Origin of the sequence: Vibrio rumoiensis 1S-45 (genome assembly GCF_000286955.2) — a bacterium.
Classification (GTDB): Bacteria; Pseudomonadota; Gammaproteobacteria; order Enterobacterales; family Vibrionaceae; genus Vibrio; species Vibrio rumoiensis_A.
This window is the reverse complement of record NZ_AJYK02000008.1, coordinates 115,343-165,990: the sequence shown is the minus strand read 5'-3', so window position 1 is coordinate 165,990 and position 50,648 is coordinate 115,343. Positions and strand designations below refer to the sequence as shown.

46 protein-coding genes (1 of these 46 cut by a window edge) are annotated in these 50,648 nt (G+C 40.2%); 25 read left to right on the top strand and 21 right to left on the bottom strand.

Annotated features, from left to right (window positions below):
- The 4 genes from A1QC_RS01925 to A1QC_RS01910 all read right to left on the bottom strand — a co-directional run.
- Positions 1-817 (bottom strand): glycosyltransferase family 2 protein (locus A1QC_RS01925; protein WP_017026688.1); only part of this gene is annotated, 817 nt, incomplete at its 3' end.
- Entirely contained in the window at positions 810-1,745 is a 936-nt protein-coding gene (locus tag A1QC_RS01920) for an NAD-dependent epimerase/dehydratase family protein (protein WP_017026687.1), read from the bottom strand. The genes A1QC_RS01920 and A1QC_RS01925, both read right to left, overlap by 8 nt.
- Positions 1,745-3,079: a hypothetical protein gene (locus A1QC_RS01915; RefSeq protein WP_017026686.1), complete on the bottom strand. Its 1,335-nt coding sequence runs from the start codon at positions 3,077-3,079 to the stop codon at positions 1,745-1,747. The genes A1QC_RS01920 and A1QC_RS01915 overlap by 1 nt, the downstream gene beginning before the upstream one ends.
- Positions 3,080-3,246: 167 nt before the next feature.
- Positions 3,247-4,404: an LPS O-antigen chain length determinant protein WzzB gene (locus A1QC_RS01910; protein ID WP_017026685.1), complete on the bottom strand. Its 1,158-nt coding sequence runs from the start codon at positions 4,402-4,404 to the stop codon at positions 3,247-3,249.
- Positions 4,405-4,697: 293 nt separating this feature from the next.
- Here A1QC_RS01910 and A1QC_RS01905 point away from each other — a divergent pair, with 293 nt between their 5' ends.
- The 5 genes from A1QC_RS01905 to A1QC_RS01885 all read left to right on the top strand — a co-directional run bounded on the left by A1QC_RS01905 (position 4,698) and on the right by A1QC_RS01885 (position 10,582).
- Entirely contained in the window at positions 4,698-6,110 is a 1,413-nt protein-coding gene (locus tag A1QC_RS01905; RefSeq protein ID WP_017026684.1) for an MBL fold metallo-hydrolase RNA specificity domain-containing protein, read from the top strand.
- A 98-nt stretch (positions 6,111-6,208) separates the two neighbouring features.
- Positions 6,209-7,153, top strand: coding sequence for an ADP-glyceromanno-heptose 6-epimerase (gene rfaD, locus A1QC_RS01900; protein ID WP_017026683.1), 945 nt, complete (start codon positions 6,209-6,211; stop codon positions 7,151-7,153).
- A 77-nt stretch (positions 7,154-7,230) separates the two neighbouring features.
- A complete protein-coding gene (gene lpxM, locus A1QC_RS01895) occupies positions 7,231-8,199 on the top strand; it encodes a lauroyl-Kdo(2)-lipid IV(A) myristoyltransferase (RefSeq protein ID WP_017026682.1) in 969 nt (322 codons plus the stop codon).
- Positions 8,199-9,488 carry an O-antigen ligase family protein gene (locus tag A1QC_RS01890; RefSeq protein ID WP_017026681.1) on the top strand — a complete coding sequence of 430 codons (1,290 nt, stop codon included), beginning with the start codon at positions 8,199-8,201 and terminating at the stop codon, positions 9,486-9,488. The genes lpxM and A1QC_RS01890 overlap by 1 nt, the downstream gene beginning before the upstream one ends.
- Positions 9,485-10,582 (top strand): glycosyltransferase family 4 protein, encoded by a 1,098-nt coding sequence (locus A1QC_RS01885; RefSeq protein WP_017026680.1) that lies wholly within the window; start codon positions 9,485-9,487, stop codon positions 10,580-10,582. Before A1QC_RS01890 ends, A1QC_RS01885 begins: the two co-directional genes overlap by 4 nt.
- A 205-nt stretch (positions 10,583-10,787) precedes the next feature.
- On the opposite strand, the gene A1QC_RS01880 is transcribed toward A1QC_RS01885, so the two are convergent.
- Positions 10,788-11,780, bottom strand: a complete 993-nt coding sequence (locus tag A1QC_RS01880; protein ID WP_017026679.1) for a WavE lipopolysaccharide synthesis family protein — start codon at positions 11,778-11,780, stop codon at positions 10,788-10,790.
- Positions 11,781-11,961: 181 nt separating this feature from the next.
- On the opposite strand from A1QC_RS01880, the gene A1QC_RS01875 reads away from it, so the two are divergent.
- Genes A1QC_RS01875 through waaA form a run of 5 tightly spaced genes read left to right on the top strand, consistent with a single transcriptional unit; the run spans position 11,962 to position 16,983 of the window.
- Positions 11,962-12,336, top strand: a complete 375-nt coding sequence (locus A1QC_RS01875; protein WP_017026678.1) for an HAD-IIIC family phosphatase — start codon at positions 11,962-11,964, stop codon at positions 12,334-12,336.
- Positions 12,336-13,916 (top strand): hypothetical protein, encoded by a 1,581-nt coding sequence (locus A1QC_RS01870; protein WP_017026677.1) that lies wholly within the window; start codon positions 12,336-12,338, stop codon positions 13,914-13,916. Before A1QC_RS01875 ends, A1QC_RS01870 begins: the two co-directional genes overlap by 1 nt.
- Positions 13,913-14,641, top strand: coding sequence for a glycosyltransferase family 2 protein (locus A1QC_RS01865; RefSeq protein WP_017026676.1), 729 nt, complete (start codon positions 13,913-13,915; stop codon positions 14,639-14,641). The genes A1QC_RS01870 and A1QC_RS01865 overlap by 4 nt, the downstream gene beginning before the upstream one ends.
- A gap of 20 nt (positions 14,642-14,661) precedes the next feature.
- The gene (gene waaF / locus A1QC_RS01860) at positions 14,662-15,696 is read left to right on the top strand and encodes a lipopolysaccharide heptosyltransferase II (RefSeq protein ID WP_017026675.1); all 1,035 of its coding nucleotides are present in this window, start codon (positions 14,662-14,664) and stop codon (positions 15,694-15,696) included.
- 6 nt (positions 15,697-15,702) lie between these two features.
- On the top strand, positions 15,703-16,983 hold the full coding sequence (gene waaA / locus A1QC_RS01855; protein ID WP_026026028.1) for a lipid IV(A) 3-deoxy-D-manno-octulosonic acid transferase: 1,281 nt from the start codon (positions 15,703-15,705) through the stop codon (positions 16,981-16,983).
- 44 nt (positions 16,984-17,027) lie between these two features.
- On the opposite strand, the gene A1QC_RS01850 is transcribed toward waaA, so the two are convergent.
- Positions 17,028-17,762: a 3-deoxy-D-manno-octulosonic acid kinase gene (locus tag A1QC_RS01850; RefSeq protein ID WP_017026673.1), complete on the bottom strand. Its 735-nt coding sequence runs from the start codon at positions 17,760-17,762 to the stop codon at positions 17,028-17,030.
- Between the two features lie 120 nt (positions 17,763-17,882).
- Between A1QC_RS01850 and A1QC_RS01845 the strand changes: the two genes are divergently transcribed.
- From A1QC_RS01845 to A1QC_RS01835, 3 genes are read left to right on the top strand one after another with little or no spacing between them, the layout of a single operon-like run.
- Entirely contained in the window at positions 17,883-18,926 is a 1,044-nt protein-coding gene (locus tag A1QC_RS01845; protein WP_026026027.1) for a glycosyltransferase family 9 protein, read from the top strand.
- Between the two features lie 21 nt (positions 18,927-18,947).
- Positions 18,948-19,718, top strand: a complete 771-nt coding sequence (locus tag A1QC_RS01840; protein ID WP_017026671.1) for a glycosyltransferase family 2 protein — start codon at positions 18,948-18,950, stop codon at positions 19,716-19,718.
- A gap of 20 nt (positions 19,719-19,738) precedes the next feature.
- Entirely contained in the window at positions 19,739-20,461 is a 723-nt protein-coding gene (locus tag A1QC_RS01835) for a glycosyltransferase family 25 protein (protein ID WP_017026670.1), read from the top strand.
- A gap of 54 nt (positions 20,462-20,515) precedes the next feature.
- Here the strand turns inward: A1QC_RS01835 and A1QC_RS01830 are convergent, their stop codons facing one another.
- Entirely contained in the window at positions 20,516-21,448 is a 933-nt protein-coding gene (locus A1QC_RS01830; protein WP_017026669.1) for a polysaccharide pyruvyl transferase family protein, read from the bottom strand.
- A gap of 34 nt (positions 21,449-21,482) precedes the next feature.
- On the bottom strand, positions 21,483-22,487 hold the full coding sequence (locus A1QC_RS01825) for an NAD-dependent epimerase (RefSeq protein WP_017026668.1): 1,005 nt from the start codon (positions 22,485-22,487) through the stop codon (positions 21,483-21,485).
- A gap of 227 nt (positions 22,488-22,714) precedes the next feature.
- On the opposite strand from A1QC_RS01825, the gene A1QC_RS01820 reads away from it, so the two are divergent.
- Both A1QC_RS01820 and coaD read left to right on the top strand, forming a co-directional pair.
- Complete coding sequence (locus A1QC_RS01820) at positions 22,715-23,773, top strand: glycosyltransferase family 4 protein (RefSeq protein ID WP_017026667.1); 1,059 nt, start codon at positions 22,715-22,717, stop codon at positions 23,771-23,773.
- Positions 23,770-24,261: a pantetheine-phosphate adenylyltransferase gene (gene coaD, locus A1QC_RS01815; protein ID WP_017026666.1), complete on the top strand. Its 492-nt coding sequence runs from the start codon at positions 23,770-23,772 to the stop codon at positions 24,259-24,261. The genes A1QC_RS01820 and coaD overlap by 4 nt, the downstream gene beginning before the upstream one ends.
- Positions 24,262-24,390: 129 nt before the next feature.
- On the opposite strand, the gene mutM is transcribed toward coaD, so the two are convergent.
- The 4 genes from mutM to radC form a co-directional block, all read right to left on the bottom strand.
- A complete protein-coding gene (gene mutM / locus A1QC_RS01810; protein WP_017026665.1) occupies positions 24,391-25,215 on the bottom strand; it encodes a bifunctional DNA-formamidopyrimidine glycosylase/DNA-(apurinic or apyrimidinic site) lyase in 825 nt (274 codons plus the stop codon).
- 439 nt (positions 25,216-25,654) lie between these two features.
- Positions 25,655-25,822, bottom strand: a complete 168-nt coding sequence (gene rpmG / locus A1QC_RS01805; RefSeq protein WP_002535344.1) for a 50S ribosomal protein L33 — start codon at positions 25,820-25,822, stop codon at positions 25,655-25,657.
- Between the two features lie 14 nt (positions 25,823-25,836).
- Complete coding sequence (gene rpmB, locus A1QC_RS01800) at positions 25,837-26,073, bottom strand: 50S ribosomal protein L28 (protein ID WP_004728407.1); 237 nt, start codon at positions 26,071-26,073, stop codon at positions 25,837-25,839.
- Between the two features lie 572 nt (positions 26,074-26,645).
- The gene (gene radC / locus A1QC_RS01795) at positions 26,646-27,320 is read right to left on the bottom strand and encodes a RadC family protein (protein ID WP_026026026.1); all 675 of its coding nucleotides are present in this window, start codon (positions 27,318-27,320) and stop codon (positions 26,646-26,648) included.
- Between the two features lie 368 nt (positions 27,321-27,688).
- On the opposite strand from radC, the gene coaBC reads away from it, so the two are divergent.
- The 5 genes from coaBC to recG all read left to right on the top strand — a co-directional run bounded on the left by coaBC (position 27,689) and on the right by recG (position 33,501).
- Positions 27,689-28,921, top strand: coding sequence for a bifunctional phosphopantothenoylcysteine decarboxylase/phosphopantothenate--cysteine ligase CoaBC (gene coaBC / locus A1QC_RS01790; RefSeq protein ID WP_017026663.1), 1,233 nt, complete (start codon positions 27,689-27,691; stop codon positions 28,919-28,921).
- Between the two features lie 52 nt (positions 28,922-28,973).
- Positions 28,974-29,432 (top strand): dUTP diphosphatase, encoded by a 459-nt coding sequence (gene dut / locus A1QC_RS01785; protein ID WP_017026662.1) that lies wholly within the window; start codon positions 28,974-28,976, stop codon positions 29,430-29,432.
- Between the two features lie 61 nt (positions 29,433-29,493).
- A complete protein-coding gene (gene slmA / locus A1QC_RS01780) occupies positions 29,494-30,084 on the top strand; it encodes a nucleoid occlusion factor SlmA (protein WP_017026661.1) in 591 nt (196 codons plus the stop codon).
- A 143-nt stretch (positions 30,085-30,227) separates the two neighbouring features.
- Entirely contained in the window at positions 30,228-31,202 is a 975-nt protein-coding gene (gene lpxL / locus A1QC_RS01775) for an LpxL/LpxP family Kdo(2)-lipid IV(A) lauroyl/palmitoleoyl acyltransferase (RefSeq protein ID WP_017026660.1), read from the top strand.
- A 178-nt stretch (positions 31,203-31,380) separates the two neighbouring features.
- On the top strand, positions 31,381-33,501 hold the full coding sequence (recG, locus tag A1QC_RS01770) for an ATP-dependent DNA helicase RecG (RefSeq protein ID WP_017026659.1): 2,121 nt from the start codon (positions 31,381-31,383) through the stop codon (positions 33,499-33,501).
- Between the two features lie 13 nt (positions 33,502-33,514).
- Here the strand turns inward: recG and envZ are convergent, their stop codons facing one another.
- From envZ to greB, 3 genes are all read right to left on the bottom strand, one after another.
- Positions 33,515-34,849, bottom strand: coding sequence for a two-component system sensor histidine kinase EnvZ (envZ, locus tag A1QC_RS01765; protein WP_017026658.1), 1,335 nt, complete (start codon positions 34,847-34,849; stop codon positions 33,515-33,517).
- 289 nt (positions 34,850-35,138) lie between these two features.
- Positions 35,139-35,861 (bottom strand): osmolarity response regulator transcription factor OmpR, encoded by a 723-nt coding sequence (gene ompR / locus A1QC_RS01760; RefSeq protein ID WP_017026657.1) that lies wholly within the window; start codon positions 35,859-35,861, stop codon positions 35,139-35,141.
- A 128-nt stretch (positions 35,862-35,989) separates the two neighbouring features.
- Positions 35,990-36,469 carry a transcription elongation factor GreB gene (gene greB, locus A1QC_RS01755; protein ID WP_017026656.1) on the bottom strand — a complete coding sequence of 160 codons (480 nt, stop codon included), beginning with the start codon at positions 36,467-36,469 and terminating at the stop codon, positions 35,990-35,992.
- 386 nt (positions 36,470-36,855) lie between these two features.
- Here greB and A1QC_RS01750 point away from each other — a divergent pair, with 386 nt between their 5' ends.
- Positions 36,856-39,177, top strand: a complete 2,322-nt coding sequence (locus A1QC_RS01750) for a Tex family protein (RefSeq protein WP_017026655.1) — start codon at positions 36,856-36,858, stop codon at positions 39,175-39,177.
- 141 nt (positions 39,178-39,318) lie between these two features.
- Here A1QC_RS01750 and glpQ read toward each other — a convergent pair whose 3' ends face one another.
- From glpQ to A1QC_RS01730, 4 genes are all read right to left on the bottom strand, one after another.
- A complete protein-coding gene (glpQ, locus tag A1QC_RS01745) occupies positions 39,319-40,395 on the bottom strand; it encodes a glycerophosphodiester phosphodiesterase (RefSeq protein ID WP_026026024.1) in 1,077 nt (358 codons plus the stop codon).
- A gap of 195 nt (positions 40,396-40,590) precedes the next feature.
- The gene (gene glpT, locus A1QC_RS01740) at positions 40,591-41,952 is read right to left on the bottom strand and encodes a glycerol-3-phosphate transporter (protein ID WP_017026653.1); all 1,362 of its coding nucleotides are present in this window, start codon (positions 41,950-41,952) and stop codon (positions 40,591-40,593) included.
- A gap of 288 nt (positions 41,953-42,240) precedes the next feature.
- Positions 42,241-43,740: a glycerol kinase GlpK gene (glpK, locus tag A1QC_RS01735; RefSeq protein ID WP_017026652.1), complete on the bottom strand. Its 1,500-nt coding sequence runs from the start codon at positions 43,738-43,740 to the stop codon at positions 42,241-42,243.
- A 44-nt stretch (positions 43,741-43,784) separates the two neighbouring features.
- Positions 43,785-44,630 carry an MIP/aquaporin family protein gene (locus A1QC_RS01730; protein WP_050990349.1) on the bottom strand — a complete coding sequence of 282 codons (846 nt, stop codon included), beginning with the start codon at positions 44,628-44,630 and terminating at the stop codon, positions 43,785-43,787.
- A 409-nt stretch (positions 44,631-45,039) separates the two neighbouring features.
- Between A1QC_RS01730 and glpD the strand changes: the two genes are divergently transcribed.
- Positions 45,040-46,623, top strand: coding sequence for a glycerol-3-phosphate dehydrogenase (glpD, locus tag A1QC_RS01725; protein WP_017026650.1), 1,584 nt, complete (start codon positions 45,040-45,042; stop codon positions 46,621-46,623).
- 115 nt (positions 46,624-46,738) lie between these two features.
- Positions 46,739-47,500 carry a DeoR/GlpR family transcriptional regulator gene (locus tag A1QC_RS01720; protein WP_017026649.1) on the top strand — a complete coding sequence of 254 codons (762 nt, stop codon included), beginning with the start codon at positions 46,739-46,741 and terminating at the stop codon, positions 47,498-47,500.
- A gap of 53 nt (positions 47,501-47,553) precedes the next feature.
- Here the strand turns inward: A1QC_RS01720 and bioH are convergent, their stop codons facing one another.
- Entirely contained in the window at positions 47,554-48,324 is a 771-nt protein-coding gene (gene bioH / locus A1QC_RS01715; protein WP_026026023.1) for a pimeloyl-ACP methyl ester esterase BioH, read from the bottom strand.
- Between the two features lie 128 nt (positions 48,325-48,452).
- Between bioH and A1QC_RS01710 the strand changes: the two genes are divergently transcribed.
- Both A1QC_RS01710 and nfuA read left to right on the top strand, forming a co-directional pair.
- Positions 48,453-49,175, top strand: a complete 723-nt coding sequence (locus A1QC_RS01710; protein ID WP_017026647.1) for a ComF family protein — start codon at positions 48,453-48,455, stop codon at positions 49,173-49,175.
- Positions 49,176-49,297: 122 nt separating this feature from the next.
- Positions 49,298-49,885 (top strand): Fe-S biogenesis protein NfuA, encoded by a 588-nt coding sequence (nfuA, locus tag A1QC_RS01705; protein WP_017026646.1) that lies wholly within the window; start codon positions 49,298-49,300, stop codon positions 49,883-49,885.
- A 112-nt stretch (positions 49,886-49,997) separates the two neighbouring features.
- Here the strand turns inward: nfuA and cysQ are convergent, their stop codons facing one another.
- Positions 49,998-50,648: the 3' portion of a 3'(2'),5'-bisphosphate nucleotidase CysQ gene (cysQ, locus tag A1QC_RS01700; protein ID WP_017026645.1), read on the bottom strand. It continues 183 nt past the right edge of the window; 651 of the gene's 834 nt are visible here — the last part of the coding sequence; its start codon lies beyond the right edge, outside the window — the gene reads right to left on this strand; its stop codon occupies positions 49,998-50,000.

Sequence of the window (50,648 nt, the reverse complement as noted above, 5' to 3'; positions counted from 1 at the left end):
GATATTTTGTATATTTCCTGAAATTTAACACCCCTGATATTCGATAATTAATCAAGTTAGAAACACCAAATATACCTGTATTTTTTGAATGACTCTTTATTACTTCCGTGGCATCAAAATTTTCATCACAATATTTTTGTATGCATCTGATAAATTTAACCCAATCTTTAGCGAAAACATCGAATACATTATCATTCCAATAGCTTACTTTCTTTACATTAAGTGCAGTTCCAAACTCATTCAAATAATAAAGCTTACAATCCTGGCAAATACTCTTCAGAATAATTGATGTTTGTGGGAAATTTTTAAAATAATCAATATTTTTATGTTTTTTTATTATATCCTTGCTGTAAATACATGCTCCTGTTAATGTCAGGTGCCAAGCAAGATCTGAAAAAACTTTGTTTTTATCAGTTAGTAAACCTGTTTTTAAGGACAAGCCTCTATTTTCACTATTCGTTATAATGAAATCATAAGAATTGTTTCTAATTAATTTCAATATAGCTTCCACCGATCCAGGCTTAATAATCATTGAGTCACCCAGATACCAAATATATTTTTCATTAGGTAAACTAAGTGTCTTATAACAATTATCATCATGTCCTAAACTTGGGGTGTTACGGTAATAATAAATATAAGGATATGATTTTTTAAAATCTGAAATCATATCTCTTGTTTCATTATTTGAACTATCATCAGAAATGTACACAGGAATGTTAAACCTATTTAATTCCGGCATCATATTTAATAAATTTTCTGCCAATATATCACATCGATTATAAGTTGGTATTGCTAATGCTAAGTTATTATCACTCATTATTTTCTCTTATATAAGAAAGAAAATCTTTAATCCCCTGACCTATTTCTTTAGGTTCAAAATTGATATTTTTTTTAAGCTCTCTTATATCTAAAATAACCTTGTCCACGTCAACCTTTCGATTGTTTTTATTTATTATAATTATATCTTTATGAATGATAGACTGTAAGTGAGTAAGAATTTCATTTAAACTTACACCTACTCCAGAACCAACATTCAGTACTTTATTCTTAATATCTTGCTTTACAAGCTTACTTATAACCAACGCTAAGTCTGTAACATCAATATAGTCACGTATAGTCTCGCCATCACCAAAAATTTCAACCGCTTTATTGGCAATAATTTTGCCTATAGCTACAGCTATAAAACCCTGCTTACGATCTAACCGTTGATACTTTCCATAAACATTTGAAGGCCTGATAATGACATATGTTAACCCATTAGTTCGATGAAGATATTGAATATAATTTTCGATCAATAATTTACTGTAGCCATAATAATTAATAGGTTCAGAAACATGTTTTTCAGTAATTAAATTCTCATTTGTTTCACCATAGATCGTCCCTCCAGATGAGAAAAAAATAACCTTTATTTTTTTCTTACAAAGATAATTCAATAATTTATATGTCGGTTCAATTACCTCTTGAAACTCATTAAAAAAATCACTACTTTCACTAGATGGAATAAGGCTAGAAACTAAATGTATAACTATATCGATACGATTAATTGTAATCGTATTTTCAATTAATTCATAAGCTGATAAGTTTCCTTCAACAAACTTTACGTTTGATAAATTAAGTACTGCTGTATTTAGCTGGCTAAAATCACGGTCAAATAGAACTAAGTTGTTATCTTCAGATAACTTTTCAACAATATTTTTCCCAATGAAACCTTGAGAACCTATGATCAGTATATTTTTTCCTTTCATTATTTTCTCATTTCCAATCGCTGATTATTTAACAAGTAATACTTTTCCATTGCTTGATAGCCCACAACCAAAAACATAGGTAACATAATGAACCATTGAAAAATTGCCAAAGCTATATATAAGTAATAAACATCTGATGCCATCATAAAATAAAAAGAGATACCTGCAACAGAAAAAGCACTAATAATTGATACATAATGAAAAGGCTCAATTTTATGTGCTCTCACAAAAATAGCGTAAATGCTCATACAGACAATCGAAGCCTCAGATAAAACAATAAAAAATATCACTTTAAAATCAAGAACCCTATATTCATAAAAAGAATATTTATTTATTAAAAATATAATCATTAATAATATAATCGAACCAAAAAAGAAAGTCATAACAGATAACTGGGTTTTTTTCCAAAATAGTTGATTTAAGTTATCTCTCTGCATCTTGGCTGCCATCATATTCATACTGGGAAGCTTTGATTCTAGCCAAGTATATGAAAAAGATGAAATTGTTCGTACAATTGTTAATGTTAAACCTAATTGTCCAGCGATTACAGCGCCTTGATACTTGAACGCAAGCGGGACAAAAAGGTTAAACATGAAGTAACCACAAAAAAAGCTCACTGAAAACTTAGCTTGCAAAGAAATAATTTCATCATACCATGAATGAAAGTATTTGATTTTATGGCGAATTAATTGCAGCCAAAATCTTTTATCTACATTAAATAATAAAATCAATGCTGACAGTAACAATACAGCCATAGATATAGGCAAGGCAAATAAACCCGCACCTAAAAACAGAGAAATAAACAGTACCACAATCGAAATCACATTACTGACAGCTTTAATTAAATGAGTATGAAATACGCGATCAAAGCCGCGATATATTGATTGTAATAAACTCGCGACGAGATTCAACCCAGATAATATGCAATATCCAAACCAAGCAATTAGTATTGTAAATGATTGATCTTTGAAAAAATACCAACCAACCACCGTTAATATAAAAATAGCTAATGGTACAATATAACAATATACTCGTACGGCATATCGAACAAGCCCAAATGCTTTATCTAATGATTTTCTTTTACCACGCAAGTATCCATTCTTATTTTTAAGATTAGCATGCTCATGACTTACAAATTGACTAATAATAGTGGTGAACCCCATTTCAGCTAATCCACTCAAAGCCGATAAGCTAATAAAGGTATACCATAAACCTTGTTCTTCTATATTTAAAAAAAACAAAATCCCCACAATTATAATCGGCCCCTTTCCTGCAATAATTAACTTATCCAGGAACACCATCAATGTGTCTTTGTTATTCAATAAAAAAAACATTAAACTACCTGCTAGCCATTTAATATACACGAATAGATTGATGTGACTTATTAATAAATAGCATAAACTTATAAAAAATTGATCTAGCTTTTTAGTCTGTAGCTATTAATTAGAGAGTCGACCTAATTAATATAGTTTACGTAATCACTAACCCTAAATAATTTAAACTATTTTTTCCGTGTAAATACAAATCGACACATCACAAAAACAATACCAATACCTCCCCCTAACAACAAACCAAAAAATGTAATGACAGCTCTTTTTGGCTTATCTCGAAATACCATTTTCTCAGGCTGTTCCAAATAACTATATGCAGAAAACCTAATACCATCATTAATCTTTAATTTTTCAATTTGCTCCAACTTTGAATTTAGTTGCTCTAATCTTGGCTCAATTACACTTAGATTTTTAACTTTAGAAAGTGCTTCTACTTTCGCTTTTAGTGCATCCGACCCTAAATTAATTGCAAACAATTCTTTATCACCGAAGTTTTGTAGGGGCTTTGTTACTCCAGCAGCTTGAGCAATTGTTAAAGCATATTCACTGCGTTCTTTTTCTACTATTAAACGTTGCTGTGCTTGTTTAGTAAGCATGATAGATTGTTGATGGAGCTCATTTTCTTTAGAGCTAATAGTTGCAACTAAATTATTAATAACTTTACGGTGTACTTTTTCATCAATAAACTGAATATAACTTTTCAGCATATCAAAACTGTCTTGTGATGTTTCAGCGCTGGCTGTCATAACATAAGTACTATTGAGTTGCTTAGCATCTTCCGGTTTTATAGATAACAGTTTGTACCAGTCATAATAAAGCTTACGTACACTGTCTTCATTGCTAGAGTCATCTAACAAATCTTTGTCTTTTTGAAATACTGGCGATGTTTCTAAAAATGCTTTTTTGTTACTCGAAGAATTAAACTCGTCAATAAATAAACGATAGAGACTATTCGCTTGCGTTAAGCCTTGTAACGCATTGCTAACCAATACCGTACCGTCATCTTGATAAACATCAAATATCGGTTGAAATTGCATCACTTGATTTTGATATTCGCTGTAATCACTCACTTGGGGTTGTGCGATCTTAGCCGTTGAAGACCATTGTTCCTTTGCTATTAATGCATAAACAATTGCTAACACGGTACATACCAATGTACAAGCAATAATAATCCATTTGCCTTGCCATAACGCGGCAAACAGCTCACGTAAATCAATTTCATCCTCTTGTTGTTGAGGATAATAGTAGTGAGGATGTACAGTGGCTTGTTCGGTTGAATGTTGCGTTGGGGGTTGTGGCTGGCTCACATGAACTCCTGAAAATGGCATGCTACCGCCCTAAGGTTAGACGCATCCTCAAGGCGTGTTTAGAAAAAGATAGTAAAAATACTTGTGAAGTTTATCACTAACTGGCCGGTACTGCGAGTCTGAATGGTTAAATAAACCATCTATCAAAGTCAGCATTTTCTTACTTATGTGACACTCTATGCAGATTTACCCCACTTTAACTCCTTCACTCTAATATATTGATTTAACTTCAATATATTAGAGTGAAATTGCTTAATATTTTGTTTATAAAAGATCAATTAATTTAATATTTACAATTGTCATTAGGTGGATAGATGTTAACCCAAACTCACCAATTACACTCCGGTCATAATTATTATTTAAGTCATCATGGCGGAAAAAATACCGTAACAGGTTCCTGTCATGAGCTTTCTATTGATGGAAAAGGTATTCTTATTGATTGTGGGCTTTTTCAAGGTAACGATGCTAAGGAAAACGATGTTGAGTCGTTAAACATTGAGTTTCCAATTGAGCATGTACAAGCATTAATTATCACCCATACTCATATTGATCACATTGGTCGACTGCCATGGTTGTTAGCAGCGGGATTTGATCAACCCATATATTGCACAGAAGCTACTGCCGCGCTTATTCCCTTAATGCTCGATGATGGGTTAAGGCTGCAACTTGGGTTAAATGCCAAACAACGAAAACAAGTACTGGCACGAATTACCAAGCTTATTGAACCGATAAAGTATCATCAATGGCTTGATCTTAAATGCGATATTGATTCTCATCTAGCTTATATACGATTTTCACCTGCAGGACATATTCTTGGTTCTGCTTATGTGGAGATCCAACTTCCCAATAAAGAAATCATTGTTTTCTCTGGCGACTTAGGCCCAAGAAACACACCATTATTGCCCGATCCAGTTTCACCGCAGCAAGCGGATTATTTAGTTATTGAAACAACCTATGGTGATCAATCTCATGATAATGTGGCGACACGTTCACAACGATTAGAAGCTATTGTAAAACGCTCATTACGCGATGGTGGTGTGATTTTAATTCCAGCTTTTAGCGTTGGCCGAACTCAAGAGATTTTATTTGATATCGAACGTTTAATTGCTCACAGCATAGAATCCAAAACCACATCTGATGATTTTTGGCAGACCTTGCCTATTATTCTTGATTCCCCTTTAGCACTTAAGGTCACCAAAGAATATAAGCACTTTAAACAACTATGGAATGAGGAATGTTTGGTTGGTGATGAACATCAACGACATCCATTATCATTCGAACAGTTGATCACGATAGATAGTCATAAGGAACATCAAAAGTTAATCAACCGCCTTTCATCAACCAATGAGGCGGCTATTGTCGTCGCGGCTAGCGGTATGTGTAATGGAGGGAGAATCATGAATTACCTCACTGCACTTTTACCAGAAAAGCGCACCGATCTTATTCTTGCGGGTTATCAAGCGAACGGCACATTAGGTCGAAAAATTCAGCAAGGAAATCATACGATTTACATTAATGAAATGCCGGTAGCCGTTCACGCTCAAGTTCATACCATGTCTGGTTATTCGGCCCATGCCGACCAAGATGATTTGCTCGCATTTATTAAAGGAATACCTACGCCCCCAAAAACAGTTTTTTTAATTCATGGTGAATCTGATACCAAAGAAGCATTTAAAGAAAAGCTAACAAAAGTGAACTCATTGAATGGCAGTATAATAATAAGCTGAAAATCGTTCATTTCTGTAAATGTCGAGATGTTTTCGCGCTCAGTCTTTCTTCTGATATACTTCACCTGTCTATGTTTTGAATTTTCTAGGAAGTAAATATGATTATCGTTACAGGCGGCGCTGGCATGATTGGCAGCAACATTGTTAAAGCTTTAAATGAAGCTGGCTATAACGACATTTTAGTTGTCGACAACTTAAAAAATGGTCACAAATTTAAGAACCTAGTCGATTTAGACATTACCGATTATATGGACCGCGATGATTTTCTGACCCAAGTGATGGCGGGTGATGATTTCGGCCCAATCGATGCTATTTTCCACGAAGGTGCTTGCTCGGCAACCACTGAATGGGATGGCAAGTACATGATGCTGAATAACTACGAATATTCAAAAGAGTTACTGCATTATTCTATTGAGCGACAAATTCCTTTCTTATACGCCTCATCGGCTGCCACTTACGGCGCACAAGATCAGGACTTTATTGAAGAGCGAGAATATGAAGGTGCATTGAATGTGTACGGTTATTCAAAGCAACAATTTGATAATTATGTTCGCCGTTTATGGGCTGATGCGAAAGAACATGGCGAAACACTTTCGCAAATTACTGGCTTTCGTTATTTCAATGTTTATGGCCCTCGTGAGCAACACAAAGGCAGCATGGCTTCGGTCGCCTTCCACTTAAATAATCAATTACTTGCCGGTGAAAATGCCAAATTGTTTGAAGGCAGCGATCAGTTTAAACGTGATTTCATTTATGTGGGCGATGTTTGTAAAGTGAATTTATGGTTCATGGAAAGTGGTGTATCCGGCATTTTTAACTGTGGCACAGGCAAAGCAGAACCTTTCCGTGCGGTGGCTGAAGCCGTCGTTAAGCATCATGGTAAAGGCAATATCGAAAGCATTCCATTTCCTGAGCATTTAAAAGGTGCTTATCAAGAATACACTCAAGCTAATTTAGATAAACTTCGCGCAGCAGGGTGTGAAGTAGAGTTTAAAACCGTCGCCGAAGGTGTTGCTGAGTACTTGGCTGAGATAAATAAGTAAACCAATAAGTGTGAGGCTCTTGTATTAGACGCCTTACCTACTGTTCTTTCTTGCTTAATATTTGAATACGAGTATTTATGACGCAACAACGTAACGACTTTGATGAATATGCATACGATCCGACTTTTCAATGGGGCTTTTTAGCGCCTAAATATTGGGGGACTTGGATTGCCGTATTCTTTGCTTGCTTGACGAGTTTTTTACCTAAAAGTATTAAACATGCACTGGCTAAATCACTTGCAAAGTTAGCCGTTAAACCCAAATCGGGTGCTGGAAAGCGCGCTCGCATCAATTTATCCATGTGCTTTCCAGATAAAACTGAGTCTGAACGCGAAGCAATGTTATACAACATGTACATAACGGCCATTATGTTTATGATGAGCTTTGCTTCAACCAGTTTACGCAGCAAACAATGGCTAGAAAAAAACACCACCATTCGTGGATTAGAGCATGTCGAAGATATTCTAGCTCAAGATGAAAGAGTGATTCTGTTAGTTCCGCACACTTGGGCTATCGATATTCCAGCCATTTTATTAGCATCGCGCGGGCTTCCTGTTTCCGCTATGGCGAAAAGCCAAAAAAACCTTGTCGCAGATTGGCTAATGCACAAACAACGTGTTCAATATGGTGGCCGTGTTTATGATCGCAGTGTTGGTATTAAACCTTTTATTAAATCAGTGCGTAAAGATGGCTATTTAGGGTATTACTTACCGGATGAAGATCTAGGGCGTGACCATAGTGTTTTTGTTGATTTCTTTGCCACAGAAAAAGCCACTATTGCCGGGTTAGGTCGATTATCTAAACTTAGTAAAGCGAAAATCGTCCCTCTTTTTGCTATGTATAATAGTCAAACTGGCCAGTACGAGCTTGATTTTTATCCCGCTCTGCCTTTTCCAACCGGCGATGAGCACCAAGATGCTCGTATGATGAATGAATGTATTGAAGAATACGTGACCCTAAAGCCTGAACAGTACATGTGGATTTTGCGTTTATTAAAAACAAGACCAAATTCAGACATTAACCCTTATAAAACAAAGAACTGCTAATGAATGTTACCCCATTAACTTATTATCAAAAAAATAACCCTAAAATCAACATCTTGGTTAGCTTATGTCTTTGCTTATCTATCGGTTCATTTTTTATCATAGGTAAAGGACATAATATTGCAGGCTTCTTTCTTATCATTCCAGCTATACTTTTTATATATCCCATAAAAATATCAGAACTTCCGAATAAATTTTGGGTTTTAACTGTTATATTTTTCACATTCATAACAATAATTACACTTTCAATTTTAATCAAAGGTGGAAAATTATCTTATATAGACCAACCTAGTCGATTTATTATTTCTCTTTTAATCATTGTACTGCTTTTAAAATACCCACCAAAATTGATATGGGTGATGTTAGGTACAACAATCGCATCATTTACTGGCTTTGCTATTGCCATCATCCAAACCCAAAAATATAACGAGATTAGAGCATTTACAAATATCCCCAGCATTCCTTGGTTCAAAGGATACATGCCTATCCAAGATGGAGATATGATCACAACTATAGGCCTTATTTCTGCTTGTTTTTCTTTTTATTTTATAAAAACCCGAAACTACCCTTTATTTATTTTATCTTTAGCTTCAGTAGTTCTAGGGTTATCCTCTAGTATTTTATCCGGTTCTCGTGGGGCTTGGATTATATTGCCTATTATTTTCATTTATTTAATTTACTGCAATAAACAATTCTTCATAAATAAAAAGGTATGTTTACTAAGCCTAGTAACAATTGGAATAGTGATAGTGGGCATAGGACAGTCTCAAAACTTTGAAAGTAGACTAACCAGCGCTGTAAATGATATCAATCAATTCGATAGAGGTAATCCCGAAACTTCATTGGGCGTCCGTTTAGCATTATGGGAAAGTGCCATTTTAACCACTAAAGAGTACCCTTTATTTGGAGCTGGATATATCCAAAGAGTAGAATCAAGAAAAGTACAAATTGAAACAGGCCAAATACCTAAAATTGAAAATGTCTGGATACCAATGCATGCTCATAACCAATTTTTAGAGTACTTATCCGTCTTTGGCATTGTTGGTTTATGTGCTTTCTTTGCTGTTTTTTTCTATCCTTTGTATTTATTCTCAAAATTAGATACTCGAAGTCTTGAACAAGAGACCTTAAAACAGTGTGGTGTAATTCATATTCTCTCTACTATGGGTTACTGCTTAACTCAATCCTTTTTTGCCCATAACTCTGGAGCTATTTTCTATCCATTAATTCTAGCTGTGTTTTTAATCACAAGTGGAGCTATCAAGCTAAAAATCCCTAAAGGCAACTTATGAATATTCTAATTTTCAGCTCCTATAAAGATTCGTGGAATAGTGTCAGACCCGAGGCAGAGATGTTTATTCAAATGGTTAAACTTGGCCATACCTTAACTATTGTTACTCAGGGACAATCTGAATATGTTCCACGCTTTAAAGAAAATGGTATTAAAGTTATTGATTGCTACCCAACTAAAAAAGTTTGTTGCAAGACCATTAAAACATTACGCAATGAACTTAAAAGTACTCATTACGATATAGTGTATGCCATGAATTCAAAAACAATTCCCAATGCTGCTTTTGCATGTATTGGTTTTAAAAATACCAAAATGGTGACTTATCGAGGTACAGTTGGTGGTTTATATCGATATGATCCAACAGCCTACCTCACTCACTTGCACCCGAGGGTCAATGGTATTAGTTGTGTTGCACAGGCTGTAACTGATGATGTAAAGAAGCGTGTTTGGATTCATTCAGATAATGTTGTAACCATCTATAAAGGACACGATTTAAGCTGGTATCAAGCACAACCTATCGAGCGATCAAAGTTAAATCTTCCTGAAGATGCAATTGTTGTCACCTGTATTGCCAATGCCAGACCAAGTAAAGGCGTTCATGTTTTACTTGATAGTGCTTCACAATTATCCGATATTGAAAATTTGCATTTTCTATTGATCGGTCGAGATATGGATACAGAAAAGAACCTAGCGTTAGCTAAATCTAGCGGTATGAAAGAACGTATTCATTTTTTAGGATATCGAAAAGATGTCCCTGAAATCCTTGCAACAAGTGATATGCAGATTCAACCATCCGTGAGTGGAGAGGGGCTACCCAAAACTATTATTGAAGCTATGTCCATGGCTGTTCCCTCTATAGTAACGACTACTGGTGGTGGCAAAGAACTATTAGTCGATGGTGAATCTGGTTATGTCGTTCCCGTAAATGACAGCGCCTCTATTTCTGAAAAAATTCGTTTATTATGTACCTCCGAAGAGCATAGAAAATCTATGGGTAAATTAGCTCAACAACGAGTAATAAATAACTTTTCTCTACAAGATACAGCTCAATTACATTTAAACTTTTTTAAAATGTTAAGCGACCGAAATATCTAACATTGAATATAAGACCTCATTTACCTTCACCTTACTTAACCAATAAAATGAGATGAAAATAACTAATATTTAAAAATATTTTCTATTAATAAGGTAACCGGAATGGGTTACCTTATTTATATCCAAATTACGTAATGATAAATTTCACTTAATCTATAAATACGAATTTAAAAGAGATGAATAACGGAAATTCATACACCTAAAGCTAGTGCTTTTTCTTTCTTTTTTTTATTTTATATAATGTTTCCAATCTATATGGAAATATATAAAAAAGCCGACGAAAGAAAAGGGTCAAGCGTTGAATTTTTAAATCATCTAGCTCTATACCTACATCACAATATTTTTTATACCAAATAAGCCACTCAAAAAAATGTATATGTGCAGCTTTGCCCTTAGGGCTAGATACTCGAGCCTTGCCTTTAAACTTTTCTGTTAACTCCAAACCAATCATACTCATTGGCGCAACTATTAGGTTATTCGCTATACAAAGCTCAGATTGATAGAGCTTGTTTTTATCGTTATCAAGTAAGCTTTCGAGGTTTAAAGATAGATCAAATTGTTGCAGCGCTTTTATAAATAACTCTTGCGTACAGTCGGTTACAAAGTCAGGGTATCCTTTATTGTATTGACAATGATCCGTTGGTTGAAAGTCCTCAAATAGAGGCATACTCCAAAGAGACAGTACATCTTCAGCTAATCCAAAATAAAAGAAATCGCTAATGTGGAAGGCGACAGGGAATCCTTTGGCATATTTACGCGAAAAAACATCCGCAACAACGACTCTTTCTTTTAAAAACTTATACTTTTCAGATCGTTGTTTGTAATCTTTTTGCAATTGAACAAAGCTATTGGATGTTAGGTAGTTATCACTTCTAAGCTTCATCGCATATTGAGTTCGAACTTTCTTTAATCCATTGTAAGACGATACAATCTGCCTATTGTTGTTATATTTTTGTTGTTCGCCACTCGGCTTTATATTCCGGATATTACTACCAGGGTCGGCGTTAAGCACCAACTCATCAAAATCTAGCCCTTCGATATTCTGCCCTTCCCAAGTAGACAAAATGATACTTGCACCGGGAAGATATTTACGTATTGAAGATAAACATTTATAAGTGATATTTTCTTCTTGCTCCCGACCATTTAATGTTTGCACTGGGCCTTGGACAACGACAGTGATATCTTTAAATTCTTTCATCTAAATCTCATTACGAATCAAATAACAAAGAGATACCTTATAAATAAGCTGGTTATCACTCTGATGAATTAACAATTAAAACAATTCTCTAACACCAAAAGCAAAGTGAAATTAAAGGTGGTATATCTCAAATCGAGTAAGTGTTAAAGTAGTATAACTTATTTCAAAACGTAACTGCTATATGAAAAGACTCATCGTAGACCTTGATGGTACTATTACCAAGGCAGACACCTCTGATTATCATAATGTCTCACCAAACAATGGCGTCATAAAAAAGCTAAGAGAGTATAAAAATCAAGGCTTTATTATCACCATTTCTACCGCTCGTAATATGAGGACATATGAAGGTAACGTTGGAAAAATCAATATTTATACTTTACCTATCATCACTGAATGGTTAGATAAACATGACGTTCCGTACGATGAAGTATTAGTAGGAAAGCCTTGGTGTGGCACCGAAGGCTTTTATATTGATGATAGAGCAATACGTCCTTCTGAGTTCACCTCAATGACATTAGAAGAAATCCATGACATGATCAAAAAAGAGACTAACTAATGTTTTTGATTATGTCTGCCGCCTATATTGAACAAGAGTTAAGAGCTGAATTTGGGCCTCTCCCTCCAGCCTTTCTTCCCCTAGGGAATAGGCGTCTTTTTCAGCATCAGCTAAAACGTGTCCCAAAGAATAAGGCCATTTTCCTCTCTATACCTCAGTCTTATCATGTTGAAGAGTACGATGAAAATTGGTTAAAAGAGCATAATGTTACTCTTCTTCCGGTTCCTGATGATTTATCTTTAGGTGAGTCAATCATTGCTGCTATCGCTCTTGCCTCGCAACCAATGGATTCTGAACTGTCCATTCTCTATGGTGATACTTTGCTTAGCATTCCCGAACAAAAGAATGTGATCGCAGTGGCTAATACCGATAGCGCTTATAATTGGGCGAGCATTAGCTCTCCAGTGTCCAGTGATTGTTTAAGTATCGATTCTAATGATTTAAATTTAAGTAGTGAGATAATCAGCGGTTACTTTAACTTTTCTTCTCCCCGTTTATTAATCCAAGCTCTCAGCCAAAACCATTGGGATTTTTTGTCAGCTTTAAGTACTTACAATGAAAACGTGAAACTTTCGACCATCCAAATACATGATTGGATGGATTTTGGCCATGTCAATACTTACTATCAGTCAAAGACTAAATTTACAACTCAGAGAGCCTTTAATCATCTGAAAATAAATTCAGATTGGATCGAAAAGAGCAGCGCTCACGATATAAAAATTCAAGCAGAAGCCAATTGGTTTAAAGAAATTCCTTATTCTATTAAGCATTTTACCCCACAATTTTTAGGTAATACTGAAACACATTCTAATTACTCTTATCGCTTAGAATATTTATTTCAATGTGCTTTAAATGAATTGTTTGTTTTTGCTCGCCTACCTGAAATGGTGTGGGGACAGATCTTTAAACAGTTATCTTTATTTATCGAAGAATGCCGTAAAGTGTCGCCACCTAAAAATTCAAAAGTTGATAGTATCAATGCATTATTCATCAACAAAACCAACGAAAGGCTTGCAACATTCTGTCGAGCAAGAAAGTACGATAACAAAGCATTGTGGCATTTTAACCAATGTGAGCCGGTATCTTTAGAGCAACTCGTAAGTGAAAGTACCAAAAGGCTGCCTAGCCACTCGGAAGCGAGCATCATGCATGGTGATTTTTGTTTTAGTAACATCCTGTATGATTTCAGAAAAAATAAAATAAAAACCATCGATCCTCGTGGTATCACCACCCAAGGAGATATGTCTATATATGGTTACATTCATTACGATATCGCAAAAATTTCTCATTCTGTATTAGGCTTATACGATTGGATTATTGCCGGCTATTATCAAGTCGATCTCGATAACTATAAAATCAATTTTAATTTACCTAACACTCAACATTTAGAAACGGTACAGGCTATTTTTTTAGATACACTCAATATCGATTATCAGCTAAGTGAAAGTGAAATATATGCTATGCAAGTACAACTTTTCCTTTCTATGCTACCGTTACACAGTGATGATCCAATGAGGCAAAATGCATTACTAGCCAATGCTTTCCGATTATATTACAAGATGTTAGAGACTGAATTATGATAGTAATTCCAATGGCTGGATTAAGTTCCCGCTTCTTCAAGGCTGGTTTTAACCAACCAAAGTACATGCTAGAAGCTCATGGTAAAAGTTTGTTTGATCATGCGGTTTGCAGTTTTGAAGCTTATTTTACTACCGAGCACTTTATTTTCATTGTTCGTGATGTACACCAAACACCACGATATGTACAACAACGTTGCCACGCACTTGGCATAAAAAACGTTACCATTATCACCTTGAATGAAGAAACTCGAGGCCAAGCTGAAACGGTGTATTTAGGATTAAAGGATATAGAATCTACCTCTGAACTCATTACTGTTTTCAATATTGATACTTTCCGCCCAGATTTCCAATTCCCAGAGGCAATCGATCAGTGGGATGGGTACTTAGAAGTGTTTTCAGGGCAAGGTGACAATTGGTCATTTGCAAAACCAATGTCATCAAGCTCTACTCAAGTAATAGAAACCGCTGAAAAAAGAGCGATATCCAACTTGTGTTGCACTGGCTTGTATTACTTTAAGTCCATCGTACAATATAAAGAAGCCTATCTTGCTTATTTGGACCTTCCTCAAGAGCAATGGGAAAAAGGTGAGTTGTATATCGCCCCACTTTATAATTACCTTATAAAAAATGGCAACAAAATCCATTATCATCTTATCCCTAGAAATGAAGTCATATTCTGTGGTGTTCCCGATGAATATTATGACTTTTTGAACTCTGCTGTATAAACATTAATGGTCATTGGTTTATGAATCGAATTCTTGTTATCGGCCCTTCTTGGGTTGGCGATATGGTGATGTCACAATCGCTGTACATTTCTCTGAAGCAACAGCATCCAGATGCTTTGATTGACGTCCTAGCTCCTGCTTGGTGTAAGCCAATTTTAGAGCGTATGCCAGAAGTACATCAAGCCATTGAGATGCCACTTGGTCATGGTGATTTCAATCTTCTTGGTCGCAGAGCACTTGGTAAAGAACTGCGTTCTCAAGATTATACCCATGCTTTTATTCTTCCTAATTCAGCAAAATCAGCGTTAATACCGTGGTTTGCAGGGATTCCAGTACGTACAGGCTGGAAGGGTGAAATGCGTTATGGATTGTTAAATGATCTTCGTCCTAATAAGAAATCATTCCAATTTATGATTGAGCGCTACGTGGCATTGGCTTACCCGAAAGCCCAAATGGTGAACTCATCTTCTTTAGGTGGAATGGATTCTTTACCAAAACCTAAATTACACATTGATGGCTTTACCCAAGGCCATACAATAGAAAAGTTTGAATTGAACCGCGATAGAGTGATTATTGGTTTATGTCCAGGCGCAGAATTTGGCCCAGCAAAACAGTGGCCTGTTGAACATTATGCGTCTGTTGCTGATTCGATGATTAACCAAGGAAAACAAGTGTGGTTGTTTGGCTCAGCTAAAGATCAAGTCACGACTCAAGCCATTAAAGGGTTAGTCTCACCGGATAATCAAAAGCATGTTTTCGATATGGCAGGTAAAACAAGTTTAATTGAAGCCGTAGATTTGCTTGGCGCGTGTGAAACTGTGATCAGTAATGATTCTGGGTTAATGCATGTAGCGGCGGCGGTAGGGTGCCAAGTCATTGGGGTATATGGCTCAACGTCTCCACAATACACCCCGCCATTGGCAGAAAAAGTAGCGATTGTTCACACCGATATTGAATGCCGTCCATGCTTTAAGCGTGAATGTCCTTTAGGCCATTTAAAGTGCTTAAAAGATTTAGCACCTCAGCAAGTCTTAGACGCTTATCAATCATTATAGGTACTCATTGTGATCCGCTATCTTTACACGGTTTTACTTGCTTTGCTTTCCCCTGTTCTCTTATTTGGCTTATATAAGAAAAAAGCGGGTAAACCGAGTTTTGGGGCGCGCTGGAAAGAACATTTCGGACGCACGCCAGTATTAGCAGACACCGCGGTACAACCTATATGGATTCATACCGTTTCAGTTGGTGAGACGATTGCAGCAACCCCGTTTATCAAAGCTCTGAAACAGCAATACCCAAACATTCCTATCGTGATCACCACGACAACCAGTACCGGTGCAGAGCAGGCTGAAAAGCTAAGTGCTATTGCCGAGCACCGTTATATGCCATTGGATTTTCCTTTTGCAGTCAAAGGTTTTGTGAAAGCCATTCGCCCACAAATCATGCTCATTATGGAAACCGAGCTGTGGCCAAATACTCTGCATCATGTGGCAAAATCAGGTATCCCTATAACAGTGATTAATGCTCGATTATCGGAACGATCTGCCCTTCGCTATCAAAAATTTCAATCCATCTTCAATTTACTGGCTCGACATATTGATCAAGTGCTATGTCAACATCAAGATGATGCGGATCGCTTTATTAGGCTTGGTATCGCTACTGAGCGTGTTAGCGTTACCGGTAGCTTAAAGTTTGATATTGATATTGCAGATAGTGTTACCACTTCAGGTCAAGCCTTGAGGCAACAGCTTGGTCAGAAACGATCAGTTTGGGTTGCAGCAAGCACTCATCATGGCGAAGATGAACAAGTGCTCATGGTGCATCAAGCTTTGCTACAGCAAGACCCTAACGCTTTATTAATTTTAGTGCCAAGGCATCCTGAACGTTTTAATGATGTTCACCAGCTTTGCCTTTCTCAAGGCTTTACTGCTGCTCGCCGAACACAAACATCCGCGAATGTTGAACATACTCAAGTGTATCTTGCCGATACCATGGGTGAGATGTTGGTGCTACTTGCGGCCAGTGATGTGTGTTTTATGGGAGGAAGTTTACTCGGCGATAAAGTCGGTGGGCATAATTTATTAGAACCTGCTGCGCTTGGCTTACCTTGTATTATTGGCCCGTCATACTACAACTTTACCGATATTACCGAGCAACTGACCCAAGCAAAAGCCGCTCTCATTTGCCAAAATATTGATGAATTAACCTCTCAAATGAAGCAACTATTTGCCAATAAACAAGAAAGGAGCCTGTATGGCGAACGAGCGTTAGCAGTGGTTCATCGTAATAAAGGCGCCGTTCAAAAAACAGTAGAGGCTATCCAACTGCCAAACCCTGTATAAAAGAGATACGACTCCATACCTAAACAGGGTTTGGAGAGAAGATCTTAATTCATTGAATGTTGACGATATCCTTCAAGTAAGGCCTGCCAATCTCGCTCTTGTGACCACTGAATGTTGCGCTTATTGAGTTCTTTATTAAATGAACGTAATAGCCTATCTAAATTCGATTGCTTCCAAGCGGAAAGAGTCACTTCTGCTCGAGCAGGCTCTTGATGGCACTTATCAAAATCAATAATCCAAACGCAATCGTTACCATCTAACAGAATATTATGAATATTCAAATCAGTATGATTCACATTGGCCTCATGCAAACGACGGATTTGTTGCCCGATTAAGCGGTAGATCTCAGGCTCTAAAGGTTGCTTTTGTAAGATGCCCACTAAGTCTTGAGCGTTATCAATTTTTTGCGTCAAAATATCCGCTTGATAACAAAACGTTCGCTTCATTGCGCGAGCGGCAATCGGTTTAGGGACATTCACACCCGATTGGATCAAATGTTGTAATAATTGAAATTCTTGAAAACTGCGAGTGTTGTGCCAGCTAGAGAACCAGTAATGATCTTTTACCAATTTGCCAAACAGCCCACCTCGACGATAATGACGAAGTGCCGCGGGGAGTTTTTCCGTTTGAACAAACCATGTGGTGCCTCGGCCTTGCGCTGAACCAATGACTTTCCCTTGTTGCTGCCAATATTGTGCCTCTAAACACTGCTCAATTTGCTGGCTTATTAAGGTGTCGTCATACCAAATGACTTGTTTATGTAATTTCAATGTTTTCATGGGTTCAGAATATACCGATAAATAAGCTTACTGTCTAAACGTTACTAAACCCCTGCTACTCTAGTCACTCTCTCCATATTCCCCTATAATCTTTTTACATTTTTTAACTCGAACGGTCTTATGCCTTTATTCACATCTTCGCCTAAATCATTGTGTTTTCTAAGGTTGTCCGCCATTGGCGATGTTTGTCATGCTGTCGCTGCCGTGCAAGCAGTACAACGGCATTGGCCTGAAACCAAGATCACCTGGATTATTGGTAAAGTAGAAGCGCAATTATTAGATGGGTTAGACGGTATAGAGTTTGTCATTTTTGATAAAAAAGCAGGCTATGCCGGCATGAAAGCCGTATGGCAGCAGCTTAAACATCACAAATTTGACGCCTTAGTGCATATGCAACTCGCCTTAAGAGCAAGCTTGCTCACAACAGGTATAAAGGCCAAATACAAAGTGGGTTTTAATAAAAAGCGCGCCAAAGAAGGGCAATGGCTGTTTACTAACAAGAAAATTGACGACATTCAATCACAGCACGTTCTGGACAGTTTTTTATCATTCGTTGACTATTTAGGTGTACCTAAGTCCCCTGCAAAGTGGGATATGCCCATTAACAGTGAGGACGTTATTTGGGTCAACACTCATATTGATCCACAGCAACCAACCTTAGTGATCAGCCCAGCAGCCAGTAAAGATGAACGTAACTGGTTAACTGAACGTTATGCCCAATTCGCGGATCATGCGATCAGTCAAGGCTACCAAGTGGTGTTATGTGGCTCTCCAAGTCAAAGAGAAATCCAGCTTGGTGATGATATTGGCCAGCACATGCGCCAGCAAGCCACCAACTTGATTGGAAAAACAAATTTAAAGCAGTTATTAGCCGTACTTAAAAAAGCCGATATTGTTTTAGCTCCAGATTCTGGTCCAGCCCACATGGCCACCACCCAAGGTACCCCAGTTATCGGCTTATACGCACATAGTAATCCACAACGCACTGGGCCTTATTTAAGCTTAAGCTCAACGGTGAGCGTTTATGATAATTGTGTATTGCAACAATATGGTAAACCGGTATCTGAACTGCCTTGGGGAACTCGAGTTAAAGGCTCTGATCTTATGCAACAAATTAGTTTAGAATCCGTTATTCAACAATTTGATAAACTCTCTCAGCAATAATTATTCTTTTTGGGGTATTTCATGAACCAACCAACGCTAGCAGTAGCATTAATAGTTAAAAATGAAGAAAAGCATTTGGCAGCTTGTTTAGATACGGTTCATGGTTGGGTGGATGAAATCATCATCTTGGATGCTGGAAGTGACGACCGTACCACTGAAATCGCCAAACAGTACACTAATAATATTTACACTAATACTCAATGGCCTGGATTTGGTCCACAACGCCGTTTAGCACAAACTTATGTCACCTGTGATTATGTATTATGGCTAGACGCAGATGAGCGAGTTACTCCCGAATTAAAAGTAAGCATACAAGAAGCGCTACAAAATAATCCCGATAATACAATTTATAAAATAAATAGGCTGAGTTCTGCATTTGGTCAGTTTATTAAACATTCAGGCTGGTCTCCTGATTGGCTGGTACGCTTATACCCAACCCATCTTACTCAATACAATGAAGCCATGGTTCATGAAAAAGTGGAAGAGCCTCAAGGTATCACGATTAAAAAATTATCTGGAAAATTACACCACTATACTTATGACTCATTACATCAATGTATTAATAAAAATACCAAATACATAAAGATTTGGGCTGATGATAAAGAAGGAAAGAAAAAAAGCAGCCTATCCACAGCCTTATTACATGCCTTTGCGAGCTTTCTGAAAATGTATGTTTTCCGATTGGGCTTTCTTGATGGGCGCAGAGGCTTTATTTTAGCGTGGCTAACCATGAATAATACTTTCAGTAAGTATGCAGATTTATGGTTAAGATCTCATTCAAATAATCAATAATAATTACCGTTAGGACTTTTATGAAAGTTTTTGTTATTAGCATTCCATCTTCTACAGAACGTCGTCAGCACGTTACGGAAAGCCTTTCAAATAAAGATATTAATTTTGAATTCATTGATGCTGTTAACGGTAAAGATGGAAAACATCCACTATTAAAACGTTATGATAGAGATCACTATATAATCAATCGGGGACGTGAAGCTAAACCTGGTGAATTAGGTTGCTATGCCAGTCATTTCTTAGCATGGGAAAAAGCTTGTGAATTAAATGAACCTATTGTTGTTCTAGAAGATGACTTAAGTGTGCAAGAGGATTTCAAAAAGATCATTACTGACTGTGAACAATGGATCATAGAAAAAGGCTTCATTCGTATAGAACCGTGGAGAACAAAATTATTTATAACAACAGATAAAGTTCGAAATTCATCTTTATGTTACTTATTTAAAATCCCTCAATGCACAACTGGATATATTATATCCCCTCAATGCGCTCAAGCTTTTATAAAAAGCAGTCAGACATTTAAAATGCCTGTCGATTTATTTTTACGCCATACTTATTTGCACTTACAGCCTATCTATGGCGTTACTCCCCCTGCAGTTAAAACAGGAAATGCCATTTCAATTATAGGTAATCGAACGCAAAGAGTTAGAACACCTGTAATCGCCATAAAAAGAGGTATTTATAGAGCATCGACATTCATCGCCGTTGCTCTAGTTAACCTATGGATGTTTATAAAAACGTAGCCTAAATTAGATGGATTTTCACTCAAATACTGACTTTTTATTACTGGTATTCCGTTAACTTTCAGAAAAATCAGACTTCAACTTGTCTAATGTCTTGGCTTGTTTTTGACAAATAAAATCAAAATCCTCTTGGCGACTAAGCTGCCATAAAGATGACTCTTTTAATTCCGTCAGTTTATCTTCTAATGCTAAGACGTTATGTTTACTCGAACGGCGCCAAATTACGGGGAGGTTTTTCCATTTAATTTTATGTTTAAAAAACACGCTGCTTTTCTTTCTAATAACGTGCTCTATATTTTTGAACATAGGTAACTTATAGCTAGAAGTGAAAGGCAGTGCCTGCAAATTCAACTCAAGCTTCATTGCTTCAGCAAAGTCAAACCACTTCTCCTTCTCGAACAATGGTGAAAAAGTAACACCGATCCAAGGAATTCTTAAAACATCGGCAGTTATCGCACCATGCATTGCCTCAGCAATAACATATTCACACTCTTGGATCTGTAAAAGAAAGTCCTCTACAGGTTGTTTAGCAGAAATAAACGTTATGCCTAACTTTGTACAGATATCGTTCCAATCAATATAATCTTCACTTTTATGGTGGGGTATAAAAGCAACCTTACCTTTAACTTTCTGGGCTTTAGGGTAAGAAACTTGTGTTAATAAATATGCACCATCACCTACAACTAGTTCTTCAGCTAAACCTAAATACTTTGCGGTTCTAGGCCCTCTAACACCGTAAACATCACAATTATCGGTGAGGGTCGGTAAACTATGCCCCCACACCCCTGATGAAAAAATTACTATTTTTTGTGCACCTGCTAATTTTTCATTAATAAGGCGCTCAGTTAAAATCGTCCCTATACCTAAAAAATAAGCACCTTGGCTTTCCCCAAGAATCCCCCCGAGTAACTTAGGCCAAAGCCACGGGTTGAGATTATCACCAAAGTTATACGTTTTTGAATGACTATATTCTAACTTTAGAGACATTTTTTTAACCTGCTTTTATACATAAATACAATGATCATATAGAATAAAACTCTTTATACCACTTAACAAAATGATTTACGCCTTCCTCAACTGACATTTCAGGTTTATAACCTGTTGCTTTAAATAAATCTTCAGTATCAGCATAAGTGGCGTATACATCACCCGGTTGCATTGGCATAAAGTTCTTTTTGGCTTCAATTCCTAGGGCGCTTTCTAGTGCTTCAATAAATGCCATGAGTTTCACTGGGTTGCCATTGCCGATATTGTAGATTTTATAAGGCGCAGAACTGGTTGCAGGTGAACCAGTTTCAACATTCCAGTCGGCATTTTTTTGTGGGATAACATCTTGTATACGGATCACGCCTTCGACAATGTCATCAATGTAGGTGAAATCTCGCTGCATATTTCCGTTGTTGTAAACATCGATTGATTTACCCTCTACTATGGCTTTAGTAAATTTGAATAAAGCCATATCAGGTCGCCCCCAAGGGCCATATACCGTAAAGAAGCGTAGACCTGTTGTTGGGATGCCGTATAAATGAGAATAAGTGTGCGCCATTAATTCATTGGACTTTTTAGTGGCCGCATAAAGTGAGATAGGATGATCTACACTGTCTGATGTATTAAATGGCATTTTTTGATTCAAGCCATAGACCGAACTCGAGGATGCATAAACGAGGTGTTCGATTTTATGATGGCGACAGCCTTCTAAAATGGTTAAGTGCCCAACCAAGTTACTGTCTGCGTAGGCCATTGGGTTATCAATTGAATAGCGCACTCCTGCTTGAGCCGCTAAGTGAATCACGCGCTGAAAGCCTTGTTCTGCAAATAATGCGGCAATACCTTCCCTATCCGCAAGATCAAGTTCGATAAACGTAAAATTAGCATGTTCAGATCGATTCAGCCGAGCGTGTTTTAGCTCAATAGGGTAATAATCATTGAGATTATCAATGCCCACTACTTGGTGGCCTGCATCGCATAAACGCTCAACAACCGCAGAACCAATAAAGCCAGCGGCACCTGTGACTAAATACTTCATTTTACATTCCTAATCATTTTATTCTTATTACTTGATTTTATGTCACTCTTTGTAGAATAACTACCAACAAAATCAATTATTAAATAATCACTGATGATCCACTTACGTTCCTTGAAGTTATTACTGCCGCACTACCATTCGAATCACTTTGAAGTTAATGATTTACTACCATTGTTGCGAAATTCTAGTAAGCTATCTTTTCTCATTAATTCAAGCACTAATTTTAAATGAAGATATGTCACGTCAATCTTGCCTGCGACTTTAATGGTGGCGAGCGTCAAACCCTACAACTGATCAAACAACAGATACGTGAAGGCTACCAACTTACGGTTGTGATGAACCCTAAAAGTGAGTGGATTCGGGAAGTTCGTAAATTAGGTTGTAAAATAGTCTTTGCTAAACACTACACCAAAGCGCACAGTAAAAAGATCACCAAAGATTGTGTGGCTATTCATGTGCATGAAGGGCGAGCGATTTATTGGGCATTGATTCAGCATTTATTTCATGGTGTTCCTTACATTGTGACACGACGTACAGATACTCCATTAGAAAATAGTTGGTTGCCAAAACTTGCTTATCGTAAAGCAGCAGCGTTAATTGGGTTGAGCCATGAGATCGTTTCAAAGATTGAAGAGTTTAATGATTTTTCAAACATTTATAAAATCCCTAGCTCCCCCATCAATTATCCCGTTGATCAAAATAGAGTCGATCAAGTTTGGAACCAATTTCGTGGTAAATTCATTGTGATTCATGCGGCCAGCATGCTGAAAAACAAAGGGTTTAATACCACAGTAGCAGCGGCAAAACTATTAGGTGTGAGTAACCCGAGAGTCCAATTTTTGCTACTCGGCGATGGCCCAGAACGAGAAGCGTTAGAGCATGAAGCTCGGGGGTTAACCAATGTTCGCTTCATGGGAAAACAAAGAGATATGGGCACTTGGTTTGCCGCAGCCGATTTGTTGATTCACCCTTCTTATTCTGAAGGTTTAGGTTCTGTCATTCTTGAAGCTATGGGGGCAGGTTTGCCTGTTATAGGTTCTAATGCTGGCGGTATTCCAGACATTATTGATCATGAAATTTCAGGTTTGTTATGTGAGCCTGGTAATGCAAAACAGTTGGCCAAGCAGATTGATCAGATTGAAAACGATAAAGCGTTAAGACGCAAAATTCAAAAGGGTGGCAAGGAAAAGCTCAAACAATTTGATATTGTGCACACTTCATCTTTGTATAAAGACATTTATACCCAAGTAACTTCAAAATGCGATATTCAGCGAGTAAGCCAATGACAAAATTAATTACACCAGCCATTTATCCAGGCACTTTTGATCCGATTACCAATGGTCATTTTGATTTAATTAAACGTAGTTCTCGCTTGTTTGACAGCATAGTGGTGGCCGTAGCAGAAAGCCCAAGTAAAAAAACCATGTTTACATTGGATGAACGTGTCGACATGCTAAAAGAAGTCACCAAAGACTTAGACAATGTTACCGTCGTTGGTTTTTCTGGCTTATTAGTGGATTTTGCTAAACAACAGAAGGCCAATATCCTGATTCGAGGCTTGCGTACCACGGTCGACTACGAATACGAATTTGGTTTGACCAGCATGTACAAGAAGCTGATGCCTGAACTAGAAAGTGTGTTTCTAACCCCAACCGAAGAGTTTGCATTCCTATCTTCAACTATCGTTCGTGAAGTCGCGATTCATGGCGGAAGTGTTGATCAGTTTTTGCATCCGTATGTAGTAGGTAAGGTAAAAGAGCGAGTTAAAGCTTAAGGTAGCAAGAATCTCCTGACCATACGCCGCTTTAGATCCCTGATAGCTCCTTAGTCGATTCAGGGATAACGATTCTTACCTACTTGTTCACTCTCTCTAAGCGTTGTTGAGAACAAACCAACCTAGATGTCACTTACCACCATCATTGCTCTGGCAACTTTCACAAAAAAAACTATTCCTTTGCCCTATTTTCTCTTCTTGGATCAACTCAGAACAAACTGGGCAAGCTTTACCAGCTTTACCGTACACTTGAAGCTCTTGAGCAAAATAGCCGGGCTTACCGTCCGCTTGGTTAAAATCTTTTAACGTCGTCCCACCTTGAGTGATCGCGCGTGCCAACACTTTCTTAATTTCATCTACCAGTAAAGTGATCTGTTGAAGTGTCAGTTTATTGGCAAGTGTTTTCGGGTGTACTCTTGCCCCAAATAAAGACTCGCTTGCATAAATATTACCAACACCAACTACTACCTTGTTATCCATAATAAACTGTTTTGTGACCACTTTTCGGCTTTGGGCTTTTTCAAATAAGTACTGAGCATTAAATTCATCGGTTAAAGGCTCTGGCCCAAGGTGGCTCATCACATCATGCTCTGTATCGATTTCACACCATAGCCAAGCACCAAAACGTCTTGGATCGTGATAACGTAAAACCTTGCCATTGGTTAACGTAAGATCCACATGATCATGTTTATTTGGCTCAATAAATTGCTCCAATACCCTCAAGTTACCCGACATGCCTAAATGGATAAGTGCCGTTCCAGTATCCGTATCAATCAATAAGTATTTGGCTCGACGACGAATTTGACGAATCACCTGACCTTGAAGTAATAATATTTCTTCTGGCACAGGCCAACGTAACTTGGGTTGACGAACGTCAATCTTTTGAATGGTTTGATTTAAAAGGTGCGGGGTGATCCCCATTCGACTGACTTCAACTTCGGGTAGTTCGGGCATAATATATCCTAGTGCGAGATCCGAGTCCCTAGGAAAGACTAGAGACATCTTGTTCCAGTGAAAGTGCCTCATAGACAAAATCAAGTCAAGGTTCTTAAAACTTTCTCAATCAATCTAAGAGTCAATTTTTAATGACTAGTTTCTAGGAAAGTCTACTTATGGTTCATCACTCTAATCAAATCTAGCTATTCATCGTCATTCCACCAAGCCTAGCGACCCATCGTCATTCCAGCCGAGTCTAAGCGAGAGCGGGAATCTAACCACAACGCGCTGAATATCGCTCCCTGATCACACCTTCATCGCTTCAGGGAAGCAACCAATGAAAGCAAAACCTTCAAATCACAAGTAACGAAAAATCTCAGTAGTCGATAAAAAAGACAAAAAAAAACCCAGCCTACCGAAGTAGTCTGGGTTTTGAATCTTTCAAAGAGGAAATCAATTACTTGATTTTAGCTTCTTTGTACATAACGTGCTGGCGAACTACAGGATCAAATTTCTTGATCTCAAATTTACCTGGCATGTTACGTTTGTTTTTATCAGTTGTGTAGAAGTGACCAGTTCCAGCAGATGATACTAGACGGATTTTCTCACGAATGCCTTTAGCCATTGTTCAAATTCCTCTTATACGTTCTCGCCACGAGCACGGATATCAACAAGAACAGCATCGATGCCTTTCTTATCAATAATACGCATACCCTTAGCAGTTAGACGTAGTTTAACAAAGCGTTTTTCGCTTTCTACCCAGAAACGGTGAGTTTGTAGGTTCGGCAGAAAACGACGCTTGGTAGCATTTCGTGCGTGTGAACGGTTGTTACCCGTTACAGGACGCTTACCAGTTACTTGGCATACTCGGGACATGAATGTCTTCTCCAAATCGTTTCAGCTCGATATCACCTTGGGGCAAAAACCGCTATGGAAAAACCATACCAAGGCTATCAAAGGTCGCGCATTATACTAACTTGACTTGCATTGCTCAAGACCTGTGCGGATCCTTTTCAGGAAAAACTCGATCTTTTTTTGAGCAGAGCAGCTTTTAAACGCTTTTTTTTGCACAAGAACACTAAGCTGAATTAGTTTCTAAAAATTAGTGCGCGGATTGTAGCAGATTTTTCTCAAAAGCTAAGTCTTTTTTTGAATAAAAGTGAATGTGTGACTCGAATGCTCGTTTCTCAACACTCGAAAAAGAAAGAAAAATCCAATAAATTTATTTATATCAATCAATTACAACCAACTGTAACTTAGATTCATTAACCCAACTAGCATTGTAGATGTTCCGTGCACGAGTAATTCACATTGAACGACACTTTTTTAGATAAATAGTCAAACTCTCTGCCAACATTCGCGGAGTTAACACTTCACCTGATGAACTGTTTAATCTTATCTTAGTTACAAGCTAAGCGCCCTAGCACCTAGAATCATCGCGTCCCTATTTACATCCACCCTCTTTCAGCAAACGACACCACTTCCCCATCCCCCACCACAAAATGATCGAGGATCCGAATATCCACCAACGCCATCGCATCGACTAAACGGCGAGTGATCCTTCGATCAGCATCACTGGGCTCTGCTACGCCAGATGGGTGATTATGCGCAAGGATCAATGCTGCGGCATTATGATGCATGGCACGTTTCACCACCTCTCTTGGGTAAACTGATGCTGCATCAATCGTGCCTTCAAATAACACTTCATCACTGATCACCCGATGTTGATTATCTAAAAACAACACATAAAAGGCTTCTCTGTGCCTATCTCGTAATACGCTACTTAAATAATGTTTGGTTTGTTCTGGGCTCGTTAGAGCATCACCACGCTTTAAGGTTTCGGCCAAATAACGCTTGGTCATCTCAACTACTGCTTGTAATTGAGCAAATTTTGCCGATCCTAAGCCTTTGTGTGAGCAAAATTCAGTCTGAGTCGAAGAAAGTAGTGAACGAAGTGAGCCAAATTCTCTTAATAAGAAGTCTGCCAATTCAATCGCATTCATGCCTTGCAAACCAGTACGTAGAAAAATAGCAAGAAGTTCAGCGTCGGATAACGATTGAGCACCACGGGCTAATAATTTTTCTCTTGGGCGGGATTCTTCTGGGAGCATCTTTAAAGACATAGTAGCCACTTAGTATTCCTTATGAATAGTGAAAGGAAGATAAAAGCAGTGTCTGGATTAACACTCAAACCTATCTAGATGAAAATGTCACTTGGTCTTAATAATGATTCCTATAAAGGTAAGTTACAGGTGAAGTGATAATTGACTCGAAACATATTCACCAACCTCAACAAGCGAGATTATCGATTTTGATCGCTCCTCAAATTGAAAAGTTATGATAACTTAAAACAATTCTAACTCGGCTATTTTACTCGCTATCGCAGCTGAGTTAATTAATAATGGCTTTTGTCTGTAAGTCGTGAGCTTGTTACTTGCGTAGGGCCTAACTAAAATACCTTAACCAAATTTACATTGGATGCTTTATTGTGATGGAACAAAGCTTAATACCACAAAGCTTGGCTGGTAAAAAAATCCTATTAGGGATCAGTGGCGGCATTGCGGCTTACAAATGCGCAGATTTGACTCGTCGTTTAATTGAACGCGGGGCTCAAGTGCAAGTTGTCATGACGCCTGCAGCTAAAGAATTCATTACGCCGCTCACCATGCAAGCTGTCTCGGGCAGACCAGTGTCTGATAGCTTATTGGATCCTGCGGCTGAAGCGTCAATGGGGCATATTGAGCTGGCCAAATGGGCCGATTTAATATTACTGGCACCCGCAACGTCTGATTTAATTGCCAGAATGCGCGCAGGTATGGGTAATGACTTACTGACAACCTTAATTCTAGCTTCCGACGCACCGATAGCCGTTGCCCCTGCGATGAATCAACAAATGTACGCCAATGCGGCAACCCAAGAAAACCTCTCTGTTTTAACCCAAAGGGGCATGATGATTTGGGGCCCCGCTGCTGGGCAACAAGCTTGTGGTGATGTGGGTTATGGCCGCATGCTAGAACCGATGGAGTTAGTTGCTCACAGTGAAGATTTCTTTGGCCCAAAACCACTACAAGGTATTTCGCTTGCTATTACTGCAGGTCCTACTCGTGAAGCCATTGATCCTGTGCGTTATATCTCTAACCACAGTTCAGGTAAAATGGGCTTTGCTATTGCAGAAGCTGCGGCTAACTTAGGCGCAACCGTCACATTAATAAGCGGACCAGTGTCATTAAACACCCCGAGTAACGTTCAACGTATCAATGTTGAAAGTGCCCAACAAATGCATCAAGTGGCCATGCAACAAGCCATCAATAATCAGATTTTCATTAGTTGTGCTGCCGTTGCTGATTATCGCCCAAGCCAAGTGGCCGATCAGAAAATCAAGAAAACTGATGATAGTGATCAAATGCAAATCGTCATGGTAAAAAACCCAGATATTGTCGCTTCCGTCGCAGCACTACAAGAGCAACGCCCATTTACCGTTGGTTTTGCAGCAGAAACCCAAGATGTTGAAAAGTATGCTCGTGGTAAACTGGCCAAGAAAAATTTAGATATGATCTGTGCAAACGATGTATCGGTGGCCGGTTTAGGGTTTAATAGCAACGATAATGCGCTGCACTTATACTGGCAAGACGGCGAACAAGCTTTAGAAACCGCCAGCAAGCAACAATTAGCCAAGCAATTATTGGACATTGTGGCATTGCAATATCAGCAATACTCGAAATAAAAAGCGCGCTCTCAATAAAAACAGCACTTAAATAAAAGAAGATCTATTCATCATGGCTCAAAAAATCGATTTAAAAATTCTAGACCCTCGTATTGGCCAACAGTTTCCATTACCCGCTTACGCAACAGAAGGCTCCGCAGGATTAGATTTGCGTGCCTGTTTAGATAATTCTTTAACCGTTGAACCGGGGCAAACGCACCTAGTACCAACAGGCCTTGCCATACATATTGGCGACCCTAGCTTGGCGGCAACCATTCTGCCTCGTTCTGGCCTTGGTCATAAACATGGCATTGTCTTAGGTAACTTAGTCGGTTTGATTGATTCTGACTACCAAGGTCAATTAATGGTTTCTGTTTGGAATCGTGGTCAAGATACTTTTACTATTGAACCGGGTGATCGCATCGCACAACTGGTTTTCGTTCCTGTGGTTCAAGCAGAATTTAATCTTGTTGAAGATTTTCACGAAACCGAACGTGGTGAAGGTGGATTTGGGCATTCAGGGAAGAAGTAGCAGCAAAACTCCTAGAAACTAGGTACTTAATTATTCATATCGCTTTACACAAGGAACAACCATGGCTGGGCCAAGAAAAACGAACCGTCGAGAAGAAATTCTTCAGGCACTTGCTCAAATGTTAGAATCAACCGATGGCGCGTCTCGGATTACAACAGCTAAGCTGGCAAAACAAGTCGGTGTTTCAGAAGCTGCGTTGTATCGCCACTTCCCAAGTAAAGCGCGCATGTTTGAAGGCTTAATTGAATTTATCGAAGATGCTTTGCTGTCACGTATCAACCGTATTTTGGCGGAAGAAAAAGACACTTTAAATCGAATTCGTTTAGTCCTACAGTTATTACTCGCCTTTGCGGAACGCAATCCAGGGCTATCACGTATTATGTCTGGCCACGCATTGATGTTTGAAAATGAACGTTTGCGCAGTCGTATCAATCAATTATTTGATCGTATTGAAGCACAATTACGCCAAATTTTGCGTGAAAGACAAATTCGAGAAGGCAAAAGTTTTTCGGTGGATGAATCAATCTTAGCGGCGCAATTACTTGGGCAAGTCGAAGGCAGCTTGAATCGTTTTGTTCGCTCAGATTTTAAATACCAACCTACAGAGAACTTTGATCAATACTGGGCACTGCTAAAAGCACAAATGGATTAATGTTTCACCTTGTTAAGCTTTGTTCTTTTTAATTTTTGATTAAAATCTCACTTAAGCCACCAAGGGTTTCTTTAAACGATTATTCTTATATCTCTGCCGTTTATTTAAAGAAACATGTTACGTATTAATTTAGAGAGTAAACAATGACAACCACAAAAAATGCACAAAAAGAGGAATCATTAGTCAGTTTTATTCCTCCTACATTTTCCATTCGCTTACTGCACCCTAAATACTGGCTTATCTGGATCGGGTTTAGTTTTGCTGCAATTTTTGTCAATATTTTACCTTATCGCGTTTTATTTTGGATCGGTCGTGGCATTGGTTACTTGTCGATGTTTGTTGCGAAAAAACGCGTTAAAGTAGCACAACGCAATCTAGAATTATGTTTCCCCGACATCAGCAATACTCGTCGAGACTACGTCGTCAAAGAAAACTTTAAAAATACTGGCTTTGCTATTTTTGAAACGGCCATTGCATGGTTTTGGCCAGACTGGCGTTTAAAAAGACATGTAGGTTATCATCACGTTAACCGCTTAACGGTATTTGAAGAACAAGGCCGAGGCACTTTAATTTGTGGTGTTCACGCCCTCAACTTAGAATTGACTGCGCGCTGCTGTGCATTGTTTTCTCCTGGCTATGGCGTTTACCGCCCACACAATAACCCTGCGTACAACTTCATTCAACACTGGGGTCGTACTCGTAGTGGTAATATCATGGTCGACAGAAAAGACGTCAAAGGTATGTTGAAGGTACTGCGTAAAGGTAAGAAATTATTCTATTTACCTGACCATGATTATGGCGCAAAAAATGCGGTATTCGTTCCTTTCTTTGCCGTGCCCAATGCTTGTACCACAACTGGCACCAGTATATTAGTTGATGCAAGTAAATGCGCAGTGTTACCGGTGTCTTGCTTCCGTACTGGTTTTCGTTACGACTTCCGGATTGAACAAGATATCAGTGAAGGTTTTCCACGCCGCGATCCGGAAGGCGCTGCTATTCACATGAATAAAACCGTTGAAAAGCTCATCTTACGTGGTGGCGATCAATGGATGTGGTTGCATAAGCGTTTTAAAACTATGCCTGATGGGCAGGAAAAAGGGATTCGGTACAAAGATTAGGGGGCGAGTCCTTAGTCTCGCTTCATACCAAGAAAGCTAAACACGTAATCCCGAAAACGAGGGGCGCGTTATCCAAGATCTCCTACGGTATATTGAGACTCAAAATGTTATAGGGAATCCTCAGCAGAGTCCTCTTAACTCAAACCGAGGGATTCTCAACAAAATACGAGAAACTTAAATGCAAACTCAAATCCTTTCTGCTGTTCCACTCACCTCGCTTTCTGGCGTTGGGGCTAAAGTGGCTGAAAAGCTAGCAAAGGTGAGTTTGCACTCAGTTCAAGATCTATTGTTCCATCTGCCTCTGCGCTACGAAGATCGCACACGTATTTACCCTATCGCTAAATTACATGCCGGCTTGTTTGCTGCCATTCAAGGCCAAGTCATGAGCTGCGATACCCATTTTGGCCGCAAGAAAATGCTGACCGTAAAAGTCAGTGATGGCAATGGCACGTTGACCTTACGGTTTTTTAATTTCAATGCTGGCATGAAAAACAGTTTTGCTGAAGGCCGCCCACTCTATGCTTATGGTGAGATTAAGCGCGGAAACATGGGGTTGGAAATTATGCATCCCGACTACCATTTTATCAGTGACTCCAATGAGCCCGAATTAGAGCAAAGTTTAACGCCCATTTACCCAACCACGGAAGGGCTACGTCAAGTCACACTCAAAAACCTGACCGATCAGGCTTTAGCATTATTAGACAGTGCCGCAGTCAGTGAGCTTCTACCCAGTGGTTTATACGATCATCAAATTACCTTAAACCAAGCACTGCATATTATTCATCGTCCTTCACCTGACATTGACATGCAGCAATTTGAATTAGGTAAACACCCAGCACAAAAACGTTTGATTATTGAAGAACTGCTGGCTCAAAACCTTTCTATGCTAGAGATTCGTAGCAAAGGACAGCAAGATTTAGCTTTGCCGTTATCATGTACAGGTAAACTAAAGCAATCATTATTAGACACCTTGCCATTTATCCCTACCAATGCTCAAGCGCGAGTGGTTCAAGAAATCGAAGCCGATCTGGCGAAAAACCACCCGATGATGCGTTTGGTTCAAGGGGATGTTGGTTCAGGAAAAACCTTAGTCGCCGTACTAGCTGCCACTCATGCTTTAGAGCAAGGCTATCAAGTTGCATTGATGGCGCCGACGGAGTTGTTAGCAGAGCAGCATGCTCTCAACTTTGCTCAATGGCTTGAACCACTTGGGATTTCAGTTGGTTGGTTAGCAGGAAAACTCACCGCTAAAGCCAAACAAACTCAACTTGAACGTATTGCATCGGGTGAAGCTAAAATGATAGTGGGTACTCACGCACTGTTTCAGCAACACGTCGAATTTGATCACTTGACTTTGGTCATCATTGATGAGCAACATCGGTTTGGTGTCCACCAGCGCTTAGAGCTGCGGGAGAAAGGCAAGAAACAGATTGAGAATGGTAACAACGATATTGAAAGCGAAGCAGCGGCCAGCTACCCACACCAACTGATCATGACAGCAACCCCGATCCCAAGAACCTTGGCGATGACCGCTTACGCCGATTTAGAAACCTCGGTGATTGATGAGCTGCCGCCAGGTCGTACGCCGATTCAAACCGTTGCGATTGCTGATACTCGACGCAAAGACATTATAGAAAGAGTACGTATAGCCTGCGCTCAAGAAGGTAAACAAGCGTATTGGGTGTGTACTTTAATTGATGAGTCAGAAGTTTTAGAGGCTCAAGCTGCTGCCGACACCGCCGAAGAGCTGCAACGTCAATTACCAGAACTCAAAATAGGCTTAGTACATGGTCGAATGAAGTCAGCAGAAAAACAACAAGTCATGCAACAATTCAAACAAGGTGAATTGAATTTGTTAGTGGCGACAACTGTAATTGAAGTCGGGGTCGATGTACCTAACTCAAGCTTAATGATCATCGAAAACCCAGAGCGTTTAGGATTAGCACAATTACACCAACTGCGTGGACGTGTTGGCCGCGGTTCCGTCGCCAGCCATTGTGTGTTGCTCTATCATGCGCCGCTTTCTAAAACGGCGCAGAAACGTTTAGGCGTATTGCGAGAAAGCAATGATGGCTTTGTGATTGCGCAAAAAGATCTCGAAATTCGCGGCCCCGGTGAAGTATTAGGCACGAAGCAAACTGGTGTGGCTGATTTTAAAATTGCCGATTTATTGCGAGATCAATACCTCATCCCCGAAGTTCAACGCATCGCCCGCCATGTGCATCAACAGTATCCACAAAATGCCAAAGCGATTGTGGAACGTTGGTTAGGTGAGCGCAGTGAATATGTGAAGGCATAAAGCGAATCCCACATTACCCTTTACTCTTTTTGCTCTTCACTGTCGGAATGCTGATCTGAACTTTCAAACCACCTTCACTGCGGTTAGTCACGACGATTAAGCCTTGGTGTTGGCTTACAATACGCTTCACAATCGCTAAACCTAAACCGGCCCCTTCGCTACTTCCGCGCGCAGTATCACCACGAGTAAAAGGTTCAAATAACGACTCTAACTGATTTTTATCAATACCCGGGCCATTGTCTTCAACGGTTACCCAAACCAATTTATTATCCGCCGAGATCCCAGTCGAGAGTTTAATCCAGCCATTACCATAACGAATTGCGTTCACCACCAAATTCGAGACAACCCGCTTTAAGGCCACTGCTTCGCCTAAAGCATGGCGTAATCCTTCTGCAGTGGCTAATTCAAAATCAATACTGTGTTTATCTTTTTCCGCCCTCACGACATCCGACACCATTTGGTTCAGATCAACCGCATCATGATCACCAATTTGAGCTGGTTTTAAATAATCCATAAACTGACCAATGATGTCATTACACTCTTCGGTATCTTTAATCATGCTTTCAGCCAAGTAGTCATCTTGCGGTGACATCATTTCTGTGGCTAAACGTATGCGAGTTAAAGGAGTGCGTAAGTCATGGCTAATGCCTGACATCAACAAAGCGCGATCTTCTTCTAATGCTTGAATGCCTTTGGACATTTGATTAAAGGCTTTGGTTACCGCTAAGATTTCTGAAGCGCCACGCTCAGGCACAGGCTCAGGTATTTCCCCTTTACCCACTTTTTTAGCAGCCGCTTCCAATGCCACTAAAGGTCGGTTTTGCAAACGAATAAAGAACCACATACCTGCTATCAACATTAAGGCGATTAATAAGCTATTGCGAAACAACGGAGCAAAATCTTTTTCTTGTAATTCAGTTAATGGAATGCGGATTAAACGATCCGGCATGGCCTCTATTTTCAGCCATAATACATAGTTGTCTTCGCCTAAGATTAAACGCACCTCGGTTGGCGATCCGACTTGAGCACTCATCTCCTCACTTAAAAAATCGATGGTAGATGCATGTAAAAACTCTTGTGATTCCGGTGCGTTATCTGGGTAAATAGACACTCCAAGCTCGGCAAGCAATTCACGCCGAAACGGACGCTCTTCATTACCTGTTGTTTTAAGCATTTCCTCTTCATCTAACATCACTTTTACTTCATGAGAAAGAATACGGTTGAATTGCTTTAAGCTTGGTAATAAGGCGTAATTGAAAACAATCAGATAAGACAAGACTTGGCTGGCAATCAAGAGTACCACCAAGAAAAATACGGTTTGAGTTCGTGAACTGCGAAAGCGAAGCATGGGCGGGTCCGATTAAACTATTGAAAATACGTGTGTGGCTCATGGATATTTTAAAGCGAGTGATATCCTAATAAAAAACGTCATTCCTACCGAGCCTAATCAAGAGCAGAAATCAATTTAACATGCTGATATGTAAATAATAGTTTCTTCGCTACGTCAGGTTCCCCTACCGCACGTTAAGTCTCAGTTACGGTAGGAGATCCCGGATAACTCGTTCCTCGTTTCCGGGATGACGCTTTATAACAAAGATCTATAATCAAACTTTAATTTGAAAATATAACCCTCGTAATTAAACCTTCTTGCCATCAGGAACGAAGACATAACCTAAACCCCACACCGTTTGAATATAACGCGGGTGGCTTGGGTCTTCTTCTAACATGCGACGCAGACGCGAAATTTGCACGTCGATTGAACGCTCCATCGCAGAATATTCACGACCACGCGCCATGTTCATTAACTTATCACGAGACATTGGCGTACGAGCATGTGTCACCAAAATCTTTAAGACTGCAAATTCACCAGAAGTCAGTGGCATTGGCTCTTCACCACGGAACATTTCACGCGTTCCTAGGTTTAAAGTAAATTCACCAAATTCAACAATCTCTTCATCAGAACTCGGAGCACCTGGCGCTTCTACCGATTGACGACGCAATACGGCACGTAAACGTGCTAATAATTCACGAGGGTTAAATGGTTTTGGTAGGTAGTCATCCGCACCAACTTCTAAACCAACAATGCGATCAATTTCATCGCCTTTTGCCGTCAGCATCACAATAGGAAGTTGGTTATTATCTTTACGCAAACGGCGACAAATCGACAAGCCATCTTCACCGGGCAACATTAAATCCAGCACCATTAAATGAAAATTTTCACGCGTCAATAAGCGATCCATTTGCTCGGCATTAGCCACGCTACGAACTTGAAAACCTTGCTCTGATAAATAACGCTCGAGCAATGAACGCAGACGAGCATCATCATCGACCACTAGAATTTTATAATTTTCTTGTTGCATTCATTTCTTCCTATTTAACTGTCTATCGGTGTACTCGAAAACCACCACAATCTTGATGCTCAGAATACTTAAAAATAAAGCCTGTTGTCTTTAACTAAGTACCAGTTTGTAACAAATACATACCTTTTTTATGGCTTTTCATAAGAAATATGGTTGATGAACCACTCTTTATCGCCTTCTGGCGTTTTGACAACCACTTCATCATCCACTTCTTTTTTCAATAAAGCACGCGCCATGGGGGAATCAATTGAGATATAACCTTTTGCATCACCGTATATTTCTTCTGGGCCAACGATACGAAACTTTTTAATATCACCGGTTTCATTTTCAATTTCCACCCACGCGCCAAAGAAAACTTTGCCATCTTGTTGCGGTGAATAATCAACAATCGTCACTTCTGGTAAAAATTTTCGTAAAAAACGCACTCGACGATCAATTTGCCGTAACAAACGTTTGTTGAAAGTGTAGTCGGCATTTTCACTACGATCACCCAAGCTTGCCGCCCAAGTCACGATCTTAGTGATCTCAGGACGCTTTTCATGCCACAAATGGTCATGTTCCGCTTTCAGTTTATTGTACCCTTCACGGGTGATCAGTTTGGTTTTCACATTCAATCCTATGGCATTGTTATCATAAGAAACTAAAGCTTTTTCATGCTAAATTCAAAAGATATATTCATCCTACATACTACGAAACAATCAAAATTATGCCTATTCATAACTTATGCTCAAAGTTATTGCCTTTACTTAGGTATAAACGTATTCAATAACACGCTCACTCCATACATAAGGGCTCACCGTCATAATTTAGTTAATTTCTAACCCTTCAAGGATTAATCACTTGCCCCTACAGGGTTTAGCTTGCAGAATCAGTGATAACTTCAGTGAAATAACTGTGATACTCAAAGCCATTGATACTGCGGTAAGCGCCATCAACAAAGCGTTAGCATCAAGTCGGTGGGTATAAAATAATAACGTATAACAAGAGAGACTCCATGAGCCAACAGAACCAAATCTGTCAGATCATCGCTCAAGAATTAAATGTTCGCGTTGAACAAGTTCTTGCCACTGTCACTTTAATCGACGATGGCAACACCGTCCCATTTATTGCCCGTTACCGTAAAGAAGTGACTGGCGGGTTAGACGATACCCAACTGCGTAATTTAGACGCTCGCCTTTCGTATTTGCGTGAACTCGACGACCGTCGTCAGACTATTTTAAAGTCAATCAAAGACCAAGAGAAACTCACGCCTGAGCTTGAAAAAGAGATCCTAGCCACCGACAGTAAAACGCGCTTAGAAGATCTGTACTTGCCTTACAAACCAAAACGTCGCACTAAAGGTCAAATTGCGATTGAAGCTGGGCTTGAGCCGCTCGCCGATTCATTATGGCAAAACCACCAGCTCGATCCAGAAACCGAAGCAGCGAAGTACGTTAAAGACTCGATTGCCGATCCGAAAACTGCATTAGATGGCGCACGAGCCATTTTAATGGAACGCATGGCAGAAGATGCCAACCTGTTAGACAAAGTCCGTACTTACTTACAAAAGAACGCTGAACTGCAATCACGAGTCGCCACAGGAAAAGAACAAGAAGGTGAGAAGTTTAAAGACTACTTCGAACACAACGAATTAATCAGCCGCGTTCCATCACACCGTGCACTTGCGATGTTACGTGGCCGTAATGAAGGCTTTTTACAATTAAGCTTAAATGCTGACCCTGCTCAAGAAGAAAGCGTTCGTGGCTCTTATTGTGAAACCATTATCGCGCAACACTATGCTTTGTATTTTAATGGTTCTCCTGCCGACGCTTGGCTAAAACAAGTGATCAGTTGGGCATGGCGCATTAAAATTTCAATGCACTTAGAAACTGAATTGATGGGTGCATTAAAAGAACGCTCAGAAATTGAAGCGATTGAAGTGTTTGCCACCAACTTAAAAGATTTATTAATGGCAGCGCCTGCTGGCCCTCGCGCCACCTTAGGTCTGGATCCGGGACTGCGTACGGGCTCAAAAATAGCGGTAGTCGATGCCACCGGTAAAGTACTGGCAACTGAGACTATTTATCCTCACCAACCCCATAATAAAATCGAAGCTTCAACCAACACTATTTTGAAATTAGTTCAAGCGCATAACGTTGACCTAATTGCGATTGGTAACGGTACTGCTTCGCGTGAAACCGATACTTTGGTGGCCGATATTATTAAGCGTCACAATCTAAAAGTTCAGAAAATCATTGTCAGTGAAGCCGGTGCATCGGTCTATTCTGCCTCTGAACTTGCTGCCAATGAATTTCCTAATATGGATGTATCGCTGCGTGGTGCAGTGTCAATTGCACGCCGCCTTCAAGATCCACTGGCAGAGCTCGTAAAAATCGATCCCAAGTCAATTGGTGTGGGTCAATACCAGCACGATGTCAACCAAAGCATGCTAGCTAAACGCCTCGATGCCGTCGTCGAAGACTGTGTAAACGCCGTCGGTGTCGATGTGAACATGGCCTCAGCGGCACTGCTAACTCGCGTTGCAGGCTTATCGACAGCAATGGCGCAAAATATTGTGGCGTATCGAGATGAACAAGGTCGCTTTGAATCTCGTACTGCTTTGAAAAAAGTGCCTCGTTTAGGGCCTAAGGCTTTTGAGCAATGTGCGGGTTTCTTACGTATTATGAATGGTAAAAATCCGTTAGATGCTTCATCCGTTCACCCAGAAGCCTACCCTGTAGTCAAAGAGATTGCCGAGAAAACCGGTAAAGCGACCAAAAGTTTATTAGGAGATAGCGATTTTCTACGTAACTTACGCGCCAGTGATTTTACCAATGAGACCTTTGGCTTACCAACCGTGACCGATATCATCAAAGAGCTGGATAAACCGGGTCGAGATCCTCGTCCTGAGTTTAAAACCGCCACCTTTGCTGAAGGCGTAACGGAAGTGAAAGATCTGGAAATTGGCATGATTTTGGAAGGCGTGGTATCGAATGTTGCTAACTTTGGCGCTTTCGTAGATATCGGTGTACACCAAGATGGTTTAGTGCATATCTCAGCGCTCACCGATCGCTTTGTTGCCGATCCGCGCGAAGTGGTGAAAGCCGGTGACATCGTGAAAGTGAAAGTGATGGAAGTGGATATACAGCGTAAGCGTATTGCCTTAAGCATGCGTTTAACCGACGAGCCGGGTGAGCAGCAATCACAACGTGGCAGTAAGCCAAGCAATGATCGCCGTAATGCACCTCGTCAATCCCAACCACAGAAACAAGCTGAATCAGCCAATGCAGCCATGGGCGGCGCGTTTGCCGCAGCTTTTGCTAAAGCGAAGAAGTAAATAAACGAATTTCGGGTTACGTGCATGTGACTGCCCGTAACCCGAAAAATTAAAGACTTTCATTCCTGCCGAGCCTTAGCGAGAGCAGGAATCTACTCACAGCGTGCTGAATAGCAATACACCAGAGTCTGCCTCAAACCATTATTTACGATTTAAAAACGTCACCGCTTTATCTGGAAAATCAGTAAACACACCGTCGACCTTAGCTTTATTGTAAAAAATATCTAACATGTCATTAAAATCTTTGGCATAGCTTGGAATGCGGCCTTCATCAGCACGGAACGTATAAGGATGGATCTTCAACCCTGCCTTTTTCGCCTGTGCCACTAATGGCATTACCATAATGTTTGATGAGGTTGATTTGTCATCGATCACCATTGGTTTCCAAGGGCCAATACCATCGGCGTATTGTGCGACTTGTTGCATGCCATCGTCTTTAAACATCCAGTCATAGCTATACGGCGTTGATGTATCACCTTTATACACCATGGTTTCATTCCAATCAGTGTAAGCCATTAACTGCACCAATTTGAGATCCATTTTCATTTCAGGCATTAACTCTTTATCAATACGCTTAAGTTCAATTGGATCAAAAGATTGTAAATAAACCTTATCGTCTTTACTGGTGTAACCATATTTTTTCAACATAGTCAGCACAGCTTTACTGATGTCTTTTCCTTCATGGCGATGAAAAGCTGGCGCTTTAATTTCCGGATACAACCCAACGTCATAACCTAAGGTTTTATTTAAACCTTGTATCATTTCAATTTCTTCGGCAAAAGTTGGTACAGAAAAGTTAGATTGCCAAATTGGGAAACGATCTTGAAATACCGCTTTTGGCTTACCTGAATCATCCAGAGTAAAACCTTCGGTGACTTTAAGTTGCTTGATTTCAGCTAGCGTAAAATCAATGGCGTAATAACGGTTATCTTCGCGCGCTCGATCGGGGAACACCTCTGCAACATTGGTTACGCGATCCAAATAGTGATCATGCAATACCACCAGTTGATCATCTTTAGTCATCACTACATCTTGTTCGATGTAATCGGGTTTCATTCCATACGCTAAGGCCTTTGCTGGCAGAGTATGCTCTGGTAAATACCCAGAAGCGCCACGATGGGCAACCACGATTTGAGCCGGATCTTTCGCCCAACTAACACTGGCTAAACCAATATTTGAAATCACGGCTAGACCCAAGACACAGGCTCTTTTTTTCATTATTCTTTTTTTCAATAAAAGTTGAGTTGATAACATTGATAGTTCCTTCGGCAAGTCAGTTAATTCTATTTTCTTAAACAAGCTTCTCTTAAGCATGGTTCTTCAAATACGAATCTAAAAAAACACTGTGCTCTTTTTGAGTGACCTCTTAAATAAAGCACAGTGAATTTTTGATGACACATTAATCAATAATGATTAGCTTACTTTCACTTTAAGGCTATTTTCACCACGGTATTTACCTTCACCGAAATGCGCCACGATAAAGCAAATGATTGAAATCACACAGGCTGCGGTTAATACCATGAAGCCGCCATCCCAACCGAAGTGATCCACGGTGTAACCGAGAACTGCGTTCGCTGCGACTGCGCCGCCCAAGTAACCAAATAAACCGGTTAAACCAGCCGCAGTACCCGCCGCTTTCTTAGGCACAAGCTCAAGTGCGTATAAACCAATCAACATCACAGGTCCGTAAATTAAGAAACCGATAGTAATTAACGCCAGCATATCAATGGTTGGTTGGCCCGGTGGGTTAAACCAGTAGACAAGCACAGCAATGGTAACGAGCACCATAAATAAGATACCGGCTGGTGCGCGTTTACCTTTAAATAACTTATCGGAAATCCAACCACACAGTAGCGTTCCAGGAATACCCGCCCATTCATATAAGAAATACGCCCAAGAAGATTTATCCACGGTAAAATGCTTCACTTCACCAAGATAAACCGGAGCCCAATCAAGTACGCCATAACGGATCAAATAAACAAAGGCGTTAGCAACAGCAATGATCCATAACACTGGGTTGTTAAATACAAATTGGAAGAAAATCTCTTTGGCAGAAAGCTCTTTTTCATGCTCTTTACTGTAGTCTTCTGGGTAATCGTTTTTATATTCTTCAATCGGCGGAAGACCACATGATTGAGGTGTATCGCGCACGGTTAACCAAATATAAAAAGCGACTAAAAGCGCAGCAAATGCTGGTACATAAAAAGCCGAACGCCAATCATCATTAAATGCCCATAAGCCAACCAAGAATAGTGGACCAATTAAGCCGCCCCCTACATTGTGCGCAACGTTCCATACCGAAACAATTTCACCACGCTCTTTCTTTGACCACCAATGCACCATAGTTCGACCACAACCGGGCCAACCCATACCTTGGAACCAACCATTCAAGAAAAGTAAAATGAACATTGCGGTCACACTGCCCGTTGCCCACGGCATAAAGCCGAAACACAACATAATCAGTGAGGACATCACCAAACCGACCGTTAAGAAATACCTAGGATTGGATCGATCGGACACGCTGCCCATTAAAAATTTAGATAAACCATAAGCAATCGAAACAGCAGAAAGCGCCACCCCAAGCTGACCACGTGTAAAGCCCTCTTCAATTAAATATGGCATTGCCAAACTGAAGTTTTTACGTACTAAGTAGTAACCCGCATAGCCAAAAAAGATGCCTAAAAAAAGTTGCCAGCGTAAGCGAGTATAGGTGGAGCTGATCTTATCATCGGCTAAACGCTCTATATGCGCTTTAGGCTTGAAAATATGAATCATTATGACCTCGATTTATTATTAATATTTTTGAGAACATATTTTATTCTGATGTGGTTAGTAAATTTTATGAACAATAAAACACCAGCGTGTTATGCCAGCAAAATAACCATTTAATCGCGATAAAAATATGAGGTTAAAAAGAAATAACCAGAACGTTGAGCTCATGGTTAAATCAAACTAGAACATAAAAGCAATGCCTCCATTACTTCTATGCTCGTCGTTTATCTATCTGTTTGAGGCGTTCTTAATGAGCCTTTACAGTATTTTTATTCCGTCAATAAAACGGAGTTATTCGGTAATCCAGCCTTTGGCACATTCAACCGCACGCTTCCAGCCGTTATGACGACGTTCACGTTTGCCATCATCAGCGCAAGGTTGGAATGAGCGGTCCAAGACAGACTTGTGTTTCAATTCATCAATACTGCCCCAGAACCCAACCGCTAAGCCAGCAAGGTAGGCTGCGCCTAACGCGGTGACTTCCGTGACAACTGGGCGTTGAACTTCGGTGTTAAGAACATCAGATTGGAACTGCATTAGGAAGTTATTGGCCACTGCGCCACCATCCACTTTTAAGAAGTCCAGCTTGATACCTGAATCGGCTTGCATTGCTGAAATAACATCCAGTGATTGATAAGCAATACTTTCCAGTGTTGCACGGATAATGTGGTTACGGTTAACACCACGAGTTAAACCGACAATCGCGCCACGAGCATACGGGTCCCAATGCGGAGCACCTAAGCCTGTGAAAGCCGGCACCACATACGCGCCATTCGAGGTTTCAACTTTAGTGGCAAAATATTCTGTATCAGCGGCATCGCCAATTAATTGCAGTTCATCACGTAACCATTGAATCGATGCGCCACCCATAAATACTGCGCCTTCAAGTGCGTAGCTCACCTCACCTTTTGGTCCACAAGCCAGCGTAGTAAGAAGACCGTTGCGTGAAGTGACCTTTTTATCGCCAGTATTCATTAATAAGAAACAGCCAGTACCGTAGGTGTTTTTCGCTTGCCCTGCTTCAACACACATTTGGCCAAATAACGCAGCTTGTTGATCGCCGGCAATCCCTGCGATTGGAATACGAGTTCCGCCTTTACCACCAATGTTGGTTTGTGCGTACACTTCTGATGATGATTTCACTTCAGGCATCATTGACTTCGGAATGCCAAGTGCATCCAGTAATTTTTCATCCCACTCAAGCGTATTGATGTTGAATAACATGGTGCGGCTAGCGTTCGTTGGGTCAGTTACGTGAGTACGACCTTGTGTCATATTCCAAATTAACCATGAATCTACTGTTCCGAAAGCAAGCTCGCCTTTTTCAGCTTGCTGGCGAGCTCCTTCAACATTATCGAGAATCCATTTCACTTTGGTGCCAGAGAAGTATGGATCAACCACTAGGCCAGTATTTTCTAGAATGTACTCTTCCAGCCCTGCTTTTTTAAGCTCTTCACAAATGCTAGCAGTGCGACGGCACTGCCAAACAATCGCGTTATAAATAGGTTTACCGGTAGAACGGTTCCATACAATGGTGGTTTCACGTTGGTTGGTAATACCAATACCTGCGATCTCATCCGAATGAAGGCCGCCTTTGGCTAACGCTTCAACTAATGTAGAGCTTTGAGTGGCCCAAATTTCCAATGGATCATGTTCAACCCAACCTGCTTGAGGATAAATCTGTGTAAACTCACGTTGAGCACTACAAACAATGTTGGCATCACGATCGAGTACTACTGCGCGAGAGCTTGTTGTGCCTTGATCTAAAGCGACGATATATTTCTTTTCCATGATAATTTCCTATTCAGAATCAGTTAAATTTTTAATCGTGATGTTTAAGCATTTGTTGACGTATCGGCTGAAACCACGGCTTCAGTTGATACTTGTTCATCATTGGTAAGGTAACTCCCGATCACTTTCGGGTATAACCAACCACCAAAACAAGCCCCCATAATTGGCGCTAAAATTGGAACGATGAAATAAGGGATATCCTTACCGCCAGTTAAGGCCATATCGCCCCAGCCAGCAAGGTAGGCAAAGAATTTTGGACCAAAGTCACGAGCAGGGTTCATCGCAAAACCAGTGAGAGGACCAAGGGAGCCACCGATCACCGCAATCAACAAGCCCACTAATAGTGGCGTGGTTGCTCCATTAGGTGCACCATTACGATCATCACCTAACGCAAGAATCACAAACATTAAGACAGCAGTAATCACAAACTCGACGGCAAACGCACCACCAAAGCTTAACAATGGATTAGGGTAAGTAGAGAATATGCCTGCTAACGCTAAACTTTCTTGTGAGCCACGCACCATATTGTGAGTCAATTCATAGTCGGTAAATAAGTTGCCATATAAGCCATACACCAAAGCAGCCGCACTGAATGCACCTAATAATTGTGACCCTATATAAGGTAATACTTTACGCTTATCAAAACCGTGGAATAAGGTCAGTGCAATGGTTACCGCCGGATTAATATGCGCCCCAGACACACCACCGGTGCAGTAAATTGCCATCGCAACCCCTACCCCCCAGATAATACTGATTTCCCATTGACCAAAACTTGCTCCAGTTAAGACTAAAGCGGCCACACACCCGACACCGAAAAAGATCAGTAACCCTGTACCGATAAATTCCGAAATACATTCCCCGAGCAATTGTTTATTTTTATTTGTTTGCATTTTATCTAAAGACATAGTGACGACCCATTCTTTATTAGTTATTGGTTATTGGTTATTGGTTATTGGAAGAATTCGAGCGCAAAACTACAAGATGTTTAATTAATGTAAACAAACAATCACTATAAATGTGCGTACGCTCATATTTTTAATCGTTTGAACAACAAAAATTAAAAAATACAATGAAAAAACATATGAACGTACTATGAGTTTACCCATGACATAAAAATGGTTAATGTATAAAATCACACAAAAAACAAAATAAACGAAAAAATACAATGAGTTATGAAAATACGCGCTTTTACCACCAACAATTAACAAAAAATACACTAGACTTAATTTATATTTTCGGTAGATTACCCACAAATGCTCGAACGAACATTAAACTCATAAATTCGAACAGAGGTTAAAGATGAACAAGCAAGAAAATGTAAATGAAGTGTTAGATATCATTATTGTCGGCGGTGGGATCAATGGTGCGGGCATTGCAGCTGATGCGGCTGGCCGAAATTTAAGAGTCGGTTTATATGAATCGAGCGATTTTGCTTCTGCTACTTCTTCTGCCAGTTCAAAACTGATCCATGGTGGTTTGCGCTACCTTGAACATTATGAGTTTCGTTTAGTGTCCGAGTCACTTGCCGAACGCGAAGTGCTATTAAAAAAAGCCCCTCACATCGCCAAACCAATGCGTTTTCGTTTGCCTCATCGCCCATTTTTACGCCCAGCATGGATGATCCGTGCCGGCTTATTCCTTTACGATAATTTAGGTAAACGTGGCTTATTTGCCAAAAACGAAACGTTAAAAGGCAGTCACGGTGTCGACTTTCGTAAAACTCATGTTTTAAAAGACGAGATGGTCAAAGGTTTTGAGTATTCAGATTGCTGGGTTGATGATGCGCGTTTAGTGCTACTCAACATTCAACAAGCCGAGCAAAATGGCGCTGAAATTAAAAACTATTGCCACGTTGAAAAGGCAGAACGAGTTGGCGATATTTGGAAAGTCACTTTATTAGACAAACGCACCAATGTTCGTTTTGAGCGTCATGCTCATGCATTGGTGAACGCAACTGGCCCTTGGGTACGCAGCTTCATTACTGACAACATGGAAGCGCAATCACCGTATGGTATTCGTTTGATCAAAGGCTCACATATTATCGTGCCTAAGATCCACAACGAAGAGCAAGCTTACATTCTGCAAAATGACGATCAACGAATCGTCTTTGTTATCCCTTATCTAGAAGATTACTCACTCATTGGTACCACCGATGTCGAGTACAAAGGCGATCCACGTAAAGTGGCAATTGATGATCAAGAAATTGATTATCTCATTGAGATCGTGAATAAGCACTTTATCCATCAAATCAATAAAGAAGATGTGGTATCAACTTATAGCGGTGTTCGTCCATTATGTGATGATGAATCTGATTCACCACAGGCGATTACTCGTGATTACACCTTGTCTTTAGAGCAAGAAGGCGAAGAAGCACCACTTCTTTCTATCTTTGGCGGCAAACTCACCACCTATCGCAAGTTAGCTGAATCGGCCATGAAACAACTTGCTCCATTCTTTCCTCAGATGGGAAGAAGCTGGACCGCTGATTCATTGCTACCCGGCGCAAAAGGGTATGATGAAAACCTATTAAGTATGAAGCTTCGCCAGCAATGCCCTTGGTTACAAGACAAAACCATTCGTCGCTACTGCCGTCAATATGGTGTTCAAGCAAAAATGGTGGTGCAAGACATCAAGCAAGAATCACAAATGGGGCAACATTTCGGGCAAGGCGTGTATCAGTGTGAAATCGATTACCTCATGGAGCACGAATACGCGCTAACAGCACAAGATGTATTATGGCGTCGCACCAAACTTGGCATTATCTTAACTCAAATAGAGCAAGCGGCGGTGAACGAATATATTGAGCAGAAAGTGACTCAAACAACGAAACAACCGACCGAAGGAACGCAAACTATGTTCGATTCCGCCCAAAAGGTGGGATAAGTTTAACGTTTTGAGCATTATTTGAGTGAATTAAATAGTGATAAATTGCCTTTCATTCTGCTTATCACGTACACTGCTTGGCACTTTTAAAAGCCATCAGATATAAGGAAATAGCGTGAGAGCGAGTGAAAGGCATGAAAAAATCATTGAGCTGGTTAAGGATCAGGGCTATGTCAGTACCGATGATTTAGTTGCGATGTTCGAAGTCAGCCCGCAAACCATTCGACGTGATTTAAATGAGCTGGCCGATGCCAATAAAATCCGCCGTAACCATGGTGGAGCCACCTTAGCCAACAGCGCTGAAAACTCGCCTTATAGTGATCGAAAAGTCATGAACCAACATGAAAAAAATCGCATCGCTCAAGCCTTAGTCAAACACATTCCTGATGGCTCAACCCTATTTATAGACATAGGCACGACACCGGAAGCCGTCGCGAAAGCCTTACTGGATCACCACCAGCAACTTCGCATTGTGACCAATAATATTAATGCGGCAATTATTTTAATGACCAAGCCCGATTTCAAGGTGATCCTCGCGGGTGGTGAAGTACGAAACCGAGATGGTGGCGTTACCGGTGAAGCGACTTTAGATTTCATCTCTCAATTTCGCTTAGATTTCGGTATTTTAGGGATCAGTGGTATCGATTTTGATGGTTCATTACTCGATTTTGATTATCACGAAGTGCGTGTCAAACGCGCCATTATTGAAAATAGTCGCGCAGTATTCTTACCGGTCGATCACTCCAAGTTTGGCCGCAATGCCATGGTCAACTTAGGTAAAATCGAAGATATTGATTTGATCGTGACCAATCAAACCCCACCAAAGGAAATCAACGACATCATTAAGTCGTTAGAGATTAAATTAGAGATGGTTTGAAGAAGCACACTCGAAACTTAGATAGCGGGAGCGGGCTTCCCTTTATCTGGGCCTTACCTGTTTGCAACAAAGCTTTCCACTTTTTCACAAAACAATTCATGCTCTGTCATAAACGGGGCATGAGACGAAGATTGAAACACATAGCATTCACTACTCGGGGCGTATGTCGATACGGCATCGGCAATTTTATTTGGCACCAACCCATCCAAACGACCATATAAACGCAGCATTGGCATTTGAATATCAGACAAAGCAGGACGCAAATCCACTTGCGATAAAATGTCCAAACCGATTTTTAACGCTTCTGGATCTGGCATTGGGCGTGAAAACACCTGCTTTTTAATCGCTTTGACATCATGGCGAGCAGAAGGGCTACCTAAAGCTTGCAGCATCATAAAGCCTTCAATTGTCAGCTTAAAATTATTGGTTAATTGCTCAGTAAAGTCGGTGAGCACTTTTGGCATAATGCCACGCCATCCTTTTTCTGCTGCAAATTTAGGGGAACTGGCAACCGTAATTAACTTTGCAACACGCTCTGGGTGCTTAACTGCAATATTGGTTGCCACTAAACCACCGAGCGACCAACCAAGATACACGGCACTTTTCGGAGCCTGCGCCAATACCTGTTGGCAGATATCATCTAAATCAATCGCCGATTGCGCATGACTTAACCCATAACCGGGTAAATCGACACTGTGCACACGAAATTTAACCGACAAGGCATCAATGGTTGGTTGCCAAACTGCGCCATTCATTCCCCAGCCGTGAATCAATACGATGTCTTGTCCTTCGCCCTGTGATTGCCAATGCAGTGTTGTCATCATCCTTTCCTACTAAATTCATACCCAGTGAGAGTCGCTCTTGGGCATGATTATACCCAACTAACTCGGCAGTAATCAAAATATCACGACACCGTTCTTAGTTAACTTTATTAACCTCAGGTTCACTCACTATGAATGTACTCGACAAACTCAAACAATGGCTACCACGACAATGCCACTTATGCCGGATCACCATCAAGCACGACGTAACTCAAAATAACGCTTTTCATTTATGGTGCGCATCGTGTGTTGATCGCTTAAAACACACCTCTTCTCGCTGTCAGCGTTGCGGTCTACCAACACTCACCCCAGTGCCACAATGCGGCCAGTGTTTAGCTCATCCTCCTTTATGGGATAAACTCTATTGCATTACCGATTACCAAGCGCCACTTAAGCAATACATTCAAGCCTTAAAATACCAAAAGCAATTCTGGCTAGCGGCTGACCTTAGCGCGCTCCTTTCCCCTTTGATTGAATCTCCTGCACCAGAACTCATTCCAGTGCCTTTGCACTGGCGGCGATTACTCACCCGGAACTTTAATCAAAGCGAAGAGCTCGCCCATCACTTAGCCAAGCAGTGGCAGAAACAAGGTGTCAATTGTTCGGTTAATCATCAAGCATTTCGCCGCACACAAGCCACCGTGCAGCAAAAAGGCTTAAATAAAAAAGAACGTACGCGCAATGTTCGTCATGCTTTCGAGTTGCGCCAAGTACCACTTAGCAAGCATATTGCTTTAATAGATGATGTTGTCACCACCGGAAGCACCTTACACCCACTATGCAAAGCGCTACGTCGTTGCGGTGTCGAAACTATCGATGTGTATTGCCTTGCTCGAACGCCTGAACCTAAGTGATGAAACGTAAAAATAGCCCTCTAAATTCAACTTTCTGCTCATTAACGGCAAATTGGTCTGGATTCATACGATAAGAGGAGTAAAATGCCCTAAAAGCCCACTAAAATAGTCAGGTATTAGTCGTGTCAGATACAATTACTATTACAGAAAGTGCTCAATCGCACTTTGCTAAATTACTCGAGCAACAAACCAATGAAACGCACATCCGTGTTTTCGTGGTGAATCCAGGAACACCAAGTGCTGAGTGTGGCGTATCTTATTGCCCACCAGAAGCTGTTGAAGCTTCCGATACCGTTCTGAACTTTGAAGGCTTTAATGCTTACATTGATGAAATCAGCCTGCCTTTCTTAGAAGAAGCGGAAATTGATTACGTGACCGATAAAATGGGTTCTCAGCTCACACTAAAAGCGCCGAATGCGAAAATGCGCAAACTAGATGATGATGCTCCATTAATGGCGCGTGTTGAATACGCCATTCAAACTCAAGTGAACCCTCAATTGGCCAGCCACGGCGGCAACGTTAGCCTGATCAGTATTTCTGACTCTGGTGTCGCGTTAGTCCAATTCGGCGGTGGTTGTAACGGTTGTTCTATGGTAGATGTGACCTTAAAAGAAGGCATCGAAAAACAACTTATTGAACAATTCCCAGGTGAGTTAACCGCGGTTCGTGACTCCACTGATCATGAATCAGGTGATCACTCTTATATGTAAATAATAACCACAAAACAAAAAGGCTCACTTCCATCCCCCCAACATCGTGAAAGGGTTTGAAGTGAGCCTTTGATAAAACAATAACCGAATATTTCATTTGAACTGCGGATAACTAACGTTCTAAATTACCCGTTAAAATACTATCCCAGCCGATACTTTCATCGCCCAATACAATAAAGTTCGGGTTTTCTAAAGTATCTCGCTCGTTGTAAGACAAAGGCTCTAACTTGGTACTCAAGATCCGTCCACCAGCCTCTTCAACGATGCATTGTGTTGCCGCAGTATCCCACTCTCCCGTTGGACCTAAGCGGATATAACAATCGACGGCACCTTCTGCCACTAAACAGGCTTTTAACGCGGCAGACCCTAATGGCACCAGCTCATAATTACGCGCAGGTGATAGGTTGTCCGTGATTCGATTGATGTTTTGGCGGCGACTAATGGCAATCGCGATCGACTGCTCTGGGCTCTCATGCTTATGAGAATGAATGCGAATGCTGTCATCCATTTCAGGAATTTTCCAAGCCCCTTTTCCTTGATAAGCAAAGTAAGTCACCCCCGAAACTGGCGCGTATACCACGCCCATCACCGGATGATTATTCTCAATCAAAGCAATGACAGTGGCAAAATCACCACTACGAGCAATGAACTCTTGCGTGCCATCAAGAGGATCAACTAACCAATAGCGATCCCACTTCGAGCGTTTCTTTAAACTGATATCGGCATCTTCTTCCGACAAAATAGGAATATCGGGTGTTAACTC

Excerpts from the sequence above, each read along its gene's own strand:
- radC (WP_026026026.1), bottom strand. The coding sequence starts at position 27,320 with ATGTCTTTAAAGATGCTCCCAGAAGAATCCCGCCCAAGAGAAAAATTA.
- lpxM (WP_017026682.1), top strand. The coding sequence starts at position 7,231 with ATGACGCAACAACGTAACGACTTTGATGAATATGCATACGATCCGACT.
- A1QC_RS01840 (WP_017026671.1), top strand. The coding sequence starts at position 18,948 with ATGAACCAACCAACGCTAGCAGTAGCATTAATAGTTAAAAATGAAGAA.
- rpmG (WP_002535344.1), bottom strand. The coding sequence starts at position 25,822 with ATGGCTAAAGGCATTCGTGAGAAAATCCGTCTAGTATCATCTGCTGGA.
- A1QC_RS01820 (WP_017026667.1), top strand. The coding sequence starts at position 22,715 with ATGAAGATATGTCACGTCAATCTTGCCTGCGACTTTAATGGTGGCGAG.
- A1QC_RS01830 (WP_017026669.1), bottom strand. The coding sequence starts at position 21,448 with ATGTCTCTAAAGTTAGAATATAGTCATTCAAAAACGTATAACTTTGGT.
- dut (WP_017026662.1), top strand. The coding sequence starts at position 28,974 with ATGGCTCAAAAAATCGATTTAAAAATTCTAGACCCTCGTATTGGCCAA.
- rpmB (WP_004728407.1), bottom strand. The coding sequence starts at position 26,073 with ATGTCCCGAGTATGCCAAGTAACTGGTAAGCGTCCTGTAACGGGTAAC.
- A1QC_RS01880 (WP_017026679.1), bottom strand. The coding sequence starts at position 11,780 with ATGAAAGAATTTAAAGATATCACTGTCGTTGTCCAAGGCCCAGTGCAA.
- A1QC_RS01825 (WP_017026668.1), bottom strand. The coding sequence starts at position 22,487 with ATGAAGTATTTAGTCACAGGTGCCGCTGGCTTTATTGGTTCTGCGGTT.
- A1QC_RS01920 (WP_017026687.1), bottom strand. The coding sequence starts at position 1,745 with ATGAAAGGAAAAAATATACTGATCATAGGTTCTCAAGGTTTCATTGGG.
- envZ (WP_017026658.1), bottom strand. The coding sequence starts at position 34,849 with ATGCTTCGCTTTCGCAGTTCACGAACTCAAACCGTATTTTTCTTGGTG.
- A1QC_RS01750 (WP_017026655.1), top strand. The coding sequence starts at position 36,856 with ATGAGCCAACAGAACCAAATCTGTCAGATCATCGCTCAAGAATTAAAT.
- A1QC_RS01865 (WP_017026676.1), top strand. The coding sequence starts at position 13,913 with ATGATAGTAATTCCAATGGCTGGATTAAGTTCCCGCTTCTTCAAGGCT.
- glpT (WP_017026653.1), bottom strand. The coding sequence starts at position 41,952 with ATGATTCATATTTTCAAGCCTAAAGCGCATATAGAGCGTTTAGCCGAT.
- A1QC_RS01910 (WP_017026685.1), bottom strand. The coding sequence starts at position 4,404 with ATGCCATTTTCAGGAGTTCATGTGAGCCAGCCACAACCCCCAACGCAA.
- A1QC_RS01710 (WP_017026647.1), top strand. The coding sequence starts at position 48,453 with ATGAATGTACTCGACAAACTCAAACAATGGCTACCACGACAATGCCAC.
- mutM (WP_017026665.1), bottom strand. The coding sequence starts at position 25,215 with ATGCCCGAACTACCCGAAGTTGAAGTCAGTCGAATGGGGATCACCCCG.
- A1QC_RS01885 (WP_017026680.1), top strand. The coding sequence starts at position 9,485 with ATGAATATTCTAATTTTCAGCTCCTATAAAGATTCGTGGAATAGTGTC.
- A1QC_RS01730 (WP_050990349.1), bottom strand. The coding sequence starts at position 44,630 with ATGCAAACAAATAAAAATAAACAATTGCTCGGGGAATGTATTTCGGAA.
- bioH (WP_026026023.1), bottom strand. The coding sequence starts at position 48,324 with ATGATGACAACACTGCATTGGCAATCACAGGGCGAAGGACAAGACATC.
- slmA (WP_017026661.1), top strand. The coding sequence starts at position 29,494 with ATGGCTGGGCCAAGAAAAACGAACCGTCGAGAAGAAATTCTTCAGGCA.
- glpQ (WP_026026024.1), bottom strand. The coding sequence starts at position 40,395 with ATGAAAAAAAGAGCCTGTGTCTTGGGTCTAGCCGTGATTTCAAATATT.
- recG (WP_017026659.1), top strand. The coding sequence starts at position 31,381 with ATGCAAACTCAAATCCTTTCTGCTGTTCCACTCACCTCGCTTTCTGGC.
- glpD (WP_017026650.1), top strand. The coding sequence starts at position 45,040 with ATGAACAAGCAAGAAAATGTAAATGAAGTGTTAGATATCATTATTGTC.
- A1QC_RS01905 (WP_017026684.1), top strand. The coding sequence starts at position 4,698 with ATGTTAACCCAAACTCACCAATTACACTCCGGTCATAATTATTATTTA.
- coaBC (WP_017026663.1), top strand. The coding sequence starts at position 27,689 with ATGGAACAAAGCTTAATACCACAAAGCTTGGCTGGTAAAAAAATCCTA.
- coaD (WP_017026666.1), top strand. The coding sequence starts at position 23,770 with ATGACAAAATTAATTACACCAGCCATTTATCCAGGCACTTTTGATCCG.
- lpxL (WP_017026660.1), top strand. The coding sequence starts at position 30,228 with ATGACAACCACAAAAAATGCACAAAAAGAGGAATCATTAGTCAGTTTT.
- rfaD (WP_017026683.1), top strand. The coding sequence starts at position 6,209 with ATGATTATCGTTACAGGCGGCGCTGGCATGATTGGCAGCAACATTGTT.
- ompR (WP_017026657.1), bottom strand. The coding sequence starts at position 35,861 with ATGCAACAAGAAAATTATAAAATTCTAGTGGTCGATGATGATGCTCGT.
- A1QC_RS01835 (WP_017026670.1), top strand. The coding sequence starts at position 19,739 with ATGAAAGTTTTTGTTATTAGCATTCCATCTTCTACAGAACGTCGTCAG.
- glpK (WP_017026652.1), bottom strand. The coding sequence starts at position 43,740 with ATGGAAAAGAAATATATCGTCGCTTTAGATCAAGGCACAACAAGCTCT.
- A1QC_RS01845 (WP_026026027.1), top strand. The coding sequence starts at position 17,883 with ATGCCTTTATTCACATCTTCGCCTAAATCATTGTGTTTTCTAAGGTTG.
- A1QC_RS01890 (WP_017026681.1), top strand. The coding sequence starts at position 8,199 with ATGAATGTTACCCCATTAACTTATTATCAAAAAAATAACCCTAAAATC.
- A1QC_RS01870 (WP_017026677.1), top strand. The coding sequence starts at position 12,336 with ATGTTTTTGATTATGTCTGCCGCCTATATTGAACAAGAGTTAAGAGCT.
- A1QC_RS01915 (WP_017026686.1), bottom strand. The coding sequence starts at position 3,079 with ATGTTTTTTTTATTGAATAACAAAGACACATTGATGGTGTTCCTGGAT.
- A1QC_RS01875 (WP_017026678.1), top strand. The coding sequence starts at position 11,962 with ATGAAAAGACTCATCGTAGACCTTGATGGTACTATTACCAAGGCAGAC.
- waaF (WP_017026675.1), top strand. The coding sequence starts at position 14,662 with ATGAATCGAATTCTTGTTATCGGCCCTTCTTGGGTTGGCGATATGGTG.
- A1QC_RS01850 (WP_017026673.1), bottom strand. The coding sequence starts at position 17,762 with ATGAAAACATTGAAATTACATAAACAAGTCATTTGGTATGACGACACC.